Here is a 57,671-nt window from a genome sequence, read left to right on the forward strand (position 1 = left end):
GGGCGTCTACCCGGGCATCGATCTGCATCGGGCCACCGGTCAGCGGGGCAATCCCGCCGACCGCAATCATCCATTTTTGCAGCGAAATATCCTGTAGTTGTAACGCCATGTGCGCTTGCTTGCCCGCCGCTTTTAGGCGGATGTCGCCGCTGGCGCTGCCATCGAGCAAGCGTGCCTTGATCTGACTCAGCTGCAGCGTATCGTCATCGATCAGCAGCGTGCTGCTGACATCGGTCAACTCGACACCGGGCCGGGTGCGCAGCCTGCCAATACGCACGTCGACACTGCCCTGCGCACCCTTGAGCGCCGCGAGAGCGCGCCACGTAAACGGCCGGGAATGGAACAGTTCGCCGGCCGGCTTTGGCGGTAACGGTGCCCGACCGGCGTCGGCCAGCACGGCCACCCAATCCAGCAACGGGGTAGATAGCTGTGCATCAAAGGTCGGCCGGCTACCACCCCGATCGAGGCGGGCATTGCCGGTGACCTGCAAATCGCCAAGCCGGGCATCGATCGCGCTGGCGGTCAGCGTACCGCCCGATTCATGCAATTCGGCATGCAGCGAGATGGGCGCGATGGTGCGCAAGCCTGCATCCAGATTCATGAATGCCAGCAAGTCATTGGGCCGGTGCGCATCAACCTGCAACTTGACCGCGGCATTGGTTAGCACGGCCTGCAGCGGCAGGCGGCCCTCGGCCCTCAGGCGTGCCGAACCGGTCTGCAAGGTAATCCTGCCGCTGGGCAGCACCGACAGTTGATCGAGCCGCGCACTGGCAACCAGCTCGCGCCGGTCGCGCCGCAACAGCGCGTCGACCTCGATGTCGCGCCAGCCGGGTTCGCTGAGAATGCTCAATTGCGTGATCTGCGTGATGCCGCTATCGAATTGCGGGCTGCGGTAGCGTACGCTGGACTGGCTTATCCGGACCGAAGTCAGCGCGCCCAGATCCAGCGGTGCAGCACCTTGTCCGGCAGCCGGCCAGCGCCAGTTCGGGACACCATCGCCGTTTCTTTCCAGCTCGAGGTGCACGCCCCGGGCAACCAGGCCGGATATCCGCACCTGCCCGACCAGCAATGGCCACAGCGCCAGTCGTGCCGACACTTGCGCGGCCTGTAACAACGGAATTGCCTGCGCATCGGCCGGATCGGCAATCTGCAAGCGATAGATATCGATCCCCGGCTGCGGCAGCAAATGTACTGACAGCGCGCCGATGTGCACCGGACGTCCCGAGTCTGCCGTCGCACGCTGCTCGAGCCAGCTGATCCAGCGTGGCTGGTCGAACAACAGGTGCGACGCCAGCGCCATCCCGGCCACCAGCAACAGAACAATGACGGCACTGATGCAGGCATAACGGGGAATGTCGACCGGAATTCCGGGTAGGCGCATGGCGGTATTTCCTGGCAGAAGAAAGAAGGGGGTGGGTTCCCATGGTCGGATTGTAAAGCGCCGATGCCCATCAAACGACAAATGCCCGCCCGGCGCATTGTGCGCGGGGCGGGCACCCGGACCGCTCGGATCGACTTACTTGGACTTGTCGTCGATGAATTCCTTGGCATCACCCAGGCCTTTTTGGGCCTTGCCTTCGATCTGTTTGCCAAGACCCTTGGCTTGCTGTTCCTTGCTGCCGGTTAGCTTGCCTGCTTCTTCCTGAAGCTTGCCTGCGAGGTCCTTGATTTCACCACTTACTTGATCTTTGTTCATGCGGGTTCTCCTGAAATAGATAAAGGGGCAGTCCGCTACGCCTGCGGCGGAAACACTGCCGTCATGACGATACGGTGCGCGGCAGCGCCGATCTGTACGTTGTCGCACATACCAGATCTGCTTACGATGGCGTGTCCGCTGCGGTGCCGGTGCGCTACACTCGCGGCTGACATGCGATAGTCCTCCTGACCAGCATGTCGATTTACGACTGCGATCATGGCCAAATCCGACTCCCGCGACAAATTTACCCTGGTCACCGCCGGGCTGGTGATCCTGCTGCTGGTAGCGACCTTCGCGGCGATCTGGTTCTACCGTCAGGACCGGCTCAAGACAGAAGTACGTCAGAACTACACGATGGTCGGACCGCTGGTGATCAGCACCGATGAGTATTCGGTGGGCACCCGCATGGCGCTGGAAACCAGTGCCGGCGACGCCAAATGGGCGGTCCAGAACCAGCCGGCGATCCGCGCCGTCATCGAATCGACACTGCGTTCGCTCGATGCCGAACAGGTGCATATGCCAGGCGGACTGGCGGCCCTGCAAGTCGTGCTGACCGACGCGGTCAACAAGAGCCTGAAGACCGACAAGGTCGAGCGCATCCTGCTCACCGATTTCCTGCTGCAGACCGGCGTCTGAGCGCTTTTACCTGACGGAGAATGGCCATGTACTACCGGCACTACAAAGGCGGCATTTATGAACTGGTCGGCCCGGCCACGCTGGAATCAGACCTGACACCGATGGTTGTCTATCGCGCACCTGATGGATCACTGTGGGTCCGGCCGGCGGCGGTGTTTCATGAACTGGTCGAGGTCGACGGTGTCTGGCAACCGCGCTTCGCTCAAATCCAATAGTTTCCTGTGGTGAATGTATTAACAATTGTTGACAGTCTCATCACTATAAACGTTGCATTAAAAATACTAATCACCTATTCTTCGTTGGCATTGTTACTACAGGCCAAGTGCTATCTTCGATGGGACAACGGCCTTAGATTTTCCCCTTTCAACATTTAACGGAGATTCCCATGAAGTTGTCCCAATTGATCCAGGCAGGCGCCTTCGCCACTATTGCGGTTTTTGGTAGCGCCCATGCAGCAGACAACCTGATCACCAATGGTGATTTTGAAACGTTTTCCAGCCCGTTCAACGACTCCTCTTTTTCTACCGTCAACGCTGGCTCCTCCGCGCTGACAGGCTGGATCGTCGGTGGTGCATCGATCGATGTGATCAAAAACGGCCAGTACGGTGCCATCAGCGGCAACAGTATTGACTTGCTGGGCACCCCGGGTCCTGGCTCGCTGTCACAGGCATTCAATACCGTCATTGGCAATTTTTACTCGTTGAATTTTGATCTTTCACAAAACTCTAACGACGCACCATCAACAACAGTCAGTGTTAATGGCAACAGTATGGTTTATTCCGGCACGATCCCGTTCTCGCATTTCAGCCAGCAATTCAAGGCTACTGAAGCAAGTACGACCCTGTCTTTCTCGAGTCTGGGTGGCGGTAACAGCGGCGCCGTCCTCGACAACGTCTCGGTCTCGGCAGTACCAGAGCCATCGACCTACGCGCTGATGCTGGGCGGGCTTGGCTTGATGGGCTTCATGGCACGTCGTCGCAAGCAGTCCTAAGCACCTGCACACTGCCGGACCCGTCTGCGGACGGGTTTTTTTTCGCCCTGATTTTCGGGCTTCTGCTACAGTCCCGCCATGAAAAAACTGACCCTCGACCGCCTCCTGCAATCGCAGGGATTCGGCACCCGCAAATGGTGCCGCCAATTGATCGACGACGGTGAAGTGTCTGTCGCCGGCACCGTCGTGACCGATTACCGGACCGCTTTCGAACCCGATGGCCTGACCTTCCGGCTGTTCGACGAAGACTGGGATTTCCACGAACACGTCTTCGTGGCGCTGCACAAGCCGCCAAACTTCGAATGCTCACGCAAGCCCAGCCATCATCCGGGCGTACTGAGCATCCTGCCGGAAAATTTCACGTGGCGCGACGTGCAACCGGTCGGCCGGCTTGACCACGACACCACCGGCCTGTTGCTGATGTCGGATCATGGGCCGTTCATCCATGCCCAGTCGTCGCCGAAATCGCATATCCCGAAAGTGTATGTCGCCACGACCGCTGAAGCGGTCACGCCGGAGCTGGTGGCGCTGCTGCTGGCCGGCGTGCAATTGCATGACGAACCGGCACCGCTGGCGGCAGTACGCTGCAGCATGGTCGATAGTCACCGGATAGAGATCGTGCTCGAGCAGGGCAAATACCATCAGGTCAAGCGCATGCTGGCCGCTGCGGGCAATCATTGCGCAGCGCTGCAGCGCGTAGCAATCGGCCAGCTGACGCTGGAGGGATTGGGGCTGGAAGAAGGGGAATGGTGTTATCTGGATGCGGCGGAACTGGCGTTGCTGGTAGCGGGGGATTGAGTCGGCCTGACATGCCCGTTTTTGCGATCACGTCAACCACGCCGGTATTTAAAAATGCCACACGCACACAGCAGGGCTAAAGAAGTCAGTTTTTCTTGAAACAACCAACAGTAGTGATAAAGTTACTTTCCGTTAAATAATTTCTTTCAATACACGGAGAGAACAATGTCCCTCGCAAACTTAAGTATCCGAAACAAGCTCGGTATCGCCTTTGGCACCGTCCTGATTTTTTTGGTCGGTATCACGTTGCTCGCCATTAGCACCATGACCAGTCTCCATGCGCAAAACGAAGCAATGATTGCGGTCGAGTGGAAAAAGAACAAGTTGGCGATGACAACGCTCGACAATGCCCGAGGCAGCATCGCACGCGTGTTCCAGATCGTCTCGCGCAACGATCCGGCAGAAATCAGCAAGGCACGCGAACGCCTCGCAGCCAACCAGAAAGCCTATAACGACGCACTCAACAAGCTGGCACCACTGCTGGACATCGCCGAGGACAAAGCGACGCTGGAAAAAGCCCGCGCTGCGGCTGCCGGATACAATGCAGCCATCGTCAAAACTCTTGCATTGATGCAGGCCGGAACCGTCGAAGTGGCTCGCCTATCCGCCTTTGGCGAGACCTACTCGCTACTTCATGCCTACGCCACTACGCTGCGTGATCTCAACGACCTGATGCAAAAGCGCATTGAAATGTCCGGCCAGGCCGATGCCGACTTTGCCACCAACCGCAACCTGATCATGGCGCTTGGCGCGCTGGCAGTACTGGTCGGTATCGGCGCTGCGGTGCTGGTTGCAAGTTCGATTACCCGGCCATTGCTGCAGGCAGTTCACTTCGCCCGCACCGTCGCCGGCGGCGATCTAACCGCCCGCGTCACCGTCGACCGCACCGACGAGACCGGCCAGTTGCTGCAGGCATTGAACGACATGAACGACAGCCTGATTAACATCGTCGGTAAAGTCCGCGCCGGTACCGGCACGATAGCCAGCGTCGCCAGTGAAATCGCGGCCGGTAATCAAGACCTGTCGTCGCGTACCGAGCAACAAGCCAGCGCGCTGGAGGAAACCGCATCGTCGATGGAGGAACTGACCTCCACCGTGAAGCAGAACGCCGACAATGCGCGCCAGGCGAACCAGATGGCAATCTCGGCGGCAGAGGTCGCCATCAAGGGTGGCGCGGTGGTATCACAAGTGGTCGATACCATGGGCTCGATCAATGCCTCGTCACGCAAGATCGTCGACATCATCAGCGTCATCGACAGCATCGCTTTCCAGACCAATATCCTGGCCCTGAATGCCGCAGTCGAAGCGGCGCGCGCCGGTGAACAGGGACGCGGCTTTGCCGTGGTTGCCGCTGAAGTGCGCAATCTGGCACAACGCTCTGCCAGCGCCGCACGGGAAATCAAGGGCTTGATCAGCGACTCGGTCGAGAAAGTCGATACCGGCTCGCGGCTGGTCGATCAGGCAGGCGCAACGATGCAGGAAGTCGTGGACAGCATCCGCCAGGTGACGGACATCATGGCTGAAATCACCGCCGCGTCGGATGAGCAGCGTGCCGGCATCGAGCAGGTCAACCAGGCCATCACGCAAATGGACACAACTACCCAGCAAAATGCCGCCTTGGTCGAGCAAGCTGCCGCGGCAGCAGAAGCGATGACCGGCCAGGCTGACGACCTGGAACAGGTCGTCAGTGTGTTCAAGCTGGACGGACAGCAAGCCGCAGTGGCGCACCCGCCGGCAGTGGCCAGACGCATCAAGCCGCCTGTCCCGGCACGACGCCAACCCAGCACGCCGAGGCTGGCCGCGACGACCGCCAATGGCGACTGGGAGCAATTCTGATCAGCAGATCAGGATGGCCCTGAAATCATTAACATTGGTACGGGTCGGACCGCTCACCACCAGGTCATCCAGCGCACTGAAAAAGCCGTAGCCGTCGTTATTTTCCAGCAGCGTTTTGGCACGCATGCCGAGCGCGGCGGCACGTGCCAGCGAGTCAGGTTGCAACAGCGCGCCGGCGTTGTCTTCGGAACCGTCGATGCCATCGGTATCGCAAGCGATCGCATGGATATCGGCCGCGCCATCAAGCGCCACCGCCAGGCTCAACAGGAATTCGGCATTGCGTCCGCCGCGCCCCGAACCGCGCACCGTCACCGTCGTTTCGCCACCGGAAATGAGCACGCAAGGACGCTGGAACGGCTGACCGCGTGAAGCGACCTGGCGTGCCAGCGCGGCGTGCATCAGGGCGATGTCGCGTGCCTCGCCTTCAATGCCGTCGGACAGGATGTAAGCGGGGACACCCGCCGCCTCGGCAGTCGCAGCAGCTGCTTCCAGTGCGTGCTGGGCGGTGGCAATGATGTGATGTTCGTTACGCGCGAAACGCGCGTCGCCCGGCTTCGGGGTTTCGCCGGCGCCGGATTGCAGGTGGACGCGCACGCTGTCGGGAACGGCGATGGCGTATTTGTCGAGCACGGCCAGCGCTTCGGCACAGGTGGTCGGGTCAGCCAGCGTCGGCCCGCTGGCGATCACGCCGGGCTCGTCGCCGGGCACATCCGAAATCAGCAACGTGACCACACGCGCCGGTGCGCAAGCCAGCGCCAGCCGGCCACCCTTGATCGCCGACAGGTGCTTGCGTACGCAGTTCATTTCGCCAATCGCCGCCCCGCTACGCAGCAAAGCCTTGTTGATGGCTTGCTTCTGCTCCAGCGTGATGCCCTCGCCCGGCAGTGCCAGCAGGGACGAGCCGCCGCCACTGATCAGGCACAGCACCAGATCGTCGGCGCTCAAACCCTGCACCAGTTGCAGCATGCGTGCTGCAGCCTGGCGGCCCGCTTCGTCGGGTACCGGATGGGCCGCTTCGACCACCTCGATACGCCGGCAACCGGCGCCATGACCGTAGCGTGTGACCACCAGTCCGGACAGTTCGCCGGGCCAGTGCTGCTCGACGGTGTGCGCCATCGCGGCCGCGCCTTTGCCGGCGCCGATGACCAGCGTGCGGCCTGTCGACGGTGGTGTCGGCAAGAACGCAGGCAAACACTTTGCCGGACTGACGGCAGCCACGGCGCTGGCATACAAATCGAGCAGGAACTGGCGCGGAACGGGAGGGGACTGGGTCATGGACGCGACATTTTCAAATGGAGAACACGGAGTATGCCGCAGCACTTCTGCGCTGCGCGGGGAATGAATTTTTTTCATGCGTGAGACTGAAAATTGCGGGCGGTTGATGTCCGTTTTTATCTTTGCGGCGTCTGCCGGCACTGCGCTCCTAAGTCATGTAAAAAATTATATTTGATAAACAGTTTTATAAAAGATACTGTGTTGGCACCGGAAAGTAACTTTCCGTACTGCGACGGACCGACATCGCAAAAACAAAACGAAAGAGCACTCCCCATGAATGACATCGCCTACTTCCTCCGAAAAAATGCCATCCAGGCTGATCGCCTGATGCTGGGCGTGCTGTGGGGTTTGTTCTTGATGAGCCTGACGCTATCAGGTATGCACGACACGCTCACCTGGGCCCTGGTAATCGGCCTGCCCACCGTACTGATACCGAGCGCGCTGATTGTGTTTGCCGGCGGCAGCTTTCTGACACGGGCAGTAGTGGCTGGCGCGCTGATGGTGATGGTGGCGCTGCATATCCATCAGGCGGCAGGCATGACCGAACTCCATTTCGGCATCTTTGTCCTGCTGGCCGTTTTACTGTGCTATCGCGACTGGTCGGTGATCCTGATCGCCGCCGCGGTCATCGCGGTGCATCACCTAAGTTTTAATTACTTGCAGCAATGGGGTTTCGGCGTGATTTGCTTTACGGAGCCGAGCCTGGGCATCGTGGTGTCGCATGCTGCCTACGTGGTGGTCGAAAGCGGCGTACTGATCTTCATCGCTATCGCGCTGCAGCGCGATGCGGTCCAGGCTGCCGAACTGAAAGTCAGCATCGCCATGATGACCGGGCAAGGTGCCGGCACCATCGATCTGAAGGCTGAAAAGGTGGCTTCTACCAGCGACAGTGGTGTGGCACTGCAAGGCATCGTGACGATGCTGCACAGTGCCGTAGCCAGTGTACGCACTGGCATCGACACCATCGCTGTGGCATCACGTGAAATCGCCGCCGGCACCATCGACCTGTCCACCCGCACCGAACAGCAAGCCAGTTCGCTCAGTGAAACAGCCGCCTCGATGCTGCACATGACCGAGACCGTCAAACAGAACGTCGAACGGGCCAGGGAAGCCAACCAAATGGCGCTCGATTCCTCGGCGATTGCGATCAAGGGCGGAGAAGTGGTCAGCCGCGTAGTGCTGACGATGCAATCGATTTCAGCTTCGTCGCGCAAGATTTCGGACATCACCAGCGTCGTCGACAGCATCGCATTCCAGACCAATATCCTGGCCCTGAATGCGGCCGTCGAAGCCGCCCGCGCCGGAGAACAGGGACGCGGATTTGCGGTGGTCGCCGCCGAAGTGCGCAACCTCGCGCAACGCTCGGCAGCCGCCGCCAAAGACATCTCGGCACTGATCAATGAATCTGTCGCCAGCGTTGACGCCGGCGGCAAACTGGCCAGCGAGGCCGGCGCCACGATGACCGATATCGTGGTCAGCATCCAGAAGGTCAATGCGATCATGACCGACATCAGCACCGCCAGCCAGGAACAGAGTCGCGGTATCGAGCAAGTCAACCAGGCCATCGCCGAGATGGACCAGGTTACGCAGCAGAATGCCGCGCTGGTGGAAGAGGCAGCTGCGGCTTCCGAAACCCTGCAGGACCAGGCAGCCAATCTGGTGGAGGTGGTCAGCGTTTTCCGCCTTGCTGAGCCGTCACAGCGGTCGATGCGGCCGGAACTTGCTCAACTACCAGCTCGTGCAGCCATGGTTGCGTTGCGCGGACAATAGATTTGACGATCCTGAAAATAGCCCAGGTCTGGCCGGCCCGTGAGCCGTGTCAATGCCAGCCGGCGTCGTGCGCTTTATCAGTGCGCAACGTCTGACGGCGCATCCGACGACAACACCTTGCGCGGATACTGCCGAATCAAATCGTCGATGTAGGCTTCCAGCGCACGCACCGCTGTTGCCTCGTTGTTGAACAGCGCTTTTTTGATCGACACTTCACCGAGGTGTTCGAGAAGATGCAGCCCGAACCGACGCCAGCTGACTGGTCGCTGATGGCGATCCAGCACCAGGCCGGTTACCTGATCACGATAAAGGTTGCCGGATATGCCGGGGACATTTTCAAGAGCCGCAGTCAGGGCTTCGATCAGCACGTCATTGCGTTGAGGATAATTCGAGCGACCGAGATAATCATCTGCTCTCACCATCTTTGCGCCGATGCGGCTGGCTGAAGCGGCGAAAGTTTTGGAACCCAATGCGTGGGTAAATTCGTGATAGGCGATCAGTTTCAATGCGGCATCAGCATTGCCCGAACTAATGTAGCGCGCCTGCCTGGCGATGGTCTCGACCGATAAACGAACCAATCCGCTACCGGCCCGGGAATTTCCCAGAGTACCGCGCATGTAACGCGGCGTTTCGTAAGACATCTGTACCGAAGGGTTGGACGGCAGGTACGGCCTGTTGTCGGTCACGAACTGGTGTAGCGCAGTGTCGACCAACGCGGAGACGGCGTCAGGACGGGTTCCTTGGGTCACGAAACTGTCGATACACGATCGCGGCCTGCAGCCGGGGGCCTCGTGGACTACCGGAAGCGCACGCCCCCGCAAACGCGAATCGGATGGACCGCGCAGGGCCCAATCCAGTAACTGCTCATGAAAGTACCAAGCTGCGGCAAGAACAGAACAGTGAAAGGCCGCCATCATCGGCGACACGCCGCGTGGCTGCGGGGTGGCTGTGGCGGCGTCAGGATTGCCTGGCTGTTCGATCCTCGCTCTTGCCCCACGCTCTTGGGCACGCCTGCCGGCACGCCGCTCCCGTTCCCGTGCCTGTTCTTGTATCCGTAGCAGTGCCGGCGGTGTTTCGCGACCCGGTCGCGATTCGGTTGATGCATTTTCAGGTGGCACCGGATTGTTTGCTGCGTTACGTCGGATGCGATTTCTCGCCATGATTGCATTCTCCAGTGAGCATCGCTGCCCACGACAGGGAGTCCGGGCAGCACGATAAAAAGTCAACAGATGTCGACGATTGCGCGATGAGTGGCGCGAATCGGGAAGCAGTTCCAGACGGAGAAAATGGGGTAAAAACCCGAGGTATTGCTGAATCAGAACGGTCCAGCGGGAAGTGCGGGGGGAGCAATAAGTTGGGCGCAATCCGATCGCGCCCAACCAGCTTTAGCAGGTCATGTCGATCACAACTGCCAGCGCAAATCCAGCGTAAACGGAAACGCTGGATTGAGCGGTTCCGGTGTCACCGTCATCGGCCCCGGCGTGTGGCCGTGGCCGACAAAGCGCGCGAAGCGCCGTGCTTCAGCCTCGTTGCCATTGACCGGAAAACCTTCGTAATTGCGACCGCCCGGATGCACGACGTGATACTGGCAACCCCCGATTGAACGACCGCTCCAGGTGTCGACCAGGTCGAACACCAGCGGTGCCTGCACGCCGATCGATGGATGCAGCGCCGACCACGGGCTCCATGCACGGAAGCGGATACCGGCGACATGTTCGCCCGGCACGCCGGTTGCCGACAGCGGCAAGGGCCGGCCGTTGCAAGTGACCACGTGGCGGCCATCGACCATGCCGCGTACGCGCAACTGCATCCGCTCGACCGACGAATCGACATAGCGCGCGGTGCTGCCGCTACTGACTTCTTCACCGAGCACGTTCCACGGTTCGATGGCCTGGCGCAGTTCGAGTTCGATGCCGTGGTACGCGACCGTGCCGTAGCGCGGAAAACGGAATTCGACGAACGGATCGAACCAGCGTTCCTCGAACGCATACCCCGAGGCGCGCAAGTCCTGGACGACGTCGCGGATATCCTGCGCGACAAAATGCGGCAGCATCCAGCGGTCATGCAATTGCGTGCCCCAGTGGATCAGCTTGCCCTGGTAAGGCTCGCGCCAGAAACGCGCCACCAGCGCGCGCAGCAAGAGCATTTGCAGCAGGCTCATGCGCTCGTGCGGCGGCATCTCGAAGGCGCGGAACTCGACCAGCCCGAGCCGGCCGGTCGGACCATCGGGCGAGTACAGCTTGTCGATCGAAAATTCCGAACGGTGCGTGTTGCCGGTCAGGTCGACCAGCAGATTGCGCAGCAGGCGGTCGACCAGCCATGGGCGGTCGCTCTCTGCCGTGGTCGGCAAGACCTTCTCCATTTGCTGGAATGCGATCGCCAGTTCGTACAGGTTATCGTCGCGCGCTTCATCGATGCGGGGTGCCTGACTGGTCGGGCCGATGAAGGTACCCGAAAACAAATACGACAGCGCCGGATGGTTTTGCCAGTACGTGATCAGGCTTTTCAGGACATCGGGGCGGCGCAGCATCGGGCTGTCTTCGACAGTCGCGCCGCCCAGCGTGGCGTGGTTGCCGCCGCCGGTGCCGGTGTGGCGGCCATCGAGCATGAATTTCTCGGTGCCGAGTCGGCTCTGGCGTGCTTCGGCGTAGAGGATCGTGGTCTTGTGGACCAGTTCCTTCCAGCTCGACGACGGGTCGATATTGACTTCGATGACGCCTGGATCCGGCGTGACACTGAGCATCTTCACGCGTGGATCGCGCGGCGGTGTGTAGCCTTCGAGCCAGAGCCGCATGTCGAGCGCGGCGGCGGTATCTTCGACGATGGCAACCAGCGCCAGATAATCCTCGATGCGCTTGACCGGCGGCATGAACACATGCAACCGGCCGGCGCGCACCTGCACGCACAGCGCGGTGTGAATCACTTCGCGCGGCAGCGGCTTGTCTTTCGGCTTGACCTGGCTAGCGGCCTGGTCGACGGCGGGTGCGCCATCGAGATCGGCACGCGCCTCAAACGGATCGACATCGAATTCCGGCTCCATCTCGTCGGGCAGTTCCCACGGCAAGGTGTCGAGCGGCAGGCGCAGGCCGAGGGGTGATTCGCCACCGATCAGATACAGGTGTTCGCGCCTGAGCGGCCATTTACTGGTCAGCCAGGCGGCGGTGCCGATGGTCAGCGCCTTGCCGCGCGGCTTGCGACCGGCCTGTTTGGCGGGCGCCAGCGGCAGCACGTAACCGACGATTTCCCCGAGGCCATCTTCGAGCAGACGCGCCAGCCGGCGCCGGCCTTCGGGTGCTTTCAAGTCGGCCTTGAGGGGGTCGAGATTGTCCGGCAAACGCTGCTCGAACTGGGCTTGCTGCCAGACGTCTTCGTAGGCCGGGATCAGCGCGGCGGGATGCAGCGCGAGGCGTTCTGCCATCGCGCGGGCGAAGGTACCGGCATGGGTGACGGTGTAGCCGTCGTCGTGGTCTTCGGTGGCGAACAAGGCCTGATTGCGCCAGATCGGCTGGCCATCGATGCGCCAGAACAGGTTCAGCGCCCAGCGCGGCAACGGCTCGCCCGGATACCATTTACCCTGGCCGTAATGCAGCATGCCATCGGGGGCAAATTGTTTTTTCAGGCGCAGTGACAGTTCGCCGGCTAGCGCGCGCTTGTGGTCGCCATGCGCCAGCGTATTCCACTCCGGACCGTCCATGTCATCGATCGAGACGAAGGTCGGTTCACCGCCTTGAGTAAGGCGCACGTCCTGCTTCTTCAGGTCGGCATCAACCTTCGCACCGAGCTTGTCGATGCACTGCCAGTCGGCTTCGCTGTAGGGTTTGGTGACGCGCGGATCTTCGTGGATGCGGGTGATCGTCATCTCGTGCTCGAACTCGACATTGGCCCAGTCGGCCAGCCCGGTGACCGGTGCCGCCGAGGACGGCACGGCGGTGCAGGCCAGCGGGATGTGGCCTTCGCCGGTCAGCATGCCGGAGGTCGGATCGAGCCCGATCCAGCCGGCACCCGGCACATAGACTTCGGCCCATGCATGCAGGTCAGTGAAATCGACCGTGGTGCCGCTCGGGCCATCAAGCGATTTGACGTCGGCGGTCAGCTGGATCAGGTAACCCGACACGAAGCGCGCTGCCAGCCCGAGATGACGCAGGATCTGCACCAGCAGCCAGCCACTGTCGCGGCAGGAACCCGAGCGCAGTGCCAGTGTATCGTCGGGCAACTGCACGCCCGGTTCCATGCGGACCAGATAACCGATGTCGGCTTGTAATCGCTGATTCAGCGCGACCAGGAAATCGGCAATACCGATCGGCTTGACGGCCAGCGCTCGACGGGCCCCGGCAACCCAGGCCAGCAATAGCGGGCCGGGCTCGTCAACCTTCAGATACGCGCCGAGCTCGAAACTGAGCTGTTCGGTGTAATCGAAGGGAAAATTTTCTGCGTATTGCTCGACAAAAAAATCGAATGGATTGATGACCGTCATGTCGGCCACCAGATCGACCGTGAACGACAGTTCGGCAGTGCGCTCCGGAAACACCACGCGAGCAATGTAATTGCCGTACGGGTCTTGCTGCCAGTTCAGGAAATGCGCTTCCGGCAGGATGTTGAGCGAGTACGACAGGATGGGCGTGCGCGCATGGGCGGCGGGACGCAGCCGGACCTCGTGCGGCGACAAGCTGACGAGTCGGTCGTAGCGGTAGCTGGTCTTGTGATGCAGTGCGACTCGAATCGCCATGATGAAACCTTTCGATGAGGGAGCTGGAGAGAAATCGGTCCTCGTCGCGACAGAGCGGTGAACCCGGATCGTAGTGTATGCGCAGATGCCATATTGCTATGATCGCTTGCGCACGCTATTTCCTGTTTAACGCCTCCAGCAGCGCACCGGGCGGGTGCGTCAATGACGGTGCCTTGTCATAAGCAAAATATGCACCCGCACCCGCTCACCGGGATCTATCCCGATCAGGCGGTTTTCCACAATGCCCGATAGGCACCGTCGGCATCGTAATCCCTGGCTTGCTTTTGTGGATTGAAACGCCGCCCGCCGCGCGGGTCGGTGCCGCGCCCGGCCAGATACAGCCAGTTGCCCTGGTTACTGTAGACGTCGTAATCCACCAGTTGCGACTCGAACCACGCCGCTCCGGCACGCCAGTCACCGCCCAGGTCGTGGATCAGGTAACTGGCGACGATCTGGCGCAGCCGGTTTGACAGGTAGCCGGTGGCGGCGAGTTCGTGCATGCCAGCGTCGACGATGGGCTCGCCTGTCAGGCCATGAGTCCAGCGCGCAAATTGTGCGGCGTCATGCACCGGTCTGGCCATCCCGGCATCGGCGAGGCCATGATGGCGGTAAAGCTTGCGGCCGTATTTCAGGTGCAGAAACCGGAAATAGTCGCGCCATAGCAATTCGAACCAGAGCCAGTAAGTGCTGTCATTGGCACCAAATTCATCCTCGAACTGTTCGATCGCGGCGTTAATGGTGCGCGCCGACAAGGCACCCGTGGCCAGCCAGGGCGAGAACTTGCTGGAGTAGTCGAGACCCGTCAACCCGTTGCGGGTGTCCTTGTACGTGTGCGCAAGTTTGCGATCCAGATACTGGTGCAGATGTGCGAGGCCCGCGCTGGTGCCGCCTGCACAAAATACGGACTGGTACGGAAAAGACGAGCGCACATCCGCAGCGGGCAGCGGGTGCGGCGTGTCTTGCCAGCGATGCGGCAACGGCGACGGCAATGCCGGCAACGGCGGAATCAGTGCCGGATACGCCTCCGGCGCGACCGGCGCCACGTCGGCTTTTTCAACCGCGGTACGAAACAGCGTGAACATCTCCGGCAAGCGCCGCGTGGAAAACGGCAGCGCATCCGGCTCAAGCAAACTCGATTGCCAGACCATGTCGATATTCAGGCCGGCTGTGCGCAAGGCCTGCACGGCATCCTGCTCGTCGGGCGCGGCGATCGCCTCGCTCACGATGCGGGTCGCACCGATGCTGCGGGCCAGCGCCGGCAATACATCCTGAGGCCGGCCGGCAAGCTCGATCAGTTCACTGCCCCGGGCAGCCAGTTGCCCGGCCAGGTCTGCCAGTGTCGCCGCCAGAAAAGCGCGTCGATGCACGCCGACCCGCTCGAAGCCCCAATGCGTCAGCGCCCGGTCCGACGGATCGTGGCAAAACACCGGCACGATGTGGCTGCTTTCCCCGCAAGCCAGCAAAAAAGATAAGTTATCCAGCAAGCGCAAGTCGCTACGAAACCAGTAGATCACGGTGCTCACGGCTTGCCCCCTTTGTCGCGGCGGCAGCGTTCGGAGCAATATTTGACGTCGTCCCAAACGCGCTCCCACTTCTTGCGCCAGGTAAATGGCAAGCCGCAACTAACGCAGATCTTGGTAGGCAGGTCGGATTTTTTTTGCATTTTCATTCGAAGGTGTCCTGGGGGACCGCGCAGACAGACCCGTTTTCTTGATGATTTCCAAGTGGCAACTTTGCCACAATTTGGAGAAAACTGCAGGAGGAGGCAGCGCAGCAGATCGCCGGGGCCGTCCGGTGCTTGTCCGGTGCTTGTCCGGCGCTTGTCCGGCGCTTGTCCTGACCTCGTGACAGCATAAAAGCACGCTGCGACATCCGTTGCGCCCAACAAAAAAGGGCTACCAGCCGAAGCGTGTAACCCTCTATTGACCTTGATGTTTCTGGTGCGGCTGGCTGGAATCGGACCAGCGACCCTTGGCTTCGGAGGCCAATACTCTATCCACTGAGCTACAGCCGCATACGGGGAACCGTCAAGAGGATCGAAGGATACCGTTTTTCGCAGCGTCCGTCCATGGATAGGAGCGTTTCTACGTTCCAAACGCAAACCAACTCATCTATAATCCACCCCTTTGCGGTGTCTAGCGCTGCACGCCTTGCGCCAGGCCGTCCACCGGTTTCGAAATTTGCACTGAGGGAAACATGAGCGATTCACACGACGACCATTCAAGCGGTATCAAAACTCCGAAACAACTGATTGCCGCCGTAGTGGCCGGTTTTATCGTGCCGATTATTGGAATTGTCCTTCTTGTGCAATATGTTTCCAACGCTGACAAAGTTGGTGACGGTTCCAACGCATTGACGCCGCAGGCGATCTCGGCACGGATCAAGCCGGTTGCCGATGAGGGCTTTACCTTCAAGGACGTCAACGCTGTCAAGGTGCTGCAAAGCGGCGAAGCCGTCTACAACGCTGCTTGTATGGCCTGTCACGCTGCTGGCGTCGCTGGCTCACCCAAAACCGGCGATACCGCTGCCTGGTCCGCCCGGATTGCTCAGGGCTACGACACACTGGTATCGCATGCCGTCAATGGTATCCGCGGAATGCCTGCCAAAGGCGGCAACCCGGACCTCGACAATATTGAAGTGGCGCGTGCCGTGGCCTACATGGCGAACAAGGCTGGCGCTACGTTCAAGGAACCTGAAGCACCAGCGGCATCCGCTGCGCCAGCTGCTGCACCTGCTGCCCCGGCACCCGCTGCCATGGCGGCACCTGCTGCAGCACCTGTTGCCGCGGCAGCCGCGGCAGAACCGGCAAAGCTGTCCGCCGATGCCGGCAAGAAGCTCTACGACAGCGCGTGCATGGCTTGCCACACAGCAGGCATCGCTGGCGCACCAAAATTCGGTGACAAGCTAGCCTGGGCTGAGCGTATCAAGCAGGGTCCGGCGGTCTTGCATGAACATGCGATCAAGGGCTACCAGGGTAAAGCCGGTGTCATGCCTGCCAAGGGCGGTTCTACAGCCAGCGATGACGAAGTCAAGGCGGCAGTGGATTACATGATTGCCGCAGCTAAATAAGCGATCTCGCGATAAAAAAAGCCGACGTCATGTCGGCTTTTTTTTGTTTGCTACGGGCATTACACGCTCTCGTCCTTCGCCGCACGCCCGTCGCGCCGAAACAGAAAATACGCCCCTGCACCCACGGCACCCACCACCGCTGTTGTGCGCAACAGGGGCCGCAGCAAACGCGCTTTCAGTGCGAACGATACGCCGCTCACGACGATGGGAACCAGGGTTTGCAGGTTCGCTCCCTTGACGCGCAGCAGGCTCCCCAGCGCCGAGTAAGCCGTACCCGTCAACTGGCTGATGATGCTGCGCGCCAGCGTGTCGGTCTGGAGGTTGTTGCCAACCAGCTCGATCGAACTGCGCATGCCAACCCGAAAGTTGGCCCCCTCGCGGATCAGTTTTTCCTTGCGCCGGGCCAGCGTGAGTACGGCGGCAGAAGTAGGCGATTCATCGTTCATCCGGGCTCCAATAGTTACAGCAATGCATCGCGGTCATTGCGCAGCTCGGCCAGCGTGGCGGGCATCGACAGCCTGCCTTGCTTGAGCATGGATCGCAGATACAGCAGGATGCCGACGGCGATGGCAGTGAAGCCGGCGGCAACGATCAACAGGATTTTCCACCCCAGCGCGTCCCAGCTCAGAAAAACCAGCAAGCCGGTCCAGAACGCCAGCGCGAAGCAAGCTGCGACGACACCCGCAGCAGCGACCAGAATCAGCTTGAACAGGTTTGCCCGCACTTCGGCCATTTCGATCGAGGCCAGCTCGATCCGGTTGACCAGCAGCGCGAAAAAATTCCGTGCCATGCCCGCCAGGCCGATCATCAGGCCGGAAGTCGGAGCGCTGGTGCCGGAAGATTTATTGTCCATGTGGTGCAAAGAACGGCTTACTTGCGTGCAATGAGCAAGCCAACCAGCAAACCGACCGTTGCAGACACGGCGACAGCGCGCCATGGGTTGTCGTGTACGTATTCGTCGGCGCTCGTGGCGATCTCCTTGCCGGTCTCGACAGCGGCAGCCTGGACATCGTGTGCCCTGGTCGCAGCGGCTTCCAGCAATTCCATACCTCTGCCGCGCAGTTCGTCGGCTTTGACACCGGTTGCCGAGGTGGCTTCGCGGAACAGGTCCTGGGCATCCCGGACCAGGGTTTTCATATCGGTGCGGCCAGTCTTGAGGTGCGAGGTCAGCATGGTAAAACTCCTTGTAGGTAAAAATGGCTTGTCTGTAGGGCATACAGACTGCGGCAGTGCGTACCATAACCCGAAACAGCCGGCGAAACAGTACGCTAACTCACTTAGTTAACTCGTGCCGTCGATGATGGACGAGGTCCGTTGTACCGGTTTGAGCACGGACAAATCACATCCCCGGCGTGCAATCGGCACAATGCTCGATATCGGCGACGTCCTGGTCGAGCTGGTCCTGCAAGCGGCGCAGCGCCGTGCGAATCCCTTCCTCGATCACGGGATGGTAGAACGGCATATCCAGCATCTGTGTCACCGTCATCCGGCTCTGACAGGCCCAGGCCAGCAGATGCGACAGATGTTCGGCACGCGGCCCGACCATCTCGGCACCCAGCAAACGGCCGCTACCGCGTTCGGCATACAGCCGCAGCAGTCCGCGGTTCTGTCGCATCACGCGACTGCGCCCCTGATCAGCAAACGCCACGCTGCCGACCGCATATTTTTGCGCAACGAGATCGCTGTAGCGTTGCCCGACCAGCGCAATTTGCGGATCACAAAACACGACGCCCAGCGGTGTCCGGCGCAGGCCGGCTGCCACGTCGGGAAATGCACCGGCGTTGCTACCGGCAATGCGTCCCTGATCGACCGCTTCATGCAGTAGCGGCAACTCGGCATCGACGTCGCCGGCAATAAAAATCGTGCTACTACCGCATTGCATCGTGGTGCGATCAAACAGCGGCACGCCGTGCGCGTCGAGCGTCAGGCCGGAGCGATCGAGCTGCAGGTCGGCCAGATTCGGCGCACGCCCCGCCGCCGCCAGCACCAGCGAAAAATGCTCGCTACGTACGACGCCATCCTTGCCTGCCGATTGCACCAGCACGCCGTCGTTATCGCGCTGCGCATCGAAACGCTGATTTCCCAGCCGCATATCGAGTTCACCGCCGAGACAATCCAGTGCACTGCCAAGCACTTCAGGATCACTCAAGGGGCCGATGTGCTCGCCGCGTCCGAACAGCGCTACCCGCACGCCGAGCCGATGCAGCGCTTGTCCCAGTTCGAGGCCGACCACGCCGGCACCCAGTACGGCGACCGATGCGGGCAGGCTGGTCCAGTCAAATAATTGTTCGTTGTCGATCAGACGATCACCCAGGCCCAGCAATTCGGCCGGCCTGCGCGGACTTGACCCGGTCGCGATCACGATACGCGCGGCATTGACGATGGTGTGCGCGTCGACCTGCAACTGTTGCGGACCCAGAAAACGCGCGCTGCCGACCAGACGATCGATCGGGTCGATGTGCTCGACCCCGTCCACCACGAAACCGACAAAGCGATCGCGCTCGGTGCGTACCCGCGCCATGACCGCCGTGCCGTCAATGCGTACCGGTCCGGCATGGACGCCGAAACCCGCCGCGTCAGCAGCGTGGTAAGCCGCATCGGCAGCGGCGATCAGCAATTTGCTGGGCATGCAGCCCACCCGGGCGCAGGTCGTGCCGTACGGACCACGTTCGATCAGCAGTACCTTGACTCCATGGGATTTAGCCGCACGGTAAGCAGTCAGGCCGGCGCTGCCGGCACCGATGACCGCGACATCGACATCGATGATATTCATGCTGCGCTCCCCTGTTCCGGTTCGCGCAGCTCGGCAAACGAGGCAATGCTGCCGATGTGGACCACGATCGGATTGAGGGACAGTGCCGGTTGCATCGGACGCCAGGCAAACAGCCATTCTTTTTGTCCCGCCAGATGGCGTCCCCGGGTGAACGCCGTACCCAAAGCACTGGGCGCACCGTAGGCCACGGCCGCATCAATCCCGGCCCACTGCGGCAAGGCCTTGTGTACCGCGCGGTGCAGGCGTTCGCCAAATTCTTCGGTGTTACGGATAACGACGCAGCACAATCCTGCGGTGTCCTGGCGCTTCAACTGTTCGCTCAGGGCAGTTGACAGGCTCAGGGTCAGGAAGCCGGCTGTTGCCATGGTTCTTGCCGTACCGAAGGGCAGGATCTGGCTGGCGGGCGAGACGCCGGGGGCGGGATCGGCCTGGCCGCTGGCGCGCAAACGAAATTCACCGGCTTGCAGGGCACGCTCGGCGGTCTGCCGGTCCGCATAAAAATACAGCGTGGCCGGACGATTTTTTTCAACACGAGGGGAGGCGGACATGGTGCTCCTTGATCTGGTTCATTTGGCGAACGGCCCTCCTGGAGGCCACCCGCTACGCAAAATCGGATTCTACCGTCTTGCGCGCGAAAGCTTACAAGCGCTGGCGCACGCTCCGGCACCCGCTACTCGGCCATTTGTGGCGCGGCAATGCTGCGCAACTGGAAACGCCCGTCGGTATTGAATAACCAGGTCTCCGATAATTCGAGCCGGCCATGCTTGAGCAAGGAGCCCGCCGGACGCGGAAACGGCGCACTGCTGCGCAAGCTGGCCAGTGCGGTTGCCTCGGTCGTACTGTCATGGTTGCTGCGGATGATATCGCTACGAAGCAGCTTGCCGCCGGCATCGACCGAAAACTTGACCACCACTACCGAGCGCAGGTGCGCCTGGGGCTGGCCGCCGTACACCAGACTCGCATTGGCGTTGGAGATACGCTGCGCCAGCGCTTCCTTGTAGCCCTCCAGCGTAGTGACTGTCACCGGCACGGCTGGCTGGCCTAGCGTGTCGCTACGGGGTGCCGGACTCCGGCCGGGAGTGCAGGCAGCGAGTACGGCACTCAGGGTAGCCAGCAACATCGCAAATCGTTTTTTCATGATGGGGATCCCGGGAAAAATTATCAGCGCCATCGTGCCATGCGGGTTGCAAAAGAAGACGGCATGCATCCTGACGCTGGTGCGGACTTTGCGCGGGCCCGGTTCCGGCAGGCCTCCGTCCGCTTTTACGCAACACGACTGCCCGGCCCACGTCGCGGCCATTATCGCCCGACTGCCGCAGCACGGCGAGCAGGAACACTATTGTCTGCTATGGTTACCCCTCCGACGCCACCGGGTACGCCTGCCATGACCAACGCTGCCCTGTGTTCCCTGCTGATCGCCACCATGACCATGCTGGCGCTGCCGGCAAGGGCAGCCGCCTCGATCGACATTGCCGTCACCCGTAACCACGCCTCGAAGCAGGCCTACTTCGACATCCGGGCCAGTGGCTTTGCGCACACCACGCCGGAACACGTCTGGCAGGTCCTGACCGATTACGAACGCCAGCCCGATTTTGTGCCGAACCTGCTGCGGGCGCGCATCCTGTCGCGCAACGGTCCGGAGGTGCTGCTGGAGCAGGACGGGCGCAGCGGATTTTTCATTTTCCAGCGGGCGATCCATCTGCAGGTGCTGATTACCGAGAAATCACCCACGTCGATCGACGTTGCACTGGTCTCCGGCGACATGACGCGCTACAGTGCGCGCTGGTTGGTGAGCCCGGTCGAACAAGCTGGCGTCAGTGGTACCCGCATCGATTACATCGGGGCGATCGAACCGAATTTTTTTGTCCCGCCGCTGATCGGCAACGCCATCGTGCAAACCGATATCCGCAAGATGCTCGAAGCCGTCATCAGCGAACTTGAAAAATAATGCGGTACCTAAAAACCGCAGAAGGACATCCGATGAAATCCTCTTGCGTCGTACTCTCTGTGCTGTTGCTCACGCTGACCGGCAGCGCCGTTGCCGCCATCGATGACGACGAGCCGCCTATTCAGGTCCAGGTAAAAAAATCCGGTGCGCTCATCATCGTCGACGCCGATTTCAGCGTCTCGGTGACGCCGCGCCTGGCGTGGGAAGTGCTGACCGATTTTGATCACATGGCGCGCTTCATTTCGAACGTGAAGTACAGCGCGGTGACGTCCCGCCAACAGGGCAAATGGCAGGTGGCACAAAAAGGCGTCGCAGCACATGGACCGCTGAGCTTCAGCTTCGATTCTGTCCGCGAGGTCACGCTAACGCCGTTCGAACTGATCACGACGCACCTGGTGACCGGCAACCTGAAGCAACTCGACGGCACCACCCGCCTGCGCAGCGAGGGGAACGGAACACGTGTTGTCTATCACGCCGAGTCCATTCCGGACACCTTCGTGCCGCCACTGGTCGGCACCGCATTCATTGCCAGCGAATCACGCCATCAATTCGAAGAAATGCGCATTGAAATGCTCAAGCGCAAGACCGCTGTCGCGCCCTGACCCATCCAGCGGCGCCAACCCTCCAGGAATTTTGCATGCCCACATTGAAGAAATCCGTCCTGATCGGCTTGGCCATCGTCGCCGTAGCGGTCACCCTGACGCTCGCGGCGCTGCTGACGTGGGACTGGGACCGCAGCCGTCCGTGGCTCAATGACAAGGTGTCGCAAGCAATCGGCCGTGACTTTGCGATCCGTGGACACCTCGGTCTGGGCTGGCATCGTCCGCCCGGCGAAACCGGCTGGCGCAACTATCTGCCATGGCCGCGGTTAACCGCCAGCGATGTGGTCATCGGCAATCCCGCGTGGGCGCGTCAGCCGACGTTTGCATCGCTCGACCGGATCGAGTTCGACATCGCCCTGCTGCCGTTGTTGCGCCGGCAAATTGCCATCCCGTCGATCGCGCTGGTGAACCCGGCCGTCGACCTGGAACGACGCGCCGATGGCAGCGTCAACTGGACCTTCGCACCGCCGCCCGGGTCGCCGTCGGCGTGGACAATCAAGCTCGACCGGATCAACTTCGCCAGCGGCACCGTCGCCCTCACCGACAAGCTCAAGAAAATAGACGCCGTCGCCACGATACGACCGGCCGGCGACACGGTCGAGCTTGGTGCCTTGCTCGACAAAAACAAGCCAATCCAAGCCGGCCCGGCGTACGGTTTCGCCTTCGATATTGCCGGCACCTACAACAAGGCGGTCGTCAAGGGTAGCGGCCACTTCGGCGGCGTGCTGTCGCTGGTCGATGCCAGCCGGCCGTTTCCGTTGCAGACCGATCTGCGGGTCGGCGATAACCACATCGTCATCGATGGCACCATCACCGATCCGGGCAATCTGGCCGCACTCGACCTGCAGTTGCAACTGGCATCAAACAGCATGGCGCATCTGTACGAACTGACCGGCGTGGCCTTGCCGGACACGCCGCCGTTTTCGACCAGCGGTCATCTGACCGGCCGCTTGCGCAAGTCCGATAGCGTGTTCCGCTACGAAAAATTCAGTGGCAAGGTCGGTGGTTCGGACCTGGCCGGCACGCTCGAATACAGTACCGCAGGAGCACGCCCGAAACTGGTCGGTGACCTGCGCTCGGAACGCTTGCTCTTCGCCGACCTGGCACCGCTGGTCGGTGCCAGCAAAACCGATGCGCCGTCGGCCGATGTCAAGCTGGTGCCGGGCCGGGCGATTCCGGTCACGCCATTCCGGACCGACCGCTGGAAAGCCATGGATGCCGATGTCAAGTTTGTCGGCAAGCAGATCATTCGCGGTGCTGCCCTGCCGGTCAATGACGTGTCGGCGCACGTGATCATGAATGACGGCGTGCTGACGCTGGATCCGCTGGCCTTCGGCGTCGCCGGCGGTACGCTGACCGGCAGGATCGCACTCGACGGCAGCGCCGATCCGCTGCGCGGAAAGTTCACGATTTCGGCGCGCGGCCTGCGACTCAAGCAGCTGTTCCCGACCTTCGAACCGATGAAGACCAGCTTCGGCCAGGTCAATGGCGATGCGGCGCTGGCAGCGTCCGGCAACACGCCCGCGACGCTGGCGGCGACCCTCGATGGCGAGGTGCGCATGCTGGTCAACGATGGCGTCATGAGCGGCACCTTGCTGGAGCAGGCCGGTCTGAACGTCGCCAATATCGTGCTCGGAAAACTGTTTGGCGACACGCCCGTGAAGATCAATTGCGCCGCCGCCGAATTCATTGTCAAAAAGGGCGTGCTCGAGTCGCGCGTGTTTGCGCTCGACACCGCCGATGCGCTGATCAATGTCGACGGCACCGTCAACCTCGGCACCGAGCGGCTGGACCTGAACGTGCATCCGCATACCAAGGGATTCCGGGTGTTTTCGTTGCGCTCGCCGCTGTACGTGAAAGGCACGTTCAAGGAGCCGCAAGTCGGTGTCGCGATCGGACCGCTGGCAGCGCGTGGCGCGGCGGCGGTCGGGCTGGGATTGCTCAACCCGTTTGCCGCCTTGCTGGCGATGGTTGCCCCGAGCAATAACAATGAATCGCCCTGCCCGTCCATCATCGCCGACGCCAACAAGAACCTGAAAAAAACGCGCTGATCAGTCGAAGTGTCCGCGTAAGCGGAACGCTTCGGTCGCCGCCACCAGTGCGCTGGCTGTGCCCGGTTCGAGCGCCGCGTGGCCGGCGTCGGCAATGATGTGCAATCGCGCTTGCGGCCACGCTACATGCAAGCGATGCGCCGACACCGGCGGGCACACCGCGTCATGGCGTCCCTGCACGATCACCGCCGGCAAATGACGAATCGCCGCGATGCCATCGAGTAGCTGGTCGGGCGCCAGAAAACACGCATTGAGCATGTAGTGCGCTTCGAGCCGGCCGATGCCGAGGCTGACGGTATCCGAATCGGGCTGCTCGTCTTGCGGCAGCAGGTACACGCAACTGCTTTCGTAGCGATTCCAGCTGCGCGCAGCCGGCAGATAACTGTTCGGATCGTCGCTAAACAGCCGCTTGCCGTAGGCATGAATCAGGTCGTCGCGTTCATCCTCCGGGATGAATCCGGCGAAGCGCTGGTGCGCCTCCGGATAAAACCATTTGATGCCATTGATGAACCAGTCGATCTCGGCGGGCGAGCCCAGGAATATGCCGCGCAAAATGAAACCGAGGCAAGCCTGCGGGTGGGCCTGGCCATACGCCAGCGCCAGCGTCGACCCCCATGAACCACCGAACACCAGCCACTGCGCGATGCCGAGCGATTCCCGTAATTGCTCGATATCGGCCACCAGCAGCGCGGTTGTGTTGTCGCGGTATTCGCCCAGCGGCGTCGACTGACCGGCCCCGCGCTGGTCGAACAACACGATGCGATAAAACGCCGGATCAAAAAAGCGCCGGTGCTGCGGCGAGATGCCACCGCCCGGACCGCCATGCAAAAACAGCACCGGCATGCCGGCCGGATTGCCGCATTCTTCCCAGTACAGCGTGTGGCGCGCATCGACTACGAGGCGACCGCTGCGAAAAGGAACTAGTGGTGGAAACAGCTGAGTGACTGCAACAGGGAGGGTCATGGCAAAGTATCGGGAAATTAAAGCGGTGAAGAGACGATCTGATTTTGCGCTGATAATAGCCCCGAAATCAGCAGTGTCCACTCATGATAGACCAGACAAAAAGCGAGTCCCCAAATGAAAACCAAAGCAGCAGTAGCCTGGCAAGCCGGCCGTCCCCTGACCATCGAAGAGGTTGAATTAGGCGGCCCGCGCGCCGGTGAAGTACTGGTCGAACTGAAGGCCACCGGCATTTGCCATACCGATTACTACACGCTGTCGGGTGCCGATCCGGAAGGCCTGTTCCCGGCCATCCTCGGCCATGAAGGCGCCGGTATCGTGGTCGATGTCGGCCCGGATGTGAAGTCGATCCGCAAGGACGACCACGTCATTCCGCTGTACACGCCGGAATGCCGCCAGTGCAAATTCTGTCTCTCGCAAAAAACCAATCTGTGCCAGTCGATCCGCTCGACCCAGGGCCAGGGCCTGATGCCGGATGCGACCAGCCGCTTCTCGCTCGATGGCAAGCCGCTGTTCCATTACATGGGTACATCGACCTTCTCGAACTACATCGTGGTCCCTGAAATCGCACTGGCCAAGATCCGCGAAGATGCACCATTCGACAAGGTCTGCTACATCGGTTGCGGCGTCACCACCGGCGTGGGCGCAGTGATCTTTACCGCCAAGGTTGAATTCGGTGCCACCGTGGTCGTGTTCGGACTCGGCGGCATTGGCCTCAATGTAATTCAAGCCGCCAAAATGGTCGGTGCCAGCAAGATCATCGGTATCGACCTGAACCCGGCGCGCGAAGCCATGGCCCGCAAGTTCGGCATGACCGACTTCATCAATCCGAAAGATGTCGAGAACGTGGTTGACCGCATCGTCGAACTGACCGATGGCGGTGCCGATTACTCGTTCGAATGTATCGGCAACACCAAGGTAATGCGCCAGGCGCTGGAATGCACCCACAAGGGCTGGGGCCAGGCAATCGTCATCGGTGTAGCCGATGCCGGTGCCGAAATCAGCACCCGTCCGTTCCAGCTGGTTACCGGCCGCGAATGGAAGGGCTCGGCGTTTGGCGGCGCGCGCGGCCGTACCGATGTCCCGAAAATCGTCGACATGTACATGGACGGCAAGCTCAACATCGATGACCTGATCACGCACCGCTTGCCGCTGGAACGTATCAACGAAGGTTTTGATCTGATGAAAGCCGGCGAGTCGATCCGCTCGGTGGTGCTGTACTGATGGAACGCCTCGGCGAACATGCGTGTTTTGGCGGCGTGCAGGGGTTTTACCGGCACGCCTCGACGACGATAGGTTTGCCGATGAAGTTCTCGGTGTACCAGCCGCCGCAAGCCAAAGAAGGACCGGTTCCGGTGCTGTTTTTTCTGGCCGGCCTGACCTGCACCGAAGAGACCTTCATGATGAAAGCCGGCGCGCAGCGGTATGCCGCCGAGCACGGCATGATGCTGGTCGCGCCCGACACCAGCCCGCGTGATACCGGCATCGCCGGTGTCGCCGACAGCTGGGACTTCGGCAATGGCGCGGGCTTTTATCTGGATGCGACCGAAGCACCTTGGGCCAGCCATTTCAGGATGGAGTCGTATCTAGTCGACGAGCTGCTGGCCTTGATCGTGCGGGAGTTTCCGGCCCGTGCGGATGCGGTTGGCATTTTCGGTCATTCGATGGGCGGGCATGGTGCGCTGACGCTGGCGTTGCGCCATCCGGAAGTGTTTCGTTCGGTATCAGCGTTCGCACCAATCGCTGCGCCGTCGCAATGTCCGTGGGGCGTAAAAGCCTTTGGTCAGTATCTGGGCACTGACCAGAGCACCTGGGACGCGCACGATGCCAGCACCCTGATGGCGAAAAGTCTGGAATCGCCATTCCCGAACGGCATCCTGATCGACCAGGGCCTGGCCGACCAATTCCTCGATGCGCAGCAGTTGCTGCCGGAAGTCTTCGAGGCAGCCTGTCGCCATGCAGGGCAACCACTGATCCTGCGCCGGCATGCCGGCTATGACCATGGTTACTACTTCATCGCCAGTTTCATTGCCGACCATCTGGCCTTTCATCATCGCAACCTGTCTTCCTGAAGTCTTTTTTGCCGGCAAGCTAGGCAAAAGAAATAATCTGTTGTAGACTTCGGGCCCTTCAGGTGTGAAGACAAACACCGGTTTTGAAGGCAGCAGTATCGTCAGGCAACTACAGCCGGGTGCTTAGCTCAGTTGGTAGAGCGGCGCCCTTACAAGGCGTAGGTCGGGGGTTCGAGCCCCTCAGCACCCACCAGGCAAGTGCCTGATGTTGCAAGTCCAGTTTTGGAGTGGTAGTTCAGTTGGTTAGAATACCGGCCTGTCACGCCGGGGGTCGCGGGTTCGAGTCCCGTCCACTCCGCCAATATAAAAAAGCCTGCGCAAGCAGGCTTTTTTTATGCCCGTCACATTTGCCCGCTGGCGGGCACACTTCTCGGAGTGAAGTGAGCCGCCTGCGCGGCTCACGGCGGGACGCGAAGGCACTCGCTTGCAAGCGAGTGAGCGGCCTGCTGCAGGTAGGCGAGTCCCGTCCACTCCGCCAATATAAAAAAGCCTGCGCAAGCAGGCTTTTTTTATGCCCGTCACATTTGCCCGCTGGCGGGCACACTTCTCGGAGTGAAGTGAGCCGCCTGCGCGGCTCACGGCGGGACGCGAAGGCACTCGCTTGCAAGCGAGTGAGCGGCCTGCTGCAGGTAGGCGAGTCCCGTCCACTCCGCCAATATAAAAAAGCCTGCGCAAGCAGGCTTTTTTTATGCCCGTCACATTTGCCCGCTGGCGGGCACACTTCTCGGAGTGAAGTGAGCCGCCTGCGCGGCTCACGGCGGGACGCGAAGGCACTCGCTTGCAAGCGAGTGAGCGGCCTGCTGCAGGTAGGCGAGTCCCGTCCACTCCGCCAATATAAAAAAGCCTGCGCAAGCAGGCTTTTTTTATGCCCGTCACATTTGCCCGCTGGCGGGCACACTTCTCGGAGTGAAGTGAGCCGCCTGCGCGGCTCACGGCGGGACGCGAAGGCACTCGCTTGCAAGCGAGTGAGCGGCCTGCTGCAGGTAGGCGAGTCCCGTCCACTCCGCCAATATAAAAAAGCCTGCGCAAGCAGGCTTTTTTTATGCCCGTCACATTTGCCCGCTGGCGGGCACACTTCTCGGAGTGAAGTGAGCCGCCTGCGCGGCTCACGGCGGGACGCGAAGGCACTCGCTTGCAAGCGAGTGAGCGGCCTGCCGCAGGTAGGCGAGTCCCGTCCACTCCGCCAATATAAAAAAGCCTGCGCAAGCAGGCTTTTTTTATGCCCCGACACTTTTGCCCGCTAGCGGGCACATTCATGATCGCGGCCTGCCCGCATCGATCCATGCTTCGGTCGCACGCATCGTCAGCCGATATCTCGCGCAGTTGTTGGCATCGAGCTTTTGCAATTCACTCAACAGTAGTTCTTCAAATCCGGGATCAGAATCGGCGGTCACCCGTGACGAGTCCATCGCCTCGGCGAGGCTCCTGCGGTCCCGGACAATCTGTCCGATCACCTCATTCAATGTTTTCCGATAGCGCAGTCGCAGCGGGTCAGGCGTTCCCATCGATGCGACCACGACAGCGTATTTTGTCAGCGAACGCCGGTACGTCCATGCGAATAGATCGGCCGCCATCGAGACATCAAGACATTCGTAGACGCCGATCATCGCGCTGGCGTAATCATGCGGTTCGACATCCAGGAAGGATAGCGGCGCGCAGTTGTACAGCATCAACGGCACGTTCGCGGCGAGCCGACTGGTGCGCTTGTTGCCGTCCTCAAAAGGCTGCAGGTACGCAAAGTTAATCCAGAGGAAAAATGCTGCCTCCAGCGGATTCTTGATGAGCCGGGATTTGTCGATGATGACGCCCAACATCTCTTCCAGCAGCAACGGAATCTGCGTCGGCACGTAGACCGTGTCGGTGATGTTGATAAGTGACCGGATTGCACCCCGCCAGAGGACTTACCAGAAATTTGCGCAGCGACTGGCTGGCTGCAGACCATGTTGGCGTGTCGCCTGTGGATGTGGGGACGGGAGTATCGCTGAGCATGTTCTGCTCGGGCACATCAACGCATGCATAGCGGGTCGCCCGACCCTGCCCTGCACGGGCCACTTTCTCTGCTTGCACCAGCAATGCCAGCCACCGCTTGGCTGTGGCGGGACTCGCTTCAGCGAGCCGGGCAAGCTCGGTTGACGTTGCACTGCCCTGACCAGCAAGATGCCGTTCGCGCAAGACTTTCAACAAATTATCGATAGGCAACATGGTATTGCTCCTTGAATCGGCTCATATCGGCTCGTTATGAGCTGATATGAGCCGATTCAGGCAATGTGAGCTGATTTAATCGCTATGAGAGGACTCTCCGGACAGCGTGCCATCCATCCGCTCCTCCAATCCGAACAAGGACAACTGGGTTCCCGGCTCTTCCTCTTCGCCCAAGCGCACACCCGCCCCCAGCAAGCGCACAGCCTGCTCACGCCGTCGAAACCCGGTCTCGAGCAGGCTGTGCAGCATGTCACGATCAATCGTCGTAGCGACGCATTCGACGGTGGTCTGACGGAAGTCGGCGAAGCGGATCTTGATGTAGAGCTTGTGGATATGGCGCTCGGCCCGGGCGCGCCGGACCCGCACGATCAGCATGTCGATCAGCGCGTCGAGTTCGGCGGCGCAGGACGCAAGATCCGGCAGATCGGTGACATAGGTTTCCTCGACGCTGACCGATTTACGTTCGGAACCCGGATTGACTTCGCGCTCATCGATGCCGCGACACAGACTGTAAAGCCGCTCGCCGAATTTGCCGAATTGCTGCAGCAGTTCGGCGCGCGGCCAGCTGCGCAAATCCGCGCAGACATGCACGCCTAGCGCATTGAGTTTTGCAGCAGTGACTTTGCCGACGCCATGCAATTTCTTGACCGGCAAGACGGCCACGAAAGCATCGATTTCGTGCGGGCGCACGACGAACTGGCCATCGGGCTTGTTCCAGTCACTGGCAACCTTGGCGATGAATTTGTTCGGCGCGATGCCGGCCGATGCAGTGATGCCGACGGTCGCTTCGATGCGGGCGCGGATCTCTTGCGCGATCAGCGTGGCGCTGCCACCGTGCCGGGTCGCATCGGTGACATCGAGATAGGCTTCGTCCAGCGATAGCGGTTCGACCAGGTCGGTGTAATCGCGATAGATCGCCAGAATCTGCTGCGAGGCGAGGCGGTATTTTTCCATCGCCGGACGCAGTACGATCAGACCGGGACAACGCTTGACCGCTTGCGCCGTAGCCATCGCCGAATGGACGCCGAAGCGACGCGCTTCGTAATTGCAGGTGGCCACTACGCCGCGCTGGTCGGCACGTCCGCCGACGGCCACCGGCAGGAGCCGCAGCGACGGATCGTCACGCATTTCGACGGCGGCATAAAAGCAATCACAATCGCAGTGGATGATCTTGCGCTGGCGGGGTGATTTCAACGGGATTTGCTGGATGGTAGCGGGGCCTCATTTTAACGGCCGGCCGATAAAAAAACCGCCGCCCGTTTTACGGGGCGGCGGCTCGATGTGCGGCTTAAGCTCAGTTGCCGATATCGGCTTTTGCACCTGCTTTGATATCCGCAGCGAGCCTGGCCTTGCGCTCACGCGCCGACGCGCGTTTCTCGGCTTTCAAATCGGACTCGGCCAGCGCCTTACTGTCCTTGTACTGCTCTTTGGCCATGTCTTTCTTCATCTTTGCATCGTTCCTGGCGGCGGCATCTTCTTCGCGCTTCTGGACATACGGATCGGCCGGTGGCGCCACTGATACCGCCCCGTTGGCACCGGCACCGACGACGATATTGGCGGGGCTCATCGGCGTGACGGCAACCGGCGCGGAGGTCCCCGCATTGGAGTTCAGACCGGCACCGACGGAAAGCGATTGGGCACCCGCAAAACTGGCAACTACGAGGATGGCTGAACCGAACAGAACTTGAGTTGATTTCATCATGATGGGATCCTTGATCGAGGCATACAGGCTGGACGATACGCCGTCCGGAAGAATGACCTAGTGAAGTACATTCACGTTATTGCGGTCATGGCTTGTTGATGTCTTCACCTTAGCAGAGGGTGTTCGTCAGACCTGTTTCCTCATTTTTTCTTACATCTTCCCGGACTCGCGGGCATCTGGTCACGGCGTGCGCGGTTTCTGTAGCAACTCCTTGAGCATCGCCATCCTGTCCTTCGGCGAAATGATTTCCGCCTCCGTTGGTACTGCCTCGCCTTCGTCAAGCTTCATTTCCGGAATGAAGCGCGACATTTCGCAATTGATGCTTTCGCGCGCGCGCTTGCGGCGCTTGCACCAGCTCACGTGCAGCGTGCGCTGCGCCCGCGTGATGCCGACATACATCAGGCGGCGTTCTTCCTGGATGCGCGCGCCCAGCGTCTCGAATGGCGCGTCGGGGTCGCCCTTGTGCGGCAGGATGCCTTCTTCGACACCGATCAGAAAGACATGCGGAAATTCCAGTCCCTTGGAAGCGTGCAGCGTCGACATGCGCACTGCATCCGGCTCTTCGTCTTTACCTTCCAGCATGGTCATCAGCGCGACCATCTGGGTCAGTTCGAGCAGGCTTTTTTCGGGTGCTTCGCCGTCTTTACCGCCGGTACATTTTTCTTTCAGCCAGCCGGTAAAGTCGACCACGTTTTCCCATTTGCTCCGGGCTTGGCGGTCATCGAAATTGTCGTACAGGTAGTACTCGTAATTGATCGCTTTCATCATGTCGTCGAGGACTTCGGCGGCGTCTTCACCGCTGCCGTCGGCGCGCTCTTCGAGCTGTTTGATGAAGTTGCCAAATTCGCGCAGCGGCTTGATCTGGCGCTCCGGCAGTTTCGCCTCGAGCCCGCCTTTGAAGACCGCCTCGAACAGCGAGCATTGCCATTGGCCGGCAAAGGTACCCAGCACTTCGAGCGTCGACTGGCCGACGCCGCGCTTGGGCGTGGTCACTGCGCGGATGAAGGCCGGGTCGTCGGAGCCGTTAGCGATCAGGCGTAGGTAGCTGATGATGTCCTTGATCTCGGCGCGGTCGAAATAGCTCTGACCGCCCGACATCGTGTACGGAATGCGTTCGCGCCTGAGCGCTTTTTCAAGGACGCGGGCCTGATGATTGCCGCGATACAGGATCGCGTAATCCGAGAAATTCGCGCGTCGTTCAAAGCGGTGCGCCGACAGCATGATGGCGACCTGATCGGCTTCGATTTCATCGTCTTCCATCGCCATCACCTTGACCGGATCGCCGAGGCCGTGTTCGGACCAGAGCGACTTGTCGAACAGCTTCGGGTTGTTTGAAATGACGGCATTGGCGGCACTGAGAATGCGCGTGCTGGAGCGGTAATTCTGTTCGAGCTTGATGACCTTCAGGTCGGGAAAATCGACCTGCAATGTCTTCAGGTTTTCGATGGTCGCACCGCGCCAGGCGTAGATGGCCTGGTCGTCGTCGCCCACCGCCGTGAAGAGCGGCTTCTTGCCGATACCGGTGACCATTAATTTGACCAGTTCGTACTGGCAGGTATTGGTGTCCTGGTACTCGTCGACCAGCAGATAGCGCAGACGCCGCTGCCACTTGTCGCGCACTGCTTCATTGCTGCGAAACAGTTCGACCGGCAGCCGGATCAGGTCATCAAAATCGACCGCCTGGTACGCCGACAGTGTCGCCACATAGCTGCGATAGATCCGTGCGGCGTCGGCTTCCTCGTCGTCGATGGCTTGCTTGATGGCGGTATCAGGATCGGTCAGGCTGTTCTTCCACAGCGACATCGCGCCCTGGATACGGCGGATCAATTGCTTGTCGGTGGTGATCGCCAGGTCCTGCACCAGCGAAAAACAATCATCGCTATCCATGATCGAAAAACGGTCTTTCAAGCCGAGCTGGCGCGCTTCCTGGCGCAGGATTTTGACGCCCAATGAATGGAAGGTGCTGACCGTGAGCTGCTTGGCCTGGCGCGGTTGCTTGAGCAGTTTGGCGATGCGCTCCTGCATTTCCAGTGCGGCCTTGTTGGTGAATGTCAGCGCGGCGATGTGCTTGGGTTCGTAGCCGCGATCCTCGATCAGATGGGCGATTTTTTGCGTGATCACGCGGGTCTTGCCGGAGCCGGCACCGGCCAGCACCAGGCAGGGACCATCGAGGTAATGGACCGCTTCGCTTTGCGGAGCGTTCAGGCCGAATGAAGGGGTCGAGGACATGGGGACAGACGGTGAGGAGGCGAGCGGCATTGTACCGCCGCCGGCCGGCTCTCCTGCCGCTTACTTCAGCCGCTGGCCATCGGCATCGCGCAACTCGGCCGGCCCCAGTTTGAGCTGGTCCAACTGCGGCCCGATACTGGCCTTGTCGCCAACGCCGATGACGATCATTTTCCCGGGTTGCAGATACTTTGCAGCAACTGCTTGTGCCTGCTTCGCGGTGACGGCAGCGTAGCGTTCGGGCAGCCCGACGTAGTAATCCGTACCCAGGTCGTACACAAAAATGTTGGCCAGCGACGCGCCTATGGCCTGGTTGTTTTCGAAGCGACCCGGCAGCGACAGGATTTGCGCATTGCGCGCATTGGCCAGCTCGGCCGCACCCATCGGCGCACGGATCATGCCGCGCACTTCCTTGAAGATTTCGGCAACCGCCGGTCCGGTCACATCGGTGCGGATACTGCCCGCCACCGAAAATGGACCCGGCCCGCGGTGATAGGCAAAGCCCGATTTGGTACCGTAGGTGTAGCCTTTTTCTTCACGCAAATTGCTGTTGATACGGCTCGTGAACAAGCCGCCTAGCGCGGCGTTCATGACCTGCAGCGCTTCGAAATCAGGCGTCTTGCGATCGGGGCCGAGGGTGACGATGCGCAGGGCGGTTTGCGGCGCACCGGGCTTGTCGACCAGGATCAGTTTTGCGGTAGTTGGCTGCACCGGACCGAGCGTGGCCGGCTCGCTGACGGTACCTTTCCAGTCGCCGAAACGGGCTTCGGCCAGTGCTGTCAAGCCGGCGCGGGTGATGTCGCCGGAGACCACCAACGCGGCGTTTGCAGGGACGTAATGCTGTTTCCAGAAGCGCTCCAGATCGATGCGACGCGTCGCCTTGACCGATGCTTCGGTCCCGAGTTCGACGCTGCCGTAGGGGTGGTCGGTGCCATACAACGCAGCGAGCTCGATACGGGCAGCGACGGCCGGCGCGTTCTCGCGTTCCTGGCTGAGTTCACCGAGCCGGCTGCTGCGACTGCGCTCGATTTCTTCGGCCGGAAATGCCGGATGCCGGACCATGTCGGCCAGCACATCGAGCGACTGGCTGAAATTGGCCTTGAGCGACATCACCGATACGATCGATGCATCGGCCGTCGAGCCGGTTGCCATGAAAGCGCCGAGTTGCGCGAGTTCGTCGGCGATCTGCGGTGCGCTGCGACTGGTCGTGCCTTCCTCGAGCATCTGCGCGGTAAAGCTGGCCAGCCCCGGTTGGCCGGCAGGATTCGCGCCGGAGCCGCTGCGCACCACCAGTTCGGCGGCGACCAGCGGCAAGGCCGGATTGAAGTTGTGGATCACGGTCAGGCCATTGGCGAGCGTAAAAGCATCGCCCCGGGGTAGTGCAAACGGGGCCAATGGCTGAGCCTTCGGCACTTGCCGGCGCCATGACTCATCTTTGTTGAGCGAGGTGCGCGGTTCGGCACGCGCTTTTGCTGCCGGCGGCGTTGGCACTTCCGGTCCGAGTTCTTTCGGGCCCGGTACGCCATGCACAACCACGCGCGCAATCGTAGCTAGTTGCGCATCGACGACGCGCTTGACGTCGGCGGCAGTGACCTGGCGATAGCGTTCGATATCCTTCGGCAGATAGCCGGGGTCACCGAGGTACTGGTTGTACTGGTTCAGCTGGTTGGCCAGGCCTTCGCCACCGACTTTCTCGAGACGGGTCAGCATCGCGGTTTCGATTGTGTTGCGGGCGCGCGCGACTTCCTTGTCATCGGGGCCGTTCTTACGTAACAGCTGCAGTTGTTCGTCGATGGCGGCTTCAATTTCTTTTGCATCGTGGCCGGGACGCGCGGTTACCGACACCACGAACATCGAGGTCAGTGCGTTCGATCCTTGCGAGGCGCTGACTTCCTGGGCGATCTGCTTGTCATAGACCAGCGACTTGTACAGGCGACTGGATTTGCCGCCGCCAAGAATCTGTCCGGCAATCGCCAGTTCGGCATCGCCCGGCTGGTAGGCCGGTGACGTCAGCCAGGCCATATAAACCCGTGGCAGCTCGACCTGATCGGTCACGACGGCGCGCCGCTCGCTGGTGATCGGTGGCGTCACCACAGTCGACTTTGGTAGCGCCGGGCCGCGCTTGAAGCTGCCGAAATATCGGGCCACCAGCGCCTTGGTGCGGACCTTGTCGATATCGCCGACGATGACCAGACTGGCGTTGTTGGGCCGGTAGTACTGCGTGAAGAAGTGCTTGATGTCGCCCAGTTTGGCGGACTGGATGTCGGCATGCGAACCGATGATGCTGGCGTAGTACGGATGCGTCTTCGGGAACAGCTGATGGAACAGGGCTTCTTCGACAATGCCGTAGGGCGTGTTTTCAACGCTCTGGCGGCGCTCGTTACGGACCACGTCAATCTGGTTGGTCAATGCCGTCTGGTCGAGAACATCGAGCAGATAACCCATGCGATCAGCATGGACCCAGAGCGCCAGTTCGAGCTGGTTCGACGGCACGGTGTCGAAGTAGTTGGTGCGGTCAAAATCGGTGCTGCCATTGGAGTCGGTTGCGCCAGCGCCTTCGAGTAATTTATCGGCAGTGCCACGCGGCACGTGCTTCGAGGCGGCGAACATCATGTGCTCGAACAGATGCGCAAAACCGGTCAGGCCGGGCGCTTCGTTGGCTGGACCGACGTGATACCAGAGATTGACGGCCGTCAGCGGCAAGCGGTGATTCTCGACCAGGATGACATCCAGGCCATTGGGCAATGTGTATTTTTCGAACGGGATTCGGGTCACTGCGGTGCTAGCGAAAGTAACGGCATCGGCGGCCCTGACCGGTGACACCAGCGCTACACACAAGACGAACAGAAAGGCGGGCAATGCCAGCAGCTTACGGGTATTCATGGACTCTCCGGGCAGGATGTTGACTGCGGATTATGACAGTGCGCCGGCGGACGTGCCGCCTGCCCGGACAAGGCGGCACGACGATGATGATGCACTCAGCCCGGTGCGCCAAATTCCATGGTCCAGTAGTACTTGTAGTTGTCGGCATCATTACGGACGCACGCCACGCCGACTTCTGCAGCGGTCGCGTTCATGATGGCATCGCAATGGCCGGGGCTGTCGAGCCAGCTCTGCATCACCTGATCAATCGAGCTTTGGCCGGCAGCAATATTTTCGGCCCACATGCGCCAACGGTAACCGGCGTTGGTAATGCGTTGACCACCGGAACTGCCATCGCTACCGCTATGCGAAAAATAATTCTTAGCCGCCATGTCTACCGAATGCTGACTCGCTGCCGCGAGCAACTTGGTGTTCCAGCTGACAGCGGCGACCGCCGCGCGTGCCGTGCCGCCACAGACACGTCCTGCAGCGCGCACCTGGTTAAGACGACTCATCATTTCCTGCTGAAAATTGGGTAGTCCACAGCTTTGTGACGCAGCGACATTTGCCACGACAGCAGCAACCGGGGTTGGCGCTACCGGAGCTGGAATTCTGGCTACTGGAACGCGCACAGGCGCGGGCGCGGGAGCGCCCGCACTAATCTGTCGGAACGGGCTACTGAAACCGGTATCGTTACCGCAGGCAGCAAGGGTGAATGAAAGAAAAATGGCAGATGAATAGGCAAGTCGGTTCAATTTGATTACTCCGGCAATAGGGATGATGTGCATGTCCTCGCGCACCGCAACGATCCGTCGATAACGCGAGACAGAGATTTGCAGAACCACTGGATAGGCGCGTCGACCTTCAATGCGCCGCAGGGTCCGGGCAATCCGAACCCGCATATCAAGACCGGAGAGTTTTAGTGAAAGTTCCGGACAAATACCGGTGCCGCCGGCAACCTGCCTTTCTTGACTCTATGGCAATCACTGGCCATGACAGAGCATCAATAAAACAGTGCGAAAAGTTTAGCTTTGGTCAACTTGATTCGCCGCGACAATGGACTGTTACTTGCAAAGCACGCTTTCCGGCCCAATATCGACTCCTATTTCCAACGCTCACTGAAATGGCATTTGCATGAAATTTACTCACTTGATCGAAATCAATGATCCGCTTTTGCCGTTGGTGGAAACCCTGACGCGTGAGCAGCTCTGGCGTGGCCTGGTGTTGCGCGCGAAAGCACCCAAATTGTTCGTGCCGTATCTGGATCGCTGCTCGATCACGGCACTCACTGATTCCGGCTTCGCCCGCGAATTGCAGTATGGCGATCTGGTGATTCGTGACCAGGTCACGCTTACCACCGGTCAAATGGTCCACTATGCGATACCGCAGCAAAAGGACATCCCGCCTTCGGCGCTGACAATGACCATCGAGGAGCCGCAAGCAGAACTGCTGTTCGTGCGGTTTTCGTACGAGGATAGTCAAACCGAAGAGGAAGGCTCGGTCGATGCGTTTTATAACGAATTCCGGCATTCGGCTTATCAGGAAGCCGATATCGATACGATTCGCCTGATACGCCAGATGGTGCAGGACGGTGAGCTGGGCTAAGTGCGATTCAGATATCGGCCGGGTCGACTTCGACCGACCACCGTGCCCGTGTCTTGATCTCGCGCAGTGCCGCTATCCATACCGTCAGAAATGCCTGCAATGCAGGGCGGGACGCTGACTCGATCAGCAACTGGGCCCGATCGACGTTGGCCACGCGCATCATTGTCATCGGAATAGGGTCGTTGATAACGATGCCGTCCTGCTTTACCGCTGCTGCCGCCGCGCGCAAAAATTCCAGCGCGATGGGGAGTTCGCGGGCTTCGGCGCGCAGCAAGGCTTGAAAGATGTACGGTGGCAGCCCCGCTTGTCGGCGCTCTGCCAGCAATTCGTTAGCAAAACGGTCGTAGTTGTGCGCGATGATCGCGGCATAGAGCGGATGCTGCGGGTAGCGCGTCTGGATCAATACTTCGCTGGGACTACCGCCGTCTTTTTGCGCCGCCCGCCCCGCCCGCCCTGCCACTTGCATCAGTTGCGCGAACAGTCGCTCGCTCGCCCGGTAATCCTGCGAAAACAGCGCCGTGTCGGGATTGAGGATGCCTACCAGCGTCAGGTTCTGGAAGTCGTGTCCCTTGGCCACCATCTGGGTACCAATCAGGATATCGACGTCGCCGCGATGCACGCTGTCGAAAGCGGCCTGCGCACTGCCCTTGCGGCGCGTTGAATCGGCATCGATGCGCAGCAGCCGGGCTTCCGGCAACAGACTTTGCAGCCCCTCCTCGACCCGCTGGGTGCCGCGCCCGAGCGGTTGGATATCAACATTGCCGCATGTCGGACAGGATTTGGGAATCCGGTGTTCGAGGCCACAGTGATGGCATCGCAGCCGGTAGTCGGGTTTATGCAGGACCATGAAGGCGGTACAACGGGTGCAATTACTGATCCAGCCGCAGGCATCGCAGGACAGTACCGGGGCATACCCGCGCCGGTTCAGAAATAGCAAGGATTGCTCGCCGCGTTCAAGCCGCACTTTGAGCGCCTTCAGCAAAGTCGACGTGATGCCTTCAAATGGCTTGTCATGCTCCATGTTGATCAAACTGACTTTAGGCAAGACCGCATCGCGCACGGCCCGGTCGCGCAGATCGAGCTGGCGGTATCGCCCCGACTGCGCGTGGTGCCAGGTCTCCAGCGAGGGAGTGGCGGAGCCCAGTACCAGCGGGATTGCCAATTGACGCGCACGCCATACCGCCAGATCACGTGCCGAATAGCGCAACCCTTCCTGTTGCTTGTAAGAAGTATCATGTTCTTCGTCAATCATGATCAGTTTCAGATGCGGGATCGATGCCAGTAGCGCCAGCCGGGTACCAAGAATGATGCGTGCATGTCCCAGATGGGCTGCCAGCCAGTTGCGCAAGCGTTCGCCCTCTGCCAGGCCGCTATGCAATGTCACCACCATCACCGTTGGAAAACGCGCGCGGATATTACCTTCTAGCTGCGGCGTCAGATTGATCTCGGGCACCATGATCAGTATCTGTGCCGGATTGTCCAGATCACTGGCCTGGCTGAGGATAGTCGCGGCCGCATGCAGGTAGACCTCGGTTTTACCGCTGCCGGTAACCCCGTACAACAGATGCGGCGCATACCCTGAGGCACCGGCAATAGCGTCAGCAGCATATTGCTGCGCCGGATTGAGCGCCGGCACGTTGGCGGGCGTCGCATCATGAGCAAGGCGAGGCTGATCAAGCTTTTTAAGCGCCTTGTCCAGCGAAACCGACTTCAGTCCGCGCAAATTTTTGGGCAACGCCGGGATCACCACTTCGCCAAGCGGCCGATGGTAATAAGCGGCAGCGAAACGGCACAAGGCCAGCCACGACGAACTCAATGGCGGCAATTGCGCATGCACGGCCAATGCGTTCTTGAGCTTGCCGGCAGGAACCTCCGTTGTGGAGCCAATCCCGACAATCATGGCAGCGACTTCGCGGCGCCCGAACGGAACAATCGCAATTTGCCCGATCGCCGGCAACACCGTGCTGTCCACTTCCAAAGGCCAGAGGTAGTCAAAACCAACAGCGAGCGGTGCGTCAAGTGCGACGGTTAGGATGCAATGTGACACGAGTTAAAGTATTCCATGAGAAAACTGGCTAACTATCAGTTTCATAAGTACTTTTTATAAATTTTTCAGAGGCTGTGGATAACTTTGTGGATAAGAAGCTATTGACAAGCTCACATCCCAGCATTCATGCGGTTTTCTGGGAAATGAAAAAAAGAATTGCAAAAATTAAACTCATTTAAATCAATGGGTTGAAAAAACGGCTTACACGCTTTAAATAACTTTCAAATAAATATGCTGGGGTCGAATGCAGGATTTATTTTGTGCATAAGTAAGAAAATTTTCTTCAGTGGATATTGACTTATAGTTTTTTAAGGTAACTTTTAAGCATGAGCTTATCGATATATACAAACTAGAAAACCGTTCCGGTGTCAACTGCATCAATCCCGGGCAAAACAGAGAAACGACTTTTAACACCTCAGGTGAAACATGAAGTAATTGCGTAACACCACGATTCATAAGCACTTTTAGATGTATCCACAATAACTGTGGATAACTTTGTGGATAAGTGACCCTTGACAAGCCCCAAAGCCAGAGCTGATGCGGGTTTCAACAAAATGCACTCTGTAGAAGCAGATTTTAAAGCTAATAAAATCAAGCACTTAGAATTTAGCTACTCGCCTGAAATTTTATTTTTAAAAATAATATTTTTCTTTTCTTGGGCTCAAATTTTGTGAATAAGATCGGTTTTCTGACCCGGAACAAGTCGACGATCCGGATCCCGGCCAGTCAGCGCATCGCCCGACTCAGGCTATGAACAGCGTCCACCATCACAGCGACAGCATCAGGTTGAGTGAATTGTGAAATCCCGTGACCCAGATTGAAAACATGGCCATGGCCTTCCGATGGCGCCCCGTAGGAAGCGAGTGCACTGGCAACTTCGGCATGTATCTGCTCTGGCTTGGCGAACAATGCCACCGGGTCAAGATTGCCTTGCAAGGCCACCTTGTGACCAACCTGCGCCCTGGCGCGCCCGAGGTTGACTGTCCAGTCCAGACCAACTGCATCGGCACCGATATCGGCAATCTGGTCAAGCCACAACCCGCCTCCTTTGGTAAACACGATGCAGGGAACACGCCCACCTCCCTGATCAAGGTGCAACTGGGCGACCACTTCGCGCATATAGTCCAACGAAAATTTCTGATACGCGCCATCAGCTAGTGCTCCGCCCCAGCTGTCGAAGATCATCACAGCCTGCGCACCCGCTGCAATCTGGGCATTCAGATAGCCGGCGACGGCGGTGGCGTTGATAGACAAAATACGGTGCATCAAGTCCGGACGGTCATACAGCATACTTTTGACACGACGGAAATCGTCTGAACCACCACCTTCGACCATGTAGCAGGCCAACGTCCAGGGACTGCCTGAAAACCCGATGAGTGGAACACGGCCATCGAGCTCGGTACGGATCTGCGTGACGGCATCATAGACGTATTGCAGGTCACCCAGATCAGGGGCTTGAAGGGCCATCACCGCCGCCTCATCGCGCAGCGGCCGTTCAAATTTCGGTCCTTCTCCGTCAGCAAAATAAAGTCCCAGCCCCATTGCATCAGGCACGGTCAGGATATCGGAGAACAGGATTGCGGCATCCAGCGGAAACCGGTCGAGCGGTTGCAGTGTTACTTCGGTGGCGTAATCGGGATTTTTTGCCAATCCGAGGAAGGAGCCGGCGCGGGCACGCGTCGCGCGGTACTCGGGCAAATAACGACCGGCCTGGCGCATCAGCCACACCGGCGTGTAATCAGTGGGCTGACGCAACAATGCGCGCAGAAAGGTATCGTTTTTCAGCGGGGCGAACTTGGTAGACATCAGACGAATCCTGGCAACATCAAAGAAGCCGGTATTATCGCCGAAAGCACAGACAGGGAAGCATAAAGCGCACATCACATATCTGCGGCACCGAAGAGATCGCGGAATGCAGGCAAGGCCACGCCGCGGGCTAGACGATCTTCAGATTTTTCAGCTCCGGATTGGCCGGCGGATACGTCAGCTTCATTGCTTCCAGCGTTTCGAGCAAGATCGAAGCAATCGCCAGGTTTCGATGGGTTTTTGAATTCGCAGGGATGACAAACCAGGGGGCTTGATCGGTGTCGGTTGCGTTAATTGCCACCGTGTATGCGTCCTGATACGCATCCCACAACTTGCGTTCCTCAATATCCTGCACATCGAATTTCCAATGCTTGTCCGGTTCCGCAAGTCGATCCTCGAGGCGTCCCTTCTGTTCGTCCTTCGAGATATGCAAAAAGAACTTCACGACGACGGTGCCGGTCTCGGCGAGCAAGCGTTCAAAATCACAAATCTGAGCTAACCGTCGCTTACGCTCATCGTCATCGATCCAATCGTGTACCCGCGCGATCAAGACATCCTCGTAATGACTGCGGTTAAACACCGCAATTTGACCGGAGGCTGGTGTTTGCTGATGAACGCGCCACAAGAAATCGTGGTCTTTTTCGAAGGCAGTCGGCGCCTTGAAAGCTACGCCACGGATACCCGACGGATTGATCCTGCCCAGGACGTCTTTCACTGCGCCGTCTTTGCCGGAAGTATCCATTCCCTGGAAGACGACCAACAACTTGCGGTCGTGTGCGGCGTACAGTATGTTTTGTAAATCAGCAATCTTTTGGGCCATCGCGTCGACTTCCTGCTTGTCGGTCGCTTTGTCGCTGCTTGACAGTGGCTTGTCACCCGCATCACCGTCACTGATCTTGTTAGATTTTTTTGGTCGAAACTGGGTGCTGACATTCATGCAGTTCTCCGGATAAAGGGCCCCACAGTATTACACTGCCTCGCAAAGACATACCGCGCTAGCGCAACGTTTCATGTGACAAATCATGGCGGTTAACGTCAAAAAGGCAGCCGTAGCTGCCTTTCATTTCCTGCACGCTGCGATACAAACTCAGCGCTTTTGACGCAACCGCTGAATCGCTGCCAATTGGGCGATCGCCACCGACAACTCTGCTTGTGCCGCAGCGTAATCGATTTTTGATTCCTGATTGATCATCGCTTCTTCGGCCAGACGTTTGGCTTCCAATGCCTTGGCTTCGTCAAGATCGCCACCGCGGATCGCGGTGTCGGCCAGGACGGTCACGGCGTTTGGTTGCACTTCCAGAATACCGCCAGCCACGAACACCAGCTCCATCTCGGCTTGGCCTGCAACCTTGATGCGCACGGTGCCCGGCTTGATGCGAGTGATCAATGGGGTGTGACCCGGATAAATACCCAGTTCACCGGACTCGCCCGGCAGTGCGACGAATTCGGCTTCACCGGAAAAAATCTGCGTCTCGGCCGAAACCACATCAACGTGAATAGTGTGTGCCATCTTGAAACCTTATCTGTTCAATGAGTCAGTGGTCGTGCAACTGGCGACGAATGATTCCGGCACCAGCAAGCAACGATTACTGAGCCTTCTTGGCTTTTTCGATTGCTTCTTCGATCGTACCAACCATGTAGAACGCTTGCTCTGGCAGGTGATCGAGCTCGCCCGACGCGATCATCTTGAAACCCTTGATCGTGTCTTTAAGCGACACGTATTTACCAGGCGCGCCGGTAAATACTTCAGCAACGTGGAATGGCTGCGATAGGAAACGCTGCATTTTACGTGCGCGCGCGACCAGCAGTTTGTCTTCCGGCGCCAATTCGTCCATACCCAGAATCGCGATAATGTCGCGCAATTCCTTGTAACGCTGCAAGGTACCCTGCACCGCACGGGCGGTGTCATAGTGGTCCTGACCAACGACAAGCGGATCGAGCTGACGGGATGTTGAGTCGAGTGGATCGACCGCAGGGTAGATACCCAGCGAGGCGATGTCACGCGACAGAACGACGGTCGAATCCAGGTGGGCAAACGTGGTGGCTGGCGATGGATCGGTCAAGTCATCGGCTGGAACGTAGACGGCCTGGATCGAGGTGATCGAGCCGACTTTGGTCGACGTGATGCGCTCTTGCAGACGACCCATTTCTTCAGCTAGTGTTGGCTGATAACCCACGGCGGAAGGCATACGGCCCAGCAGTGCAGACACTTCGGTACCGGCCAACGTGAAGCGATAGATATTGTCGACGAAGAACAAAACGTCTTTACCTTCGTCACGGAAACTTTCCGCAATCGTCAGACCGGTCAACGCAACGCGCAGACGGTTACCTGGCGGTTCATTCATCTGGCCGTAGACCATCGCGACTTTGGAGTTCTCTGGATTTTCCAGATCGACCACTTTCGCATCAGCCATCTCGTGATAGAAGTCATTGCCTTCACGAGTGCGCTCACCGACACCGGCAAACACGGACAAACCGCTGTGTGCCTTGGCGATGTTGTTGATCAATTCCATCATGTTCACGGTCTTGCCTACACCAGCGCCGCCGAACAGGCCAACTTTACCGCCCTTGGCAAACGGACACACCAGATCGATCACCTTGATACCGGTTTCGAGCAAGTCTTGCGATGGCGACAGTTCGTCGTACGCAGGAGCTTTGCGGTGGATCGATGCCATTTTTTCGTGGCTGACCGGACCGCATTCGTCGATCGGGTTACCCAGCACGTCCATGATGCGACCGAGGGTTGCCTTGCCGACTGGAACCATGATCGGTCCGCCGGTGTTCTGAATAATCATGCCGCGGCGCAAACCGTCGGAAGTACCCAGCGCGATGGTACGGACAATGCCATCGCCCAGCTGCTGTTGCACTTCCAGTGTCAGTTCCGAGCCTTCCATTTTCAAGGCGTCATACACCTTGGGCATCGCGTTGCGTGGGAACTCAACGTCCACCACTGCGCCGATACACTGAACGATTTTGCCGTCAGCCATGTTCGTTCCTTCAAAAGTAATTTAAATTCCTGGCATCCCGGTGTCGTGCTTGTCGCTCTTGAAGCGGGCATGTGGCCGGAGTGCATCTTTTTTCTAGTCAGTCGGGGACAAAGCAATTCGTTGCCTTACGGCACCTCTTCAACTCTGTCCCGCAAGGGCATTAAACCGCAGCCGCTCCGGAAACAATCTCCGACAATTCCTTCGTAATCGCTGCCTGACGCGTCTTGTTATAAATCAGCTTCAATTCACCAATCACGTTGCCGGCGTTATCGCTGGCAGACTTCATCGCGACCATACGCGCCGATTGCTCGGACGCCATGTTTTCTGCGACTGCCTGGAAAATCAATGCTTCTACATAACGCAACAACAGTTCATCAATGACCGATTGCGCATCTGGCTCGTAAATGTAATCCCATGCGTGATTACCTTTATCGGCTTCCAGTTTGTCGGCGGACAACGGGAGCAATTGCTCCAGTGTCGCTTCCTGGCGCATCGTATTGATGAACTTGGTGTACACGACGTACACCGCGTCCAGACGACCTTCCTGGTACGCGTCGAGCAAGACCTTCACAGGGCCGATCAGCTTGTCGAGATGCGGCGCATCACCGAGTTGCACCGCATGCGACACCACTGTCGCACCGATACGATTCAGGAAACCGAATCCCTTGTTGCCGATCGCCACTGCTTCGATCTTGTGACCCGTGCTTTCGACTTCGCGCATCTTCGTCGTCAGCAAACGCAGTGCATTGGTGTTCAACCCGCCGCACAACCCTTTGTCGGTTGTGACGACGACGAAACCAACGCGCTTGGCGCTGTCTTGTGACACCAGGAACGGATGCGTGTACTCGGGGTTCGCCTGGGACAGGTTGGCCGCGATGTTACGAATCTTTTCGCTGTAAGGGCGAGCGGCACGCATCCGCTCCTGCGCTTTGCGCATCTTGGATGCGGCGACCATTTCCATCGCCTTGGTGATCTTCTTCGTATTTTCTACGCTCTTGATCTTGCCTCGAATCTCTTTGCCTGAAGCCATGCTTAGTTACTCCTTATGCACAGTTAGGGTCAGAACGATTTCTTGAAATCTGCAATCGCGGCGGCCAGTGCAACTTCACCGTCCTTGTCGAGCTGCTTGGTTTCTTCGATCTTCTGCAACAGAGCAACGTGGCTGCTCTTCATGAAGCCATGCAGACCCGACTCAAATGCCAGCACTTGCTTGACTTCGACATCGTCGAGGTAGCCCTTGTTGACCGCGAACAGCGAACACGCCATCAGCGAAATTGACAACGGCGAGTACTGCGCCTGCTTGAGTAATTCGGTAACGCGGGCACCACGATCGAGCTGCTTGCGGGTCGATGCATCGAGGTCCGAAGCAAACTGCGCAAACGCAGCAAGTTCACGATACTGAGCCAAGTCGGTACGAATACCACCGGACAGATTTTTGATGACCTTGGTCTGGGCAGCACCACCAACACGCGACACCGAAATACCGGCGTTGATCGCAGGACGGATACCGGCGTTGAACAGCGAAGTTTCCAGGAAGATCTGACCGTCGGTGATCGAAATCACGTTGGTTGGAACGAAAGCAGAAACGTCACCAGCTTGTGTTTCGATGATCGGCAGAGCAGTCAGCGAACCAGTCTTACCCTTGACTTCACCCTTGGTGAAGGCTTCGACGTAGTCCGGATTCACGCGTGCTGCGCGCTCAAGCAAACGACTGTGAAGGTAGAACACGTCGCCAGGATAGGCTTCACGACCTGGTGGACGGCGCAGCAGCAGCGACACTTGACGGTACGCAACGGCTTGCTTGGACAAATCGTCATAGACGATCAGTGCATCTTCACCGCGGTCACGGAAGTATTCGCCCATTGCGCAACCGGCGTACGGTGCGACGAACTGCATGGCAGCCGATTCGGAAGCCGACGCGGCGACGACGATCGTGTATTCCATCGCGTTGTGCAGCTCGAGCGAGCGCACGATGTTCTTGATCGACGAGGCTTTTTGACCGATAGCAACGTAGATGCACGTTACGCCCTGGCCCTTCTGGTTGATGATCGCATCGATCGCTACCGCAGTCTTGCCGGTTTGACGATCGCCAATGATCAGTTCGCGTTGACCGCGGCCGATTGGCACCATGGCATCAATCGACTTCAGACCGGTTTGCATCGGTTGCGATACGGATTGACGGGCAATCACGCCTGGGGCGATCTTTTCGATCGGTGCGGTCAACTTGGCGTTAACGGGACCTTTACCATCAATTGGTTGACCCAGTGCATTGACCACGCGGCCGCACAGTTCAGGACCAATCGGCACTTCCAGAATGCGGCCGGTACATTTGACCGTATCGCCTTCGGAGATGTGCTCGTAATCACCCAGGATCACGGAACCGACCGAGTCACGCTCGAGGTTCAGCGCGAGGCCGAAGGTGTTACCTGGAAATTCCAGCATCTCGCCTTGCATCACGTCGGACAGACCGTGGATGCGGCAGATACCATCGGACACCGAAATGACCGTACCCTGATTGCGGATCTCGGCGCTGTCGCTGAGACCTTGAATCCGGCTCTTGATCAGTTCGCTGATTTCGGACGGGTTGAGTTGCATATAAACTCCTAAAATTTTTCTCTGGCTTACGCGAGGGGCAAGGTTGGCATGGTCACGCTGTGAGCGCGACCTGCATCTGTTGCAGCTTTGCGCGCACCGACGTGTCGAGCACTTCGTCACCGACAACTACGCGCACACCACCAATTAATGTCGAATCGATCGACACCAATGGATTGAGTTTGCGACCGAATTTCTTTTCCAGCGTGGCAATCAGCGCACTGACCTGCTCCGGCGTCAATTCGAACGCGCTGACGATGTCCGCATCCGCGGCGCCTTCTTCGGTATTTTTCAATACCTGGAATTGGGCGTCGATTTCGGGCAGCAAGGTCAGACGACCGTTTTCGATCAGCATGGTGATGAAGTTATTGGCTTCGACACCCACGGGCGATTTGACGGCAGACAGAAATGTGGCGGCAATATCCGCATCCGAAATTTTCGGGTTGTGCGTCAAAGCTTGCAGGTCAGGATCTGCAGCGACCTGAGCCATTTCCGCGACCAGACCGGACCAGGCGGTCAGGTCTTCTGTCTTTGCGATGCGAAACAAGGCTTCGGCGTAAGGACGGGCAATCGTTGCGAGTTCAGCCATGATTACAGCTCGGTTTTCAGTTGGGTCAACAGGTCGGCATGCACTGCCGCATTGACTTCACGCTTCAGAATCTGTTCGGCACCCTTCACCGCCAACGTAGCAACCTGGTCGCGCAAAGCTTCGCGCGCTTGAGTTACTTGCTGGTCGGCTTCGGCTTTAGCTGCGGCAATAATGCGCGCGGCTTCAGCGGAGGCGGTGTTCTTGGCTTCGTCAATGATGCCCTGGGCACGCTTCTCAGCATCGCTGATCCGCTTTTGACCAGCATCGTTAGCCGATGCAAGTTGCGCCTGAACACGCTTCTCTGCGGCTGCCATTTCGGCTTTGCCGCGTTCGGCCGCAGCCAAACCATCCGCGATCTTCTGTGCGCGCTCATCGAGCGCTTTCGTCAACGGCGGCCACACGAATTTCATCGTGAAACCAGCGAGGATGAAGAAGACCACGAACTGTGCAATCAAAGTTGCATTGAGGTTCATGGATTTTTTCCTTAGCAGAATACGGTAGGCCGACGCCCCGAACCGGGACGCGACCACGAGCAGCGAATTACTTGGCGACGAACGGGTTTGCGAATGCAAACAGCATGGCGATACCAACACCGATCAGGAACGCAGCGTCGATCAGACCAGCCAGCAAAAACATTTTGGTTTGCAATGCATTCATCAGTTCTGGCTGACGCGCCGATGCTTCAAGATACTTACCGCCCATGATAGCGATACCGATACAAGCACCAATGGCGCCCAGGCCGATAATCAAACCACACGCCAATGCTACGAATGAGAGGTCAGTCATGACAATTCCTTAAAAGTTAAAATAAATATAAAAATTAAATCAAAAAACCAGCTTACCAATACAACAATTTCAAAACCTGAAACCGATTAATGCCCTTCGTGCGCCTGGCCGATATACACCAGCGTCAGCATCATGAAGATGAATGCCTGCAGGAATACGATCAGAATATGGAAAATCGCCCAAACCGTACCCGCCAACACATGACCGGCGAACCCGAAAACCGTGGCGGTCGACCCAAGCAAGGCAATCAACAAGAACAACAATTCACCGGCGAACATGTTACCGAACAGTCGCATGGCAAGAGACACGGTCTTGGCAGCGAACTCAATAACATTAAGCAACAAATTAAACGGGGCAAGCCAGATACCAAACGGCGCTGCGAACAATTCGTGAATGAAGCCGCCAAGCCCTTTGATTTTGAGGTTGTAGTACATCATCAAGGCGAAAACACCGAGGGCGATGCCCATCGTGCCATTGAGGTCCGCAGTCGGGACGACGCGATGATGGGTGAACGTTTCTTCGACACCGAAGAAGCTGAACAAGGCGGAGAACATGTCGACTGGCAAGAAGTCGAGCGAATTCATCAGTGCAACCCAAACAAAAATCGTCAGTGCCAGCGGCGCAATAAAGCTGCGATCTCCGTGGACTATCGACTTAGCTTGATTATCAACCATCTCGTAGACCATTTCGACGGCAGACTGGAAACGACCAGGCACGCCGGAGGTTGCCTTGCGTGCAGCGAGGTACATGACCAGGCAGCCAACCACACCCGCGAAAACAGACCAGAAAATAGTATCTATGTTCAAGATCGAAAAATCGATGATCTTTTCTTGGTGCTTAGTAGAAAAATGGCCCAGGTGGTGGACGATATATTCAGAGGCAGTCGGTGCGTGTTCCGCAGCCGCGCCAGCAATCGCTTCAGTCGTCATGTCAGTGCCTAAATAATAAAATGATGTAACTTTTCAGTGCCACAACGAAGGCAGCGATTAACGCCAGCCAGTTCAAATCGTGGTACAGCCATGCGACGGCGCCTAGCAGCGTCACCGTCAATGCGATCTTGACAAATTCACCAATGAAAAATGAGATGGGATTTGCGCCGCCTGGCTTGCGGGAAGCCGCAAACAGTCTCAACGCAAACAGTCCATTCGGAACTACGCAACACAGACCACCCAGCAAAGCCGACAAGAATCCTGGGATCCCTGCCAATGCACCCGATATCAAACTGACGACCAGCGTCGCTATGAACTGCAATAAGACAACGCGCAACATGCTAGTCCAAGGTCAGTAGCCCATCACCGACGATCTTCGGTGCAATGTGCATTAAAACAAAATGTTGATGTGGGGGCTCGGAAGCCACGGGATTATAAGTGGTTTCCGAAGGGGCAGTCAATTATTTGGCGTACAGAGAAGAGGAGAAAAGTGCGGCCTATTTCACTATTCGGCAGAATGTTTTGATTGAGATCGAATCGGCCGTCACATCAGTGCCGGCCGAGTCACAATATGACTATTTATGCGGCTACCCGCAGCCGGGCAATCACCCCGTCAAGCGCGTCGAGACTCGCGAAATCAATGACTAGCTGGCCCCTGTTGCGTGCGCCAATTTTTACCGTCACGGTAGTTGCGAGAGAGTCCGACAATTCTTCTTCAAGCCGGGCTATATCACCCGACTTAGATTTCCGTGGCTGTGGATCTGCGGATTGCTCGCTGGACGTGCGGGTCACCAGCTTTTCGGCGTCACGTACCGACATGCGCTTCGCAACAATCTGATTGGCCAGTGTTATCTGGGTAGCAGCATCAACCGGCAATAGTGCACGAGCATGCCCCATGTCCAGATCTCCTGCCATTAACATCGTCTGCACCGGTTGTGCGAGGTTGAGCAAGCGCAATAAGTTGGACACCGCACTCCGCGAGCGCCCTACCGCTGTCGCCGCTTGTTCGTGCGTGAATTCGAAATCACTGATCAACCGGTGAATACCTTGAGCTTCTTCAAGGGGGTTCAGATCTTCGCGCTGAATGTTTTCAATCAAGGCCATGGCGGCGGCAGACTGGTCGTCAACGTCCTTGACCAGCACTGGTACCTCAATCAGGCCGGCGATCTGGGCGGCTCGAAACCGCCGCTCACCCGCAATGATTTCGTAACGCTCGATGCCGTCGTGCGCCGCAATCGGCCGCACCAGAATAGGCTGCAGCACGCCTTGTGCCTTAATGGAAGCGGCTAACTCATTCAATGCCCCTTCATCCATGCGTGTCCGCGGCTGGTATTTACCTGCTTGCATGGCAACAACAGGAAGTACTGCCGGCGCTCCCGGCAAATTCGGCACGGCGAGTTCGAAATCCGTCGAACCGCCGAGCAATGCTTCTAGGCCGCGACCTAAGCCGCTTTTGTGTTTTTTGGTGACCATGATTGTGCTTTACATTGTTTTGATACGCTCGACCATCTCGGCACCGAACGCGATATAGGCTTGCGCTCCTTTCGAGCCGGGATCGAAATTAACTCCTGGCATCCCGTACGACGGTGCCTCGGCCAAACGAATATTGCGGGGAATCATTGTCTTGAAAACTTTATCGCCGAAATGTTGTTCCAACTGCGCAGAGACCTGCTGTGACAATGTCATGCGCGGGTCAAACATCACCCGTAGCAAACCGATGATCTTTAAATCCGGATTGAGTTTGGCATGGACCTTCTTGATCGTATTGACCAGATCGGACAAACCTTCAAGCGCGTAATACTCACATTGCATAGGAATAATCACGCCGTTGGCAGCGCACAAGCCGTTGAGCGTCAGCATGGACAACGCCGGAGGACAGTCAATCAACATAAAATCATAATCATCGCTGACCAGGCTCAATGCATCCTTCAGACGTTTTTCGCGATTTTCAAGCTGGACCATTTCCACTTCGGCACCGGCGAGTTCCCGATTCGCGGGTAATACATCGAAACCGCCATTTTCAGATTTCAGGCGTGCGCTGGCAACGTCAGACATGCCTAGTAAAACTTCGTAAATAGAGCTCGTCAAGGTGGTCTTGTTGATACCGGCACCCATTGTTGCGTTGCCTTGTGGATCAAGATCAACCAGCAAGACACGCTGTCCAATTTTCGTCAGTCCCGCAGCAAGATTGACGGCGGTCGTGGTCTTGCCCACTCCGCCCTTCTGATTTGCCACACAAAATATTTTAGCCATGTTTTTTTATTTGCTAGTGATGTAAAGCCGTGCGACGTGGCGAATGTTATTTCGAGTCATCGTGACGCGTGAGGACTAACTGGCTTGTGTCGAACCCCTGACTGGTAAGACGCTTCATCAATGCCTGATAGACCGGATCGGCAATCTCTTTTTTACGGGCTAGAATCCATAGATACTTTTTAGTAGGATCTCCGACTGCAGCAACCGAGTAGTCCGGGGCAATATCTAAAACCCAGTAGTCCGCCCACACCATCGGCAACCAGGACAACCATCGGGGTGCAAATCGTACTTTTAACTTTGCCTTTGTGCCAGGCTCGGGAACGCGACCCTGCCCCACTGCTTCTTCAATTGTCCCAGCCGCGTTCTTGCAACGATTGATGACATCGATATCACCATCGGTACGCTTGACATAGGTTGCGCTGACATCCGCAACGCATTGCTTTTGAAATTTGTTGGGAAGGCGTGCAATTTCGTACCAACTTCCGACATAGCGACTCAAGTCGAAATCAGCAACAGCCGTGACCGTTTGTGCCTGCCCGTTGGTCGTCTGCAGTAACAGAAACAATGCAGCAAAACAAATCCCCCGGTTCATGCAGTATCTCGCTCAATAAAAATCAAGTGCCGCTCGGCGTTAAGACCGGGCACCTGCAGCGGGCGAATTTCTGCCACCTTCCATCCGGATGGGAGCCGTGCAATTTCGTCAACGGGCAACTGCCCTTTCATGGCGATAAAACGACCGTCTTCAGCAAGCAGGTGCGCTGACCAGTTGACGAAATCTACCAACTCCGCGAACGCTCTGGAAGTAATCACATCGAAGAGCTGAGTGACTTTTAATGCCTCTACTCTGCCTGTGTGCACAGTCACATTGGTCAATCCGAGCTCAACCTTCGCTTGGGTCAGGAACGCCGTTTTTTTGTGGACCGTATCCACCATCGAAATTCGCAATGCGGGATTCGCTTGTTGCGCCCAGATTGCCAGCACCATCCCCGGCAATCCACCGCCAGCTCCCACGTCAAGTACATGTTTCACGTGAAGAAAGGCCGGCAAAATAGAAAGCGCATCCAGTAGATGCTGGGTCACCATTTGTTGCGGGTCACGGATAGCCGTCAAGTTGTAGACGGCATTCCATTTGGCCAGTAGCACCAGATAATCGATTAATCGCTCGAGTGTCGCCTCCTCAAGAAACAAATCGAGAGACGTTGCACCGGCACTAAGTAACTGTGTCAATTCGAGGCGGTTGAAAGTGTTCGTCATAGTCTGGTTTCAGGCTGCAATATCACTTGCGGTAGTATCAAGGAATTCGTTGTAGCCACCTTTTTTTAGATGTACCAGCAATAACGACATCGCCGCCGGCGTCACGCCTGAGATACGTGAAGCTTGACCTAGTGTCTCTGGACGGTGCGTATGCAGCTTTTGGCGTACCTCCATTGATAATGCGGAAACTGCAAGGTAATCGAACTCAGCAGGAAGTTTGAGATGCTCGAACTGCTCGTGCCGTTCAATTTCTTTAGCTTGACGATCAATATATCCGGCGTACTTCAATTGAATTTCGACTTGCTCTCTGACAATCAGGTCCATTACCCCAGGACCAGCCAAAGCTTGGCCCTCGATACCAGTCAAGCACAACAATCCCGCATAACTAACATTAGGCCGTCGCAACAAATCCGCGAGTGAATATTCGCGCTCAATCGCCTTGCCAAGCACGCGTTCGGACTCTGCGTCGGCAAGGACCCGCGGGCTTACCCACGTAGATCGCAACCGTTCGAGTTCACGCGCGACGGCCTCTCTTTTTTGTTCGAATGCTGCCCATTGGAGGTCACCTACGCAACCCAACTCACGGCCAATTTCTGTCAAACGCATATCGGCATTGTCTTCCCGCAAACTCAAACGATACTCGGCCCGACTAGTGAACATCCGATAAGGCTCTTGCACGCCTTGGGTAACAAGGTCATCTACCAACACACCAAGATAGGCTTGATCCCGACCTGGCGTCCAGGCAGTCCTGCCTTGTGTTTGCAGGGCCGCATTCAAACCTGCCAGCATCCCTTGCGCGGCTGCTTCCTCGTATCCGGTTGTGCCGTTGATCTGTCCTGCAAAAAATAATCCCTGAATCGACTTTGTTTCGAGTGATGCTTTCAATCCACGTGGATCAAAGTAATCGTATTCAATGGCATATCCCGGGCGAAGGATGTGCGTCTGTTCGAGTCCGGCCATTGACCGTACCAGCGCCAATTGAACATCAAACGGCAAACTGGTCGAAATCCCGTTTGGATAATATTCGTTGGTCGTCAAACCCTCAGGCTCAAGGAAAATTTGGTGTGACGACTTGTCTGCAAAGCGATGAATTTTATCTTCGATCGAAGGACAATACCGTGGCCCGATACCTGCAATGACACCGGTGTACATCGGACTGCGATCGAGGCCGCCACGGATGATGTCGTGCGTGCGCTCATTCGTATGCGTTATCCAGCAAGGTAATTGCTGCGGATGCATGCTGACAGAGCCCATGACTGAAAAAACAGGAATAGGATCGAGATCGCCGGGCTGCTCCTGCATGACGGAAAAGTCAATTGTGCGGCCGTCTAACCTCGGCGGCGTTCCTGTCTTTAGCCTGCCTTGCGGCATTTTTAGCTCTTTCAAACGAGCAGACAAAGTTACCGCCGGTGGATCCCCCGCACGTCCAGCAGAATAATTATTTAGCCCTACGTGGATTTTTCCGTCCAGGAAAGTGCCCGCAGTTAAAACGACTGCGCGACTTCTGAATTGAATGCCGATTTGAGTAACAGCACCTACAACACGATCACCCTCGACAATCAGGTCGTCCACTGCCTGCTGAAAAAGCCAAAGATTTGGCTGGTTTTCCAAACGGGTCCGGATGGCTTGCTTGTAAAGCAGACGATCGGCCTGTGCCCGCGTCGCCCGCACAGCAGGACCTTTTGATGAATTTAAGATCCGAAACTGTATACCAGCCTCATCGGTCGCAATAGCCATCGCACCACCCATTGCATCAACCTCCCGCACCAGGTGGCCCTTGCCGATGCCGCCAATAGACGGATTGCAAGACATTTGCCCCAAAGTTTCTATATTGTGGGACAGCAATAGTGTTTTTTGCCCCATTCGTGCTGAGGCGAGCGCGGCTTCTGTGCCAGCGTGACCACCACCAACAACGATGACGTCAAACTCTGAGGGAAATTGCATGATTCGACCCGATGGACGGTGAATAGAAGCCGGATTATAAGGGCTTTTCGCCGTGGATTCAGCCTTGCAGTAAACTACGGCGACCAATGTTTCACGTGAAACATGACTAGGAGAGCATATTTAATGCGCCGGACAAGGCGACCAAAAAAATACCAACGACTACTAATAGCCGCCATAACAAATAACTCAAATCACTACGTCCGGTTGAGCCGGTCCCCACAACATCCAATAACTGCAGCGGCAAAACATTTTGAATAGTAGCAGTGTCTTTTGTCGATGACAAAATGAAAGGCGATACCAACTGAGTTTTCTCAAGCGGAACGTAGAAATCAACGCTCGAGATAAGGTGCGAGCTACCACCCACACTCTGCTGTGCAACCGGCACCAAGCCAGGTACCGACCCGACCGGTGCCGTCACCTGATCAATCCCAATAACCTTGTGATCCGCAGCCGCAATCTCATACTCATACTCATACTGCGCATCGAACGACACAATGGTTACCGGATCAAGCGGATCCTGCTGGAGGAATCGATCAACTACAACAGCATCAAGCACATCAGACAGCAGACTGGCGTCGTGCATCAAGACTTCAAAAATCAATTGCCTCGTAGCTAACCTATCTATCGCTTTTTCAAGCCGGCTAGTTTCTAAGCCTCTCAATTTTTCTTTCAATTCGGCCAGCGACATCCTGCCATCGACGAAAATCAGCACTAACCGTTCGCTCTGAGTGAGGCCGAGTTTTTTTAACTGAATTTCCATACGACCAGATTCAGTACGTTGATATATCGCCGTTGGCTGCACTAAAAAATCCTCCATAGCCCACCATGTTCCACGTGAAACAAATAACGATTACTCGATAGCTAGTTACTTGAAAAAAGCGTCATAACCGGTCTTAAGAATCAACAGCAGCACAACAACAAGAAATAATCTACGAACGAAACCACTACCGTGCTTGATCGCCATGCGACTACCAATCAACGAACCAAGTACATTGCAAACAGCCATTGCCAAACCTATCTGCCACAGTAAGTGACCACTCTTCCAAAACCATAATAAAGCTGAGATGTTACAAGCAACATTAACGATCTTAGCGACCGCAGAAGCTCCCAAAAAATCGAAGCCAAAGACACGTACAAACAAAAAAACAAGAAAGCTACCAGTGCCAGGCCCGAAAAAACCATCGTAGAACCCAACGGAACCCCCAACCGTAATTGCCAGCCAACGCTCTTTAACGCCCTTGTGCACAGGCGCATGAGTAATACCCATATCCTTGCGCATAAACGTGTATGCGGCTACTGCAATCAGAATAAACGGCAGCATCTTCCGAATGAAATCCGGAGGAATCCGCGTCACCGTGTAAGCCCCAGCAAAAGCAAAAACAAAGGCGGCCGCTGCAGCTGGTACAGCCGCTGTCCATTCGATCTTGACCCGCCGCGCGAAACTGATTGCTGCGGCCCCAGTCCCCCAAAACCCCGAGAGTTTATTTGTTCCTAGAAGAGTCGCTGGTGCGATATTAGGGAAAACCGAAAACAAGGCAGGTAGCTGAATCAAACCACCGCCACCGACCACTGCATCCACAAAACCAGCAAAGAAGGCTGCTATATACAGAAATGCGAACTCACTCATTTCGAGCCCAATTCAACCAAACACCACCCGAAACGAAACTTGCCAAGAGGAAATACATAAGGAATAGACATGCAATCTACTTGCAACCTGTGCAGAAATTTGAGTAAAAACAAGCAATGTATTTTACATTGGAGCAACTACCACGCAAGAAAAACGAGACTGACCGCTCCACTCAAAATAGACATTCACCACACCCAACAGAGTAGGTATCCAAATTGTAGTGTGACCTGTCAGACCGGCACGGTATCTCACCCTATTAATTTGCTAAATATCTTCCTTAAATCACTACCGGATATCAGTCACATCAACACGATTCTCGCGGCGTAATGCCCGGGCACACCTGAATAGGACCACCCACCGACAGCGAAGCCAAACACATACCATTGCCTGAATATTAACTTTATTTAACGGGGAAGAGACACTGAATACGACGACGGGATAAACGACAAGACGGATGAAGAAAGAAGGTACTGAACTGATAGAGGACCATCAACCGAACAGCCGATAGACGACTGTCCGGTATACGTGACGAAAGATCAATGTCGCTTAAAGCGTGCTACCAGTTCTCCAACGATGCCGCGACGGAAGGCAAGTACACAAATGATGAAGATTAACCCGATCACAATCGTAACCGACTGGCCGATGGTACGAAACCACTCAATGGTCGTAAAATTTGCCAACCATGTGCCGTAGCTGCCCAACTTGTTTTCGAGCGCGATGATAATGACCGCACCAACAATAGGACCACTCAAGGTTCCCAATCCACCCACGAGAGTCATCAACACCACCAACCCCGACATTGACCAGTGGACATCGGTCAATGTTTCGAATCCAAGGACCAAGGTTTTCGTGGCACCGGCAAGGCCGGAAAGAGCCGCAGATAAGACAAAAGCCAACAGCTTATAGCGATCGACGTCGTACCCTAATGAAATAGCTCGCGGTTCATTTTCCTTGATCGCCTTTAACACCTGACCAAAATGGGAATGAACGACGCGCATAATCACCGCGAACCCGCCAACAACAATAAGCAGCACTAAGTAGTACAAAGTCAGATCAT

55 protein-coding genes and 3 tRNA genes (2 of these 58 running past the window's edge) are annotated in these 57,671 nt (G+C 57.8%); 16 read left to right on the top strand and 42 right to left on the bottom strand.

The window, feature by feature from the left end:
- Together RHM62_RS01380 and RHM62_RS01385 are read right to left on the bottom strand one after the other, a co-directional pair.
- A protein-coding gene (locus RHM62_RS01380) for an AsmA family protein (RefSeq protein WP_322123807.1) crosses the window boundary here: on the bottom strand, positions 1-1,381 show its 5' portion. Its footprint begins 572 nt before the window's first position; only the first 1,381 of its 1,953 coding nucleotides appear in the window; the start codon lies at positions 1,379-1,381; its stop codon lies off the left edge, out of view.
- Between the two features lie 135 nt (positions 1,382-1,516).
- On the bottom strand, positions 1,517-1,696 hold the full coding sequence (locus RHM62_RS01385; RefSeq protein WP_009664980.1) for a CsbD family protein: 180 nt from the start codon (positions 1,694-1,696) through the stop codon (positions 1,517-1,519).
- Between the two features lie 216 nt (positions 1,697-1,912).
- On the opposite strand from RHM62_RS01385, the gene RHM62_RS01390 reads away from it, so the two are divergent.
- The 5 genes from RHM62_RS01390 (at position 1,913) to RHM62_RS01410 (ending at position 5,957) form a co-directional block, all read left to right on the top strand.
- Positions 1,913-2,332 carry a flagellar basal body-associated FliL family protein gene (locus RHM62_RS01390; RefSeq protein ID WP_322123808.1) on the top strand — a complete coding sequence of 140 codons (420 nt, stop codon included), beginning with the start codon at positions 1,913-1,915 and terminating at the stop codon, positions 2,330-2,332.
- 26 nt (positions 2,333-2,358) lie between these two features.
- Positions 2,359-2,547, top strand: coding sequence for a DUF1653 domain-containing protein (locus RHM62_RS01395; protein ID WP_322123809.1), 189 nt, complete (start codon positions 2,359-2,361; stop codon positions 2,545-2,547).
- A gap of 170 nt (positions 2,548-2,717) precedes the next feature.
- Positions 2,718-3,323: a choice-of-anchor C family PEP-CTERM protein gene (locus RHM62_RS01400; RefSeq protein ID WP_322123810.1), complete on the top strand. Its 606-nt coding sequence runs from the start codon at positions 2,718-2,720 to the stop codon at positions 3,321-3,323.
- Between the two features lie 78 nt (positions 3,324-3,401).
- Positions 3,402-4,121, top strand: coding sequence for a pseudouridine synthase (locus RHM62_RS01405; RefSeq protein ID WP_322123811.1), 720 nt, complete (start codon positions 3,402-3,404; stop codon positions 4,119-4,121).
- 165 nt (positions 4,122-4,286) lie between these two features.
- A complete protein-coding gene (locus tag RHM62_RS01410; RefSeq protein WP_322123812.1) occupies positions 4,287-5,957 on the top strand; it encodes a methyl-accepting chemotaxis protein in 1,671 nt (556 codons plus the stop codon).
- Here RHM62_RS01410 and RHM62_RS01415 read toward each other — a convergent pair whose 3' ends face one another.
- Positions 5,958-7,232 (bottom strand): glycerate kinase, encoded by a 1,275-nt coding sequence (locus tag RHM62_RS01415; protein WP_322123813.1) that lies wholly within the window; start codon positions 7,230-7,232, stop codon positions 5,958-5,960.
- A 273-nt stretch (positions 7,233-7,505) separates the two neighbouring features.
- Between RHM62_RS01415 and RHM62_RS01420 the strand changes: the two genes are divergently transcribed.
- Positions 7,506-9,002, top strand: coding sequence for a methyl-accepting chemotaxis protein (locus RHM62_RS01420; RefSeq protein ID WP_322123814.1), 1,497 nt, complete (start codon positions 7,506-7,508; stop codon positions 9,000-9,002).
- 77 nt (positions 9,003-9,079) lie between these two features.
- On the opposite strand, the gene RHM62_RS01425 is transcribed toward RHM62_RS01420, so the two are convergent.
- The 5 genes from RHM62_RS01425 to RHM62_RS01440 all read right to left on the bottom strand — a co-directional run bounded on the left by RHM62_RS01425 (position 9,080) and on the right by RHM62_RS01440 (position 15,742).
- Positions 9,080-9,751: a hypothetical protein gene (locus RHM62_RS01425; protein WP_322123815.1), complete on the bottom strand. Its 672-nt coding sequence runs from the start codon at positions 9,749-9,751 to the stop codon at positions 9,080-9,082.
- A 653-nt stretch (positions 9,752-10,404) separates the two neighbouring features.
- Positions 10,405-13,728: a transglutaminase family protein gene (locus tag RHM62_RS01430; RefSeq protein ID WP_322123816.1), complete on the bottom strand. Its 3,324-nt coding sequence runs from the start codon at positions 13,726-13,728 to the stop codon at positions 10,405-10,407.
- Positions 13,729-13,952: 224 nt separating this feature from the next.
- Entirely contained in the window at positions 13,953-15,251 is a 1,299-nt protein-coding gene (locus RHM62_RS01435) for a DASH family cryptochrome (protein WP_322125287.1), read from the bottom strand.
- Positions 15,248-15,397, bottom strand: coding sequence for a DUF2256 domain-containing protein (locus RHM62_RS19005; protein WP_323581632.1), 150 nt, complete (start codon positions 15,395-15,397; stop codon positions 15,248-15,250). Before RHM62_RS19005 ends, RHM62_RS01435 begins: the two co-directional genes overlap by 4 nt.
- A 269-nt stretch (positions 15,398-15,666) precedes the next feature.
- Positions 15,667-15,742 (bottom strand) — tRNA-Arg (locus RHM62_RS01440).
- 182 nt (positions 15,743-15,924) lie between these two features.
- On the opposite strand from RHM62_RS01440, the gene RHM62_RS01445 reads away from it, so the two are divergent.
- Positions 15,925-16,797 carry a c-type cytochrome gene (locus tag RHM62_RS01445; protein WP_322123817.1) on the top strand — a complete coding sequence of 291 codons (873 nt, stop codon included), beginning with the start codon at positions 15,925-15,927 and terminating at the stop codon, positions 16,795-16,797.
- Between the two features lie 59 nt (positions 16,798-16,856).
- Here the strand turns inward: RHM62_RS01445 and RHM62_RS01450 are convergent, their stop codons facing one another.
- From RHM62_RS01450 to RHM62_RS01475, 6 genes are all read right to left on the bottom strand, one after another.
- The gene (locus RHM62_RS01450; protein WP_322123818.1) at positions 16,857-17,243 is read right to left on the bottom strand and encodes a hypothetical protein; all 387 of its coding nucleotides are present in this window, start codon (positions 17,241-17,243) and stop codon (positions 16,857-16,859) included.
- A 14-nt stretch (positions 17,244-17,257) separates the two neighbouring features.
- Positions 17,258-17,650 carry a phage holin family protein gene (locus tag RHM62_RS01455; protein WP_322123819.1) on the bottom strand — a complete coding sequence of 131 codons (393 nt, stop codon included), beginning with the start codon at positions 17,648-17,650 and terminating at the stop codon, positions 17,258-17,260.
- Between the two features lie 17 nt (positions 17,651-17,667).
- Positions 17,668-17,970, bottom strand: a complete 303-nt coding sequence (locus RHM62_RS01460) for a DUF883 family protein (protein ID WP_322123820.1) — start codon at positions 17,968-17,970, stop codon at positions 17,668-17,670.
- A gap of 166 nt (positions 17,971-18,136) precedes the next feature.
- Positions 18,137-19,570, bottom strand: a complete 1,434-nt coding sequence (locus tag RHM62_RS01465; RefSeq protein WP_322123821.1) for a dihydrolipoyl dehydrogenase — start codon at positions 19,568-19,570, stop codon at positions 18,137-18,139.
- Positions 19,567-20,118 carry a hypothetical protein gene (locus RHM62_RS01470; RefSeq protein WP_322123822.1) on the bottom strand — a complete coding sequence of 184 codons (552 nt, stop codon included), beginning with the start codon at positions 20,116-20,118 and terminating at the stop codon, positions 19,567-19,569. Before RHM62_RS01470 ends, RHM62_RS01465 begins: the two co-directional genes overlap by 4 nt.
- Before the next feature lie 122 nt (positions 20,119-20,240).
- Complete coding sequence (locus RHM62_RS01475) at positions 20,241-20,708, bottom strand: hypothetical protein (RefSeq protein ID WP_322123823.1); 468 nt, start codon at positions 20,706-20,708, stop codon at positions 20,241-20,243.
- A gap of 246 nt (positions 20,709-20,954) precedes the next feature.
- On the opposite strand from RHM62_RS01475, the gene RHM62_RS01480 reads away from it, so the two are divergent.
- The 3 genes from RHM62_RS01480 to RHM62_RS01490 are packed head-to-tail and all read left to right on the top strand — an operon-like array spanning position 20,955 to position 24,171.
- Positions 20,955-21,518 (top strand): SRPBCC family protein, encoded by a 564-nt coding sequence (locus RHM62_RS01480; RefSeq protein ID WP_322123824.1) that lies wholly within the window; start codon positions 20,955-20,957, stop codon positions 21,516-21,518.
- Between the two features lie 32 nt (positions 21,519-21,550).
- Complete coding sequence (locus tag RHM62_RS01485) at positions 21,551-22,120, top strand: SRPBCC family protein (protein ID WP_322123825.1); 570 nt, start codon at positions 21,551-21,553, stop codon at positions 22,118-22,120.
- Positions 22,121-22,155: 35 nt separating this feature from the next.
- Entirely contained in the window at positions 22,156-24,171 is a 2,016-nt protein-coding gene (locus tag RHM62_RS01490) for an AsmA family protein (RefSeq protein WP_322123826.1), read from the top strand.
- Here RHM62_RS01490 and pip read toward each other — a convergent pair whose 3' ends face one another.
- Entirely contained in the window at positions 24,172-25,134 is a 963-nt protein-coding gene (gene pip, locus RHM62_RS01495; RefSeq protein ID WP_322123827.1) for a prolyl aminopeptidase, read from the bottom strand.
- 114 nt (positions 25,135-25,248) lie between these two features.
- Here pip and RHM62_RS01500 point away from each other — a divergent pair, with 114 nt between their 5' ends.
- From RHM62_RS01500 to RHM62_RS01515, 4 genes are all read left to right on the top strand, one after another.
- Positions 25,249-26,355: an S-(hydroxymethyl)glutathione dehydrogenase/class III alcohol dehydrogenase gene (locus RHM62_RS01500; protein ID WP_009666906.1), complete on the top strand. Its 1,107-nt coding sequence runs from the start codon at positions 25,249-25,251 to the stop codon at positions 26,353-26,355.
- Positions 26,355-27,203 carry an S-formylglutathione hydrolase gene (gene fghA, locus RHM62_RS01505; RefSeq protein ID WP_416172282.1) on the top strand — a complete coding sequence of 283 codons (849 nt, stop codon included), beginning with the start codon at positions 26,355-26,357 and terminating at the stop codon, positions 27,201-27,203. Before RHM62_RS01500 ends, fghA begins: the two co-directional genes overlap by 1 nt.
- A 117-nt stretch (positions 27,204-27,320) precedes the next feature.
- Positions 27,321-27,396 (top strand) — tRNA-Val (locus RHM62_RS01510).
- Positions 27,397-27,427: 31 nt separating this feature from the next.
- Positions 27,428-27,504 (top strand) — tRNA-Asp (locus tag RHM62_RS01515).
- Between the two features lie 952 nt (positions 27,505-28,456).
- Here RHM62_RS01515 and RHM62_RS01520 read toward each other — a convergent pair.
- From RHM62_RS01520 to RHM62_RS01550, 7 genes are all read right to left on the bottom strand, one after another.
- Positions 28,457-29,032, bottom strand: coding sequence for a Fic family protein (locus RHM62_RS01520; RefSeq protein ID WP_322123828.1), 576 nt, complete (start codon positions 29,030-29,032; stop codon positions 28,457-28,459).
- Positions 28,944-29,405: a hypothetical protein gene (locus tag RHM62_RS01525; RefSeq protein ID WP_322123829.1), complete on the bottom strand. Its 462-nt coding sequence runs from the start codon at positions 29,403-29,405 to the stop codon at positions 28,944-28,946. The genes RHM62_RS01520 and RHM62_RS01525 overlap by 89 nt, the downstream gene beginning before the upstream one ends.
- Before the next feature lie 75 nt (positions 29,406-29,480).
- On the bottom strand, positions 29,481-30,599 hold the full coding sequence (dinB, locus tag RHM62_RS01530) for a DNA polymerase IV (protein ID WP_322123830.1): 1,119 nt from the start codon (positions 30,597-30,599) through the stop codon (positions 29,481-29,483).
- Between the two features lie 100 nt (positions 30,600-30,699).
- Positions 30,700-31,107, bottom strand: coding sequence for a hypothetical protein (locus RHM62_RS01535; protein ID WP_322123831.1), 408 nt, complete (start codon positions 31,105-31,107; stop codon positions 30,700-30,702).
- A gap of 180 nt (positions 31,108-31,287) precedes the next feature.
- Positions 31,288-33,336: a UvrD-helicase domain-containing protein gene (locus tag RHM62_RS01540; protein ID WP_322123832.1), complete on the bottom strand. Its 2,049-nt coding sequence runs from the start codon at positions 33,334-33,336 to the stop codon at positions 31,288-31,290.
- A 60-nt stretch (positions 33,337-33,396) separates the two neighbouring features.
- Complete coding sequence (locus RHM62_RS01545) at positions 33,397-36,216, bottom strand: pitrilysin family protein (RefSeq protein WP_322123833.1); 2,820 nt, start codon at positions 36,214-36,216, stop codon at positions 33,397-33,399.
- Between the two features lie 95 nt (positions 36,217-36,311).
- Positions 36,312-36,713 (bottom strand): CAP domain-containing protein, encoded by a 402-nt coding sequence (locus RHM62_RS01550; protein ID WP_322123834.1) that lies wholly within the window; start codon positions 36,711-36,713, stop codon positions 36,312-36,314.
- Between the two features lie 616 nt (positions 36,714-37,329).
- Here RHM62_RS01550 and RHM62_RS01555 point away from each other — a divergent pair.
- Positions 37,330-37,800 carry an SRPBCC family protein gene (locus RHM62_RS01555; RefSeq protein ID WP_322123835.1) on the top strand — a complete coding sequence of 157 codons (471 nt, stop codon included), beginning with the start codon at positions 37,330-37,332 and terminating at the stop codon, positions 37,798-37,800.
- Between the two features lie 7 nt (positions 37,801-37,807).
- On the opposite strand, the gene RHM62_RS01560 is transcribed toward RHM62_RS01555, so the two are convergent.
- Positions 37,808-39,847 (bottom strand): primosomal protein N', encoded by a 2,040-nt coding sequence (locus RHM62_RS01560; protein WP_322123836.1) that lies wholly within the window; start codon positions 39,845-39,847, stop codon positions 37,808-37,810.
- A gap of 512 nt (positions 39,848-40,359) precedes the next feature.
- On the opposite strand from RHM62_RS01560, the gene RHM62_RS01565 reads away from it, so the two are divergent.
- Positions 40,360-40,521, top strand: coding sequence for a hypothetical protein (locus tag RHM62_RS01565; protein ID WP_322123837.1), 162 nt, complete (start codon positions 40,360-40,362; stop codon positions 40,519-40,521).
- Between the two features lie 52 nt (positions 40,522-40,573).
- Here the strand turns inward: RHM62_RS01565 and hemE are convergent, their stop codons facing one another.
- The 19 genes from hemE to RHM62_RS01660 all read right to left on the bottom strand — a co-directional run.
- Positions 40,574-41,653, bottom strand: coding sequence for a uroporphyrinogen decarboxylase (gene hemE, locus RHM62_RS01570; protein ID WP_322123838.1), 1,080 nt, complete (start codon positions 41,651-41,653; stop codon positions 40,574-40,576).
- A gap of 130 nt (positions 41,654-41,783) precedes the next feature.
- Positions 41,784-42,590: a PPK2 family polyphosphate kinase gene (locus tag RHM62_RS01575; protein WP_322123839.1), complete on the bottom strand. Its 807-nt coding sequence runs from the start codon at positions 42,588-42,590 to the stop codon at positions 41,784-41,786.
- A gap of 150 nt (positions 42,591-42,740) precedes the next feature.
- Positions 42,741-43,163: a F0F1 ATP synthase subunit epsilon gene (locus RHM62_RS01580; protein WP_322123840.1), complete on the bottom strand. Its 423-nt coding sequence runs from the start codon at positions 43,161-43,163 to the stop codon at positions 42,741-42,743.
- 76 nt (positions 43,164-43,239) lie between these two features.
- On the bottom strand, positions 43,240-44,640 hold the full coding sequence (gene atpD / locus RHM62_RS01585) for a F0F1 ATP synthase subunit beta (RefSeq protein ID WP_322123841.1): 1,401 nt from the start codon (positions 44,638-44,640) through the stop codon (positions 43,240-43,242).
- 160 nt (positions 44,641-44,800) lie between these two features.
- Positions 44,801-45,670, bottom strand: a complete 870-nt coding sequence (atpG, locus tag RHM62_RS01590) for a F0F1 ATP synthase subunit gamma (protein WP_322123842.1) — start codon at positions 45,668-45,670, stop codon at positions 44,801-44,803.
- A gap of 29 nt (positions 45,671-45,699) precedes the next feature.
- Entirely contained in the window at positions 45,700-47,235 is a 1,536-nt protein-coding gene (gene atpA, locus RHM62_RS01595) for a F0F1 ATP synthase subunit alpha (protein WP_322123843.1), read from the bottom strand.
- A 52-nt stretch (positions 47,236-47,287) separates the two neighbouring features.
- Positions 47,288-47,821, bottom strand: a complete 534-nt coding sequence (locus RHM62_RS01600) for a F0F1 ATP synthase subunit delta (RefSeq protein ID WP_322123844.1) — start codon at positions 47,819-47,821, stop codon at positions 47,288-47,290.
- Between the two features lie 2 nt (positions 47,822-47,823).
- Positions 47,824-48,294, bottom strand: a complete 471-nt coding sequence (locus RHM62_RS01605; protein ID WP_322123845.1) for a F0F1 ATP synthase subunit B — start codon at positions 48,292-48,294, stop codon at positions 47,824-47,826.
- Positions 48,295-48,361: 67 nt separating this feature from the next.
- The gene (gene atpE, locus RHM62_RS01610) at positions 48,362-48,607 is read right to left on the bottom strand and encodes a F0F1 ATP synthase subunit C (protein ID WP_322123846.1); all 246 of its coding nucleotides are present in this window, start codon (positions 48,605-48,607) and stop codon (positions 48,362-48,364) included.
- 86 nt (positions 48,608-48,693) lie between these two features.
- The gene (gene atpB / locus RHM62_RS01615) at positions 48,694-49,521 is read right to left on the bottom strand and encodes a F0F1 ATP synthase subunit A (protein WP_416172308.1); all 828 of its coding nucleotides are present in this window, start codon (positions 49,519-49,521) and stop codon (positions 48,694-48,696) included.
- Between the two features lie 16 nt (positions 49,522-49,537).
- Complete coding sequence (locus tag RHM62_RS01620) at positions 49,538-49,876, bottom strand: ATP synthase subunit I (protein WP_322123848.1); 339 nt, start codon at positions 49,874-49,876, stop codon at positions 49,538-49,540.
- Between the two features lie 239 nt (positions 49,877-50,115).
- On the bottom strand, positions 50,116-51,009 hold the full coding sequence (locus tag RHM62_RS01625) for a ParB/RepB/Spo0J family partition protein (protein ID WP_322123849.1): 894 nt from the start codon (positions 51,007-51,009) through the stop codon (positions 50,116-50,118).
- A gap of 9 nt (positions 51,010-51,018) precedes the next feature.
- A complete protein-coding gene (locus tag RHM62_RS01630; protein WP_322123850.1) occupies positions 51,019-51,789 on the bottom strand; it encodes an AAA family ATPase in 771 nt (256 codons plus the stop codon).
- A 46-nt stretch (positions 51,790-51,835) separates the two neighbouring features.
- Positions 51,836-52,381 carry a lipocalin family protein gene (locus RHM62_RS01635; RefSeq protein WP_322123851.1) on the bottom strand — a complete coding sequence of 182 codons (546 nt, stop codon included), beginning with the start codon at positions 52,379-52,381 and terminating at the stop codon, positions 51,836-51,838.
- Entirely contained in the window at positions 52,378-53,043 is a 666-nt protein-coding gene (gene rsmG, locus RHM62_RS01640) for a 16S rRNA (guanine(527)-N(7))-methyltransferase RsmG (RefSeq protein ID WP_322123852.1), read from the bottom strand. Before rsmG ends, RHM62_RS01635 begins: the two co-directional genes overlap by 4 nt.
- 9 nt (positions 53,044-53,052) lie before the next feature.
- Entirely contained in the window at positions 53,053-54,987 is a 1,935-nt protein-coding gene (gene mnmG, locus RHM62_RS01645; protein WP_322123853.1) for a tRNA uridine-5-carboxymethylaminomethyl(34) synthesis enzyme MnmG, read from the bottom strand.
- A 106-nt stretch (positions 54,988-55,093) separates the two neighbouring features.
- Complete coding sequence (locus RHM62_RS01650; RefSeq protein WP_322123854.1) at positions 55,094-55,804, bottom strand: hypothetical protein; 711 nt, start codon at positions 55,802-55,804, stop codon at positions 55,094-55,096.
- A 48-nt stretch (positions 55,805-55,852) separates the two neighbouring features.
- The gene (locus RHM62_RS01655; protein ID WP_322123855.1) at positions 55,853-56,614 is read right to left on the bottom strand and encodes a TSUP family transporter; all 762 of its coding nucleotides are present in this window, start codon (positions 56,612-56,614) and stop codon (positions 55,853-55,855) included.
- Positions 56,615-57,150: 536 nt separating this feature from the next.
- Positions 57,151-57,671 carry the 3' portion of a branched-chain amino acid ABC transporter permease gene (locus tag RHM62_RS01660; RefSeq protein WP_322123856.1) on the bottom strand. Its footprint extends 442 nt past the window's final position, so the window shows 521 of its 963 coding nt (coding positions 443-963); its start codon lies beyond the right edge, outside the window; it ends in the stop codon at positions 57,151-57,153.

It is taken from the genome of Actimicrobium sp. CCC2.4 (assembly GCF_034347385.1).
Taxonomy (GTDB): Bacteria; Pseudomonadota; Gammaproteobacteria; order Burkholderiales; family Burkholderiaceae_D; genus Actimicrobium.

Bases quoted from the DNA above. Each gene is read 5' to 3' on its own strand.
- RHM62_RS01470 (WP_322123822.1), bottom strand. From the start codon at position 20,118: ATGTCCGCCTCCCCTCGTGTTGAAAAAAATCGTCCGGCCACGCTGTAT.
- RHM62_RS01465 (WP_322123821.1), bottom strand. From the start codon at position 19,570: ATGAATATCATCGATGTCGATGTCGCGGTCATCGGTGCCGGCAGCGCC.
- RHM62_RS01405 (WP_322123811.1), top strand. From the start codon at position 3,402: ATGAAAAAACTGACCCTCGACCGCCTCCTGCAATCGCAGGGATTCGGC.
- atpA (WP_322123843.1), bottom strand. From the start codon at position 47,235: ATGCAACTCAACCCGTCCGAAATCAGCGAACTGATCAAGAGCCGGATT.
- RHM62_RS01460 (WP_322123820.1), bottom strand. From the start codon at position 17,970: ATGCTGACCTCGCACCTCAAGACTGGCCGCACCGATATGAAAACCCTG.
- RHM62_RS01385 (WP_009664980.1), bottom strand. From the start codon at position 1,696: ATGAACAAAGATCAAGTAAGTGGTGAAATCAAGGACCTCGCAGGCAAG.
- RHM62_RS01455 (WP_322123819.1), bottom strand. From the start codon at position 17,650: ATGGACAATAAATCTTCCGGCACCAGCGCTCCGACTTCCGGCCTGATG.
- RHM62_RS01650 (WP_322123854.1), bottom strand. From the start codon at position 55,804: ATGGAGGATTTTTTAGTGCAGCCAACGGCGATATATCAACGTACTGAA.
- RHM62_RS01555 (WP_322123835.1), top strand. From the start codon at position 37,330: ATGAAATTTACTCACTTGATCGAAATCAATGATCCGCTTTTGCCGTTG.
- RHM62_RS01445 (WP_322123817.1), top strand. From the start codon at position 15,925: ATGAGCGATTCACACGACGACCATTCAAGCGGTATCAAAACTCCGAAA.
- RHM62_RS01535 (WP_322123831.1), bottom strand. From the start codon at position 31,107: ATGATGAAATCAACTCAAGTTCTGTTCGGTTCAGCCATCCTCGTAGTT.
- pip (WP_322123827.1), bottom strand. From the start codon at position 25,134: ATGACCCTCCCTGTTGCAGTCACTCAGCTGTTTCCACCACTAGTTCCT.
- RHM62_RS01605 (WP_322123845.1), bottom strand. From the start codon at position 48,294: ATGAACCTCAATGCAACTTTGATTGCACAGTTCGTGGTCTTCTTCATC.
- RHM62_RS01485 (WP_322123825.1), top strand. From the start codon at position 21,551: ATGAAATCCTCTTGCGTCGTACTCTCTGTGCTGTTGCTCACGCTGACC.
- mnmG (WP_322123853.1), bottom strand. From the start codon at position 54,987: ATGCAATTTCCCTCAGAGTTTGACGTCATCGTTGTTGGTGGTGGTCAC.
- RHM62_RS01450 (WP_322123818.1), bottom strand. From the start codon at position 17,243: ATGAACGATGAATCGCCTACTTCTGCCGCCGTACTCACGCTGGCCCGG.
- RHM62_RS01430 (WP_322123816.1), bottom strand. From the start codon at position 13,728: ATGGCGATTCGAGTCGCACTGCATCACAAGACCAGCTACCGCTACGAC.
- RHM62_RS01395 (WP_322123809.1), top strand. From the start codon at position 2,359: ATGTACTACCGGCACTACAAAGGCGGCATTTATGAACTGGTCGGCCCG.
- RHM62_RS01525 (WP_322123829.1), bottom strand. From the start codon at position 29,405: ATGTTGCCTATCGATAATTTGTTGAAAGTCTTGCGCGAACGGCATCTT.
- RHM62_RS01475 (WP_322123823.1), bottom strand. From the start codon at position 20,708: ATGAAAAAACGATTTGCGATGTTGCTGGCTACCCTGAGTGCCGTACTC.
- atpE (WP_322123846.1), bottom strand. From the start codon at position 48,607: ATGACTGACCTCTCATTCGTAGCATTGGCGTGTGGTTTGATTATCGGC.
- RHM62_RS01580 (WP_322123840.1), bottom strand. From the start codon at position 43,163: ATGGCACACACTATTCACGTTGATGTGGTTTCGGCCGAGACGCAGATT.
- RHM62_RS01635 (WP_322123851.1), bottom strand. From the start codon at position 52,381: ATGAACCGGGGGATTTGTTTTGCTGCATTGTTTCTGTTACTGCAGACG.
- RHM62_RS01480 (WP_322123824.1), top strand. From the start codon at position 20,955: ATGACCAACGCTGCCCTGTGTTCCCTGCTGATCGCCACCATGACCATG.
- RHM62_RS01490 (WP_322123826.1), top strand. From the start codon at position 22,156: ATGCCCACATTGAAGAAATCCGTCCTGATCGGCTTGGCCATCGTCGCC.
- RHM62_RS01620 (WP_322123848.1), bottom strand. From the start codon at position 49,876: ATGTTGCGCGTTGTCTTATTGCAGTTCATAGCGACGCTGGTCGTCAGT.
- RHM62_RS01420 (WP_322123814.1), top strand. From the start codon at position 7,506: ATGAATGACATCGCCTACTTCCTCCGAAAAAATGCCATCCAGGCTGAT.
- RHM62_RS01545 (WP_322123833.1), bottom strand. From the start codon at position 36,216: ATGAATACCCGTAAGCTGCTGGCATTGCCCGCCTTTCTGTTCGTCTTG.
- RHM62_RS01655 (WP_322123855.1), bottom strand. From the start codon at position 56,614: ATGAGTGAGTTCGCATTTCTGTATATAGCAGCCTTCTTTGCTGGTTTT.
- RHM62_RS19005 (WP_323581632.1), bottom strand. From the start codon at position 15,397: ATGAAAATGCAAAAAAAATCCGACCTGCCTACCAAGATCTGCGTTAGT.
- RHM62_RS01415 (WP_322123813.1), bottom strand. From the start codon at position 7,232: ATGACCCAGTCCCCTCCCGTTCCGCGCCAGTTCCTGCTCGATTTGTAT.
- fghA (WP_416172282.1), top strand. From the start codon at position 26,355: ATGGAACGCCTCGGCGAACATGCGTGTTTTGGCGGCGTGCAGGGGTTT.
- RHM62_RS01600 (WP_322123844.1), bottom strand. From the start codon at position 47,821: ATGGCTGAACTCGCAACGATTGCCCGTCCTTACGCCGAAGCCTTGTTT.
- RHM62_RS01390 (WP_322123808.1), top strand. From the start codon at position 1,913: ATGGCCAAATCCGACTCCCGCGACAAATTTACCCTGGTCACCGCCGGG.
- hemE (WP_322123838.1), bottom strand. From the start codon at position 41,653: ATGTCTACCAAGTTCGCCCCGCTGAAAAACGATACCTTTCTGCGCGCA.
- RHM62_RS01400 (WP_322123810.1), top strand. From the start codon at position 2,718: ATGAAGTTGTCCCAATTGATCCAGGCAGGCGCCTTCGCCACTATTGCG.
- rsmG (WP_322123852.1), bottom strand. From the start codon at position 53,043: ATGACGAACACTTTCAACCGCCTCGAATTGACACAGTTACTTAGTGCC.
- RHM62_RS01630 (WP_322123850.1), bottom strand. From the start codon at position 51,789: ATGGCTAAAATATTTTGTGTGGCAAATCAGAAGGGCGGAGTGGGCAAG.
- atpG (WP_322123842.1), bottom strand. From the start codon at position 45,670: ATGGCTTCAGGCAAAGAGATTCGAGGCAAGATCAAGAGCGTAGAAAAT.
- RHM62_RS01410 (WP_322123812.1), top strand. From the start codon at position 4,287: ATGTCCCTCGCAAACTTAAGTATCCGAAACAAGCTCGGTATCGCCTTT.
- RHM62_RS01550 (WP_322123834.1), bottom strand. From the start codon at position 36,713: ATGATGAGTCGTCTTAACCAGGTGCGCGCTGCAGGACGTGTCTGTGGC.
- RHM62_RS01575 (WP_322123839.1), bottom strand. From the start codon at position 42,590: ATGAATGTCAGCACCCAGTTTCGACCAAAAAAATCTAACAAGATCAGT.
- RHM62_RS01540 (WP_322123832.1), bottom strand. From the start codon at position 33,336: ATGTCCTCGACCCCTTCATTCGGCCTGAACGCTCCGCAAAGCGAAGCG.
- atpD (WP_322123841.1), bottom strand. From the start codon at position 44,640: ATGGCTGACGGCAAAATCGTTCAGTGTATCGGCGCAGTGGTGGACGTT.
- RHM62_RS01500 (WP_009666906.1), top strand. From the start codon at position 25,249: ATGAAAACCAAAGCAGCAGTAGCCTGGCAAGCCGGCCGTCCCCTGACC.
- RHM62_RS01625 (WP_322123849.1), bottom strand. From the start codon at position 51,009: ATGGTCACCAAAAAACACAAAAGCGGCTTAGGTCGCGGCCTAGAAGCA.